The sequence below is a fragment of the Planotetraspora mira genome (genome assembly GCF_016863275.1).
Lineage (GTDB): Bacteria > Actinomycetota > Actinomycetes > Streptosporangiales > Streptosporangiaceae > Planotetraspora > Planotetraspora mira.
Window position 1 is genome coordinate 57672 of the sequence record NZ_BOOO01000015.1, and the last position, 56145, is coordinate 113816.

A 56145-nucleotide genomic window follows, 5' to 3' on the forward strand; every position below is an offset into this window, starting at 1 on the left:
CGGCCGGGTGAACGCGTCGAACACGAGCGGGCGGGACGCGGCGAACGTCCTGGTCAGAACCAGTTCGGTGTCGGACGGTGTCGTCACGGACAGGCCCTGCTCCGGCCGTGACATCACAGGGCCTCCCGCTCGCCGGCGCCGGACCTGCCGGCCTCGAGTTCGCCCAGCAGGTCGTCGAGCCGCTGGTAGCTCTCCTCCCAGTAGGAGCGGTAGTCCGCCAGCCAGTCCATCGCGGTCTTGAGCCGGGTGGCCTCCAGCCGGCACGGCCTCCGCTGTGCGTCGCGGCCCCGGGAGATCAAGCCGGCGCGCTCCAGCACGCGCAGGTGTTTGGAAACGCCCGGCTGGCTCATCGCGAACGGTGCGGCCAACTCCATCACCGTGGCCTCGCCCTGCGCCAGCCGGGCCAGGATCGCCCGCCTGGTCGGGTCGGCCAGTGCGGCGAACGTCGCGTCGAGAATGTCGGGAGCCACGCTGATTACCTTCCAGTTCTATAACTAGATGGTTTTATACGTGCGTGGTTCCGTCCCTGTCAAGGGCCGTCCCGCCCACCGCCCGCGCCCGTATCGGGATGAGGGGATGCTGGCTCGGGCGGCGACTTGCACAAAGTTCAAGACAACTCTTGCACTTAGTTCAAGGACGGGTCTACGCTCCACTTGAACATAGTGCAAGTGGATGGGGCGCCGGAGGGCGCCGATGAAAGGAGACCTCCCGTGAACGTTTTCGTCGCCGTCATGCAGCTGCTGGTCGCCGCGGCCTTCCTGAGCATCCCGATCGGCCGCCACCGTTACGGAGCCGCCGCGACGGCGAGCGCGGAGGCGGAGCTGGAGCGTCAGGGCGTGCGGCCCACCGTCCTGGCCGAGAACGGGATGAGGTTCGACGCCGGAGGCCATGAGACGGCGGTCCCGGTGACGGTCGCCGCGGTCATGGCGGCGCTCGCCGGGCTCAACCTGTACGGCGGCGACCTGGCCCGACCCTTGACCTGGGTCTTCCAGACGATCGTGATCCTCGGCAACTGCCTGATCCTGTACAGCAACCTCACCGCCGCGAAGTCCGTGCAGGCCGCCTTCCGGCGCAAGGGCGACCCGATGCTGGCCCGCGTCGACGTCCGCGCCCTCCTCAAGGCGGCCGAGGACGGCTTCCCCGCCTGGACGTGGATCCTGCAGAACGTCCGCCACGTGGTGGTGTTCGGCGCTTCGATCCTCGCCCTGGCAGTGCCGTTCGCCGTCTGACCTCCCAGACCGCCGCTCCGTGGAGGTGCACCATGCCGCTCGCCGACACGCCACGGCATCCGGCTCAAGGAACAGGCCTGGGAGCCCGGGCCGGTCTGTGGCCGTGTTCGGCCCGCGGTGGCGAGTGTCGGCCTGGGTCAGAGCTGATGCGCGGTGTTCCAACTGGCCAGGATCGGCAGGACGCGGGCGGTGGGGGAGTCGGGCTCGGCCGTGTAGACGACGAGCCGCTGGTCCGGTTCGTGCGGCGCGCAGACGATCTCGATGGCGAAGGAGAGCGGGCCGGCGGCGGGGTGCTGGACGCGCTTGGTCACCGACGCGTAGTCGCGGACGGCGTGGTCGTCCCACCACCGGGCGACGTCGCCGTCGGTCGCGCGCAACTCGTCCATGAGCGCCACGAGGCGGTTGTCGTACGGGCGGCGGGCGATCTCCCGGCGCATCGTCGCGACCGTGGCCGAGGCGAAGTCCGCCCAGTTCACGATCCGCTCGCGGGCGACCGGGTCCTGGAACATGAAGCGGACGAACGACGTCCCCGGCTCCAGCGGACGGCCCAGCACCTCCACCAGCAGGGCGTTGCGGGCCAGTACCTCACCGCGATGACCGAGCAGCAGCACCGGGACGTGGTCGAGCGTGTGCATCAGCCTGAGCAGCCCGGGATCGGGACGCTGGACCATGTGCGGGGTCGCGGCGCGGCGCCGCGCGGTGGGCGCGGCGAGGTCGTGGAGATGCGCGTGCTCGACCTCGTCCAGGCGCAGCGCCCGGGCCAACGCGTCGAGCACCTCGGCGGAGATGTTGGCCTGGCGTCCCTGTTCGAGCCGGCTGTAGTAATCCGGACTCAGGCCGGCCAGCACGGCCAGCTCCTCCCGCCGCAGCCCCGGCACCCGCCGGGCCCCGGGGAAGGCTGCGACGCCCGCCTGGGAGGGGGTGAGGCGGTCCCGGCGGGAGCGTAGGAACGCCCCGAGCGCGGCGCGGTCGCGTGGCATTTCCCCAGGATAGGTGGCCTGCCGGCGTCCTGGCTGGTCCTGCCGTGCCCAGGTTGATCCTGCCCTGGCCCGGTACCCGGGGGCCGCCCTAGAAAGGGGCCCATGACTTCCCTTCACATGAGTGACAGCACAGCCGGCGTCCCCGCCTCCCGGCTGGCCGGCCGCACCGCCGTGATCACCGGCTCGACCAGCGGGATCGGCGCGGCGATCGCCCGCGTACTGGCCGGAGAGGGCGCACACGTCGTCGTCAGCGGCAGGCAGGCGACCCGCGGGGAGCGGGTCGTCAGGGAGATCAGGCAGGCCGGCGGGCGTGCCGACTTCGTCGCGGCGGACCTGGGAGCCGGATACGAGCAGCTGCGGGCCTTCGCCGCACAGGCCACGGACGTGCTCGGCGGACGCGTCGACATCCTGGTCAACAACGCCGGCATCTACCCGGCGACGCTGACCGAGGACCTGCCGGACGCGGACCTCGACGCCATGCTCGCGGTCAACGTCCGCGCCCCCCACGTCCTGGTCGCCGCGATGGCGCCGGCCATGGCCGAGCGGGGCAGCGGCGCCATCGTCACCATCGGCTCCTGGATGGCCCGGGTCGGTAGCCCCTTCGCGGCGATGTACACCGCGACCAAGGCGGCTGACGAGCAGCTCACCCGCAGCTGGGCTGCGGAGTACGGGCCGCGTGGCGTCCGGGTTAACACCGTCGCGCCCGGGGCGACCCTCACGCCGGGCAACGAGGCGGGCCGCGCACAGCTTGACGCGATGACCGCCGCCACCCCGGCGGGCGTCGTCGTCCGGCCGGACGACATCGCCAACGGCGTTCTGTATGTCGTCAGTGACGACGCGGCCATGGTCCATGGCATCACGCTCTATGTAGACGGCGGGATCTCCGCCACTCGCCTGTCCTGACCCTCGGCCGGCGAACATCCAGGCCTCGGCCGCGTACGGCGAGAGCCGCCCACAGGTGAAGACCTCGTGAGCGGCTCTCGATTGTGCACGCCTACTTCGACGGGGGCGCGTCGTCGCTCCAGGCGGCCCCGGTGATGAGGGTGTAGCTCATGAGCTTGTCGCGAGCGCCGAGGTGCCAGGACTCTTCGGCGAGCGCGTGCCCGGTCCGCGGGTCGATGATCAGCCGGGTCTGGGCGCGGGCGCCCGCGTCGCCGCGCCGGGTGTACGCCACGGCCACGCCCTTACGGCCGTGCTGGTCGGTGACCGTACCCAGACTGGTGATCCCGTCGAGTCCGGCGATCAGCTTGTAGGCCGCCGCACGCACCTCCGGCGTCACCGGTAGTTCGAGCACGAGCGCGTCGGCGCTGTTGAACAGGTAGTCGTTCCTGCCTTCGAGGCCGCCGGTGTCCTTGTGCTTCCTCACCAAGTAGGCCTTCAGGGCCGCCGGGTCGTCCGGGAGGGCGGACAACGCGGCCGGGGAGATCGGCTGTCCGCCCAGAAGGTAGTCCCTGGGGCCCATGCCACCTGGAGTCCTGAGCCGGCGGGGCCCGCCCGCTGCCGCGATGACGATCGGTTTCATGCCCTTCGGCGCCGGCTCGGTCCACTGGGCCGGCGACCCGTCCCGCTTCCATGCCTCCTTGTCGGCCGCGGTGGCCGGCGCGGCGCCGAGGCTCTGGTAGAACTCCCAGCTCTTGTCCTTCGGGCTGGACGCCATCCACCTCTCTGCGGTCATCCTGAGGACGATGTCGTACGGCCCGGCCTTCGGCCCGACCTGGCGGGTCTCCCCGTGCTCGGTTGTGGTGGTCCAGTAACGACCGGTGGCGGCCTCGCCCACGGCGACCTGCTCGGCGGCGACCAGCAGGAACTGCTGCGCCGTTGCGGGCTTGTCCGCCGGGGCGGTCCGCTGCGAGAGGGTGGGCCGAGGTGTCGGGGCGGCCGGGTTCTGGGCGACCGTCACGGCCACGGCGGCGGCCGCCGCCACTGTGGGCACGAGTCCGGCGGCCAGCACCAGCCGGCGCGTGTTCGTCTTACGGGTGGGAGCTTCCTGCGGGAAGGCGGTGATCGTGGTCAGGTCGATCGACAGGCCGCGGTCGAGCTGCGCCGGCCGGGCCTCGGACAACAACTGCACCACGTCGCGATGCCGGCTCATCGGCTGAACTCCTTCAGATCGAATGTGGACGGTGCTTCTCCCATGGCCTCTTCCAGCCGTTTTCGAGCGCGGTGCAGCCGGACGAAGAACGTGGCGACCGAGCAGCCGACCACGTGCGCGGCCTCCCGGTTGGACAGGCCCTGCCATGCCACCAGCGTCAGCAGTTCGCGGTCGCTTTCGCTCAACCTGGCCAGAGCGGCGAGGACGGCTGACCGTTCGGCCACTCCGTCGGCCACATCCGCGTCCGCCTCGTCGACCCAGGCGCGCAACTCGGCCGCCAAGGACGCCTGCCGTATCTCGGCCCGATATCGCCCGTGCACCACGTTCCGGGCCGTCACGAGCAGCCACGGCAACGGTGTCTCGGGGACCGCGGACAGTCGCCGCCACGCGACGAGGAAGGTTTCGCTGACCACGTCGTCAGCGAGCTGCCGGCCCGCCCGGCTCACCGCGTACGCGTACACCTGCTCGTGGTGTGCCGCGTACATCTCGGTGAACCGGGCGCCCGCATCTGGTTCTGTCACTGGCTCTACTCCTTCGTCCGGGGAAGGTGTCACCAGGTAATGCGCGTCGGGTGTCCGTTCTTACCTCAGGCCGGGGGCCTGACGACGCTGTACGCCCGTCGCCGCTCGCCGTACACACCACGAGGGCGCCCGTGCCCGTCGCCGGACCCGGACGCCCTCGGTCGTCGTGCGTCACGGATTCACAGGTCGCGGACCTGTGTGATCAGTGCCGTCGCGTCCCGGACGGGCGCGTCAGGCGCCGCCGTGCCGGTCACGCGGTACGGAGAGTCGGTTTCAGTGTCTGGGGGCGCGCAGCGCGGCCATGTTGTCGTAGCTCACCTCGGAGAACTCGAGCGACTGGTTCGGGTTGGCCGTGCCTCCGGGCGCGTTGTCCTGCTCGTACATCGGGTTGTGGTAGCCCTTCGCCCCCATCTGGGAGAAGAACGTGGCGTAGTCGATGTCGCCGGTTCCGAACGGCACCATGTCGTAGCCGTTGCCGGTCGCCGGGTTGGACTTGCCGTCCTTGGCGTGGAAGAGGGGGAACCGCTTGGTCTGCTTCTGCACCACGCGGAGCGGGTTGAAGACGTTGGTCCGCGTCGAGCCGTCCGGCGCGGTGAAGGTGCGGTATTTGTACTGGGCCACGTGCGCCCAGAAGATGTCCATCTCCAGCCAGACGTGCCTGGGGTCGGTGATCTTCAGGAAGTACTCCAGCCGCCGGATGCCCGACGAGCGGGTCGGCCGGCCCTGGTCGTCCAGTGGGCCCGTGTCGAGGAGGAAGCTGTAGGCGACGTCGTGGTTGTGGGTGTACAGCTTGAGCCCGGCCGCCGAGGCGATCCTGCCGAGCGCGTTCCACTTGTCGGCCGCCACGTCCCAGTCGGCCTTGTAGGCGCTGCCGGTGGGGTCGTTGCCGGTGCCCACGTGCCCGAAGCCGAGGATGTTGGCGATCTCCAGGTGCTGCTTGAACCGGTCGAGGTCGGGCTGGGTGAACGGCCAGGAGCCGGGGATGAAGCCGTGGTTGCCCTCGGCCTCGAGACCGTTGTCGTCGAGCCACCGGCGCAGCAGGCGGGCGCCCTCGACGGTCTCCAGGTTGGCGCCGCCCTCGCTGTTCGCGTGCTGGCCGTAGCCGGCGAACTCCACCTGTCTGTAGCCGATCCGGGAAAGTTCCTCGAGCACCGGGCGGAAACCGGACGGCAGGGTGGTCGACAGAGGGTCCCGCGAGATCGCGTCGCGGACGGTGTAGAGGATGATGCCGCGCTTGCTCGGCGCCACCAGTGCGCCCTTGTGGCCGTGGTCATGACCGTGGCCATGTCCGGAGGCGGCTTGGGCCGCCGACGCGAGCGGACCGACGCCCGCCACGGTCGCCGCCGCTGTGAGTCCTGTGGTGGCTGCGAGGAATTGACGCCGGTTGAGGCCTAACCTGCGGTGCAACGCACCGGACTGGAACTCTTCTTCGTGTGCAGTCATCGTCTTTCGACTCCATTGGGTGGACGAATCTCTTGATCCCCCGATGACTCGGCCGAGCCGCCACTGCTCCTTTCCGGCGTCGGACCGGGCTCGTGCAGCGGCCGTTCCGACGGCCGCCGCAGCCGGCTCGCCGTTGGACTCACACCGCTCTGACTGGTCCTGTGTGAAGATCTTGACCTGGAAGTTACGTCACTTTTCGCCCAATTGGAACAAGTTTCGTCCACATTGCTGGAACTTTGGGTTGATCGCGGACAAAGTGTCAGCCTGATGCCCGTGGCCACCAGGGCTTCCCTCAGGGTGATCTTCCGGACGCCGGTCGCGGAATCCTGGAGGGGGCGCCGTCAGACAGGCGCGGAGAACACGTGGTCACTGATCAAGCCCGCGGCTCGCCTGCTCGAACAGATGCTAGAAATTTGCGGGAATCGTCGCCGCAGGGTCCTATAGTGCCGGCCTGTGAGCGATCTTCAGCCTGGCGTCTATGAGCACCTGGTCACTCGTGAACTCGGCGCCTTGATTCGGGCATTGCCCGACGATGGCCTGATCGACCGGCGTTCCCTTGATCCGGCGGATGCGCATGAGGCGTTGGCCCGGCACCTTGCCGCGCTGACCAGACGTGCGTTACGCGCCGTTCGAGGCGAGACGGATGCGGCGCAGCTGGCGCAACAGGTCGAGATCGCCAACAAGGTCGCCGAGTTGGTCGGCAGTCTGGTTCCTGACGCCGCGGCGCCGGATGAGCTGGTGGAGGCGGCGCAGGAGTTGCTGGGCGTCGCCCGAGGCCGGGATGCGACCGGGCTGGTGAGGTTCCCGCCGCGCCCGGTGATCCCGTTGACCACCAGCGCGTTGCTCGTCGCCGGCCGCGGGCAACCGGAGATCGGCCACGAACTCAAGCGTGAGCTGGCCTCTGCCGATCATGTGGATCTGCTGTGTGCGTTCGTGAAGTGGAACGGCGTACGGGTGCTGGCCGAGGCCATCGAGGAGTTCATCGCCCGTGGTGGGAAACTGCGAGTGATCACCACGACTTATATCGGTGCCACCGATCGTTTGGCGTTGGACCGGCTCGCCGCGATGGGCGCAGAGATCAAGGTCTCCTATGACACCCGGACGACCCGCCTGCACGCCAAGGCATGGCTCTTCCACCGCGCATCGGGGCTGTCCACCGCGTATGTAGGCTCCTCCAACCTTTCCAAGACCGCACTCAGCCACGGCCTTGAATGGAACGTCCGGCTCGCCGAGGCTGAGCAACCACACCTGATCGACACCTTCGCGGCGACCTTCGACGATTATTGGAGTGATCCGGCTTTCGAGTCGTACGACTCGGCACGGGATGCGGAGCGGCTGGACCGCGCGCTGGCGAATGAGCGGGGCGGCTCATCGGACATCGTCATCGACTTTGCTCATGTCGATGTACGGCCCTACTCATACCAGCGCGAAATCTTGGATGAGCTCGCGGCTGAGCGACAGGTACACGACCGGTGGAGCAATCTGGTGGTCATGGCGACCGGTACCGGTAAGACGGTGGTCGCCGGCCTGGACTACCGGCGACTGCGTGGGGCCGGGGAGGCCGAATCACTGTTGTTCGTCGCGCACAGGGAGGAGATTCTGCGGCAGAGCCTCATGACTTTCCGCCAGGTTCTGCGCGATGAGACGTTCGGTGAGCTGTTCGTCGGTGGTGCCCGGCCTGAGCGGTGGCGGCATGTGTTCGCCTCGATCCAGTCACTTCACACGCGGCCGCTTCCGTCGCCCGAGGCATTCGACATGGTCATCGTGGACGAGTTCCACCATGCCGAAGCTTCGACGTACCGGCGGCTGTTGTCGGAGGTGAGGCCGAAGGTCCTCCTCGGACTGACCGCCACCCCTGAACGGGCGGACGGACAGGACATCAAGCATTGGTTCGGTGGCCGCATCGCGGCCGAACTGCGCCTGTGGGAGGCCCTCGAACGAGGCCTGCTCGCTCCATTCCAGTATTTCGGCGTCCACGACGGGGTGGACCTGCAGGAGGTCGGCTGGCGACGCGGTCAGGGCTATGACGTGAACCAGCTCTCGGGTGTCTACACCGGCAATGACCGTCGCGTCGCTGTCGTGTTGGAGACTCTCAACCGCAAGATCGGCGATGTCGGCGGTATGCGCGCCATCGGCTTCTGCGTGGGCATTGAGCACGCTCGATTCATGGCCGACCGCTTCACTCGTGCCGGGATCCCCTCGATTGCGATCACGGCGAGCAGCCCGCCCGCTGAGCGCTCGCAGGCTTTGAAGGACCTGCGAGCCCGGAAGATCAATACGATCTTCACTGTCGACTTGTTCAACGAGGGTGTCGACATCCCAGAGATCGACACTGTGCTGTTCCTGCGTCCCACCGACAGCGCCACGATCTTCCTTCAGCAGCTTGGTCGTGGCCTGCGTCTCGCCGACGACAAGCCATGCCTGACCGTGCTGGACTTCGTTGGTCACCAGCACAAGCAGTTCCGCTTCGACCGCAAATATCGCGCCCTGACCGGCGCCAGCCGCACCGGCATCGCCCGAGAGGTCGACGAGGGCTTCCCCACCTTGCCGGCCGGCTGCGTCATCGATCTCGACCGCGACGTGCGCCGACTGGTGCTGGACAACGTACGGCAGGCACTCAGCCTCAACTGGAAGGACCTGGCCCGCGAACTGCGCGAGCTGGGAGATCTGGCTCTGCCGCAGTTCTTGGAGGAGACCGGCCTCGACCTGGAGGACCTCTACCGGCGTCGCGAAGGCTGGACCGCACTGCGCCGAACCGCGGGCCTGGAGGGCGAGGCGTCTGATCCGCGGATCGACAGGCAACTGGGACGGGCCTTCGGCCGCATGCTGCACATCGACGACGTTGAACGGCTGAGCTACATGCTCAAGGTGCTGGACGGTCATCTGCCCGAATCACCACGTGAACGGCGACTGCTTGCCATGCTGGACGCTGCGCTGTGGGGCGGCACCGCCTCCGTCGCCGAGATGGAGTCTCGGCTGCAGCAGTTGCACGGTGCACGTGGTGCCGAACTGAAGGCCCTGGCCGGCGTGCTGCGCTCTGGGATCCATCGTGTGGCTCCACCACTCGACCACCTGGTGCCCCTTCACGTCCACGCCCGCTATACCAAGAACGAGGCACTTGCGGCGTTCGGCGTCGACAAGCCTGCCCATATGCGCGAAGGCGTGAAGTACGTAGAAGAACACAAGGCCGACCTGTTCTTCGTGACCATCGACAAGTCCGAGGACCACTTTTCCCCAACGACGCTGTACCACGACCGCGCCGTCACCGAAGAACTGTTCCAGTGGGAATCCCAGAGCGGGCTACGCTCCAACACGGCCACTGCTCGTCGCTACATCTCCGGCGAGTCCACTGTTCACCTGATGATTCGCCAAACCAAACGCGACGAAGGCCTGGGCGCTCCCCCTTACATTTACGCCGGGCCGATGCGCTACGTCAGACACGAGAACGAACAACCGATCCGTTTCGTGTGGCGCCTGGACCACCCGCTCCCACCAGCGGTCTTCCACTACGCCAAGGCCACCGCAGGCTGAAAAGTTCTGTTACGTGATCAAGGTGTGGCGGGACGCCCGGGATGGCGTCGGTCATGCCGATGCCGATCAGGCTTGAACGCGGTGGTCGGACAGGTGGGCGAGGACGGCGTGGTTGGCTTCCCAGCCATCGGGGAATTTGACGGGCACGTTGAGCTGGACGCGCCCCGTGGACGGATGGTTGTCGAGCAGTTCGGCGATTCCCGCGCGGGCGACGACGATGCAGGCGTGGCGGTGGCGTGAGGTGAGCACGCAGAGGCGGCCGGATTCGAGGTGGAACGCGGTGGCGTCGCGCCGTCCTGACAGTGGGTGCAGGACGATCGTGACGTCGTATTCGCGGCCCTGGAGCCGGTTGGCGGTGTCGACGGTGATCCCGGCCGGCACGCCGGCGGCGCGGATGGCGGCGACCTGGTCGTTGTGAGCGCAGCCGATGGCGATGCGATCGGGGCTCACGGGATGAGTGTCGTTCTCGTCGTGGGCCACGGCTCCCCGTTGCAGGAGACGGGTGGCCAGACCGGCGCAGGCCTGCACGGCTTCGGCGTCGGTGCGGATCGTGTGCCGGTTGGGCAGTTCGTGGAGCGCCCATCCGGTGGCGGCGGCCTCGTTGAGCGTGCGGTCCCAGGCCACGGGGAATCCGGCGGTGGCGAGCTTAAGCTCGCGGTCGGCGGCAGCCGTACCGGATCGGAACGGCGCGAAGGGATAGAACGCCTCGGAGACGAGCGGGGCCGCACTCGCGGGCAGCCGCCAGGAGACGGGCAGTCTGTGGACGGGCAGGTCGTTGAGGCGTCCGATGACGGCGACCGCGCTCTGCATCGGGTCCCAGGCGAGGCCGGCCCAGCGTTCGGTGTCCACGACGGAGAAGGGGTCGAGTTGGCCGGGGTCGCCGACGAACAGGGCCCGGTCGAACAGGGCGGCGATGGCCAGCAGTTTGTCGGAGCGCATCTGGTAGGCCTCGTCGACGATCGCCCAGGGCCAGGTGCGTTCGGACACGTAGGCCCATTTGTCCGCGGTGGCGATCACGACCGTGCAGGCCTCGACCTGGTCGATCTTGTTGGAGGCTGTGACGCCGGGGTGTCGCGTCACGCGGGACGGGACGGTGAAGCCGTCGCTGTGCAGGCGGCCGATGGACAACCCGGGAGCCTTGGACGCCAGTTTGTCGGTGAGGTCGTCGACCTGCTCGTTGGTCTGAGCCACGATCATGAGCCGTTCACCCGAGCCCGCGAGCGTCATGGCCGCGGTGACGACCAGGGTCGTCTTGCCCGCCCCGGGTGGGGAGTCCACGATCACGCCTCGGTGCGGCCCGCCGGTGAAGTCGGCCAGGATGGCTGCGGTGGCGTCGGCGGCCGCCTGCTCAGGAGTCAGCGCAATCAAGACCAGGCCTCCTGGGCGTCTTCGTCTGTGGGGACATAGGGCGTGGGCGGTCCACCGTGGGTCCAGGGGGTGTCTTCTCCGCTGGGCAGGCGTGGGCGTTGTCCGCCGCTGGGGTCGAGTTCGGCGTAGCAGACGATCTCGCCGACCTCGGGGACGCTGCCGGGGGCCGGGGTGGAACCGCGCCCCATCTGGTCGTTGATCTGGATGACGACGAGGTCGCCGGCGATGCTGACGATCTCGGTCTTCTGCTTGCGATTACGGCTGGAGGAGAGCCTCTTGCCGGGCGAGAGCCTTACGGGGTCGCTGGTGCGGATCGTGACGAGGGGCCGAGGCGCCGCACGGGTCTTGCCGGGAGGGACGATCCGGCGGGTCGCGTCCACGGCGACGACCTCGCCGGAGAAGGCCTTTCCGGCCACGCGGTGCTCGGCCATGACGAGCGGGTCGTCGAAGGCCCGCTGTGCTTCATAGGTCTGCAGGGCGGATTCCAGGTCGGCCAGGCGGATGGCCGCGCTGACGGCGCCGTCGATGCGGCCCCGGGGGAAGCCGCCGTCGGCGAGGCGGGCGGTCTCACGGGTGAACTGATCACGATCCTTGGCCCACCGAGCGTCGACGGTCGCCGCTTCGGGAAGTTCACGGAGCAGTCGGACGGCCTGCCACATCAGCGTCCAGGTCGGTTCCAGTTGGGTGCGTAGAGCTTCGCGGACCTGAGCCGGGGAGCTTGAGGTTTCGTAGGCGCGGATCGCGTGGTCCAGGACCTGACCGTCGAAGTCGGGATGCGTTTCGGGTCCGGCGGGCGGAGAGGTGAGTGGGTCCTCCGCGGCCAGGGCCGCCTCTGGACCGTTCTGCCCTGCAGGTGGAGCGATCCAGGCGAGCTGTGTGGCGAGGTTGGCGTCCTCCATCGGGCTCTGCCCGGTGGCCCAGTGGAGGGCGAGTGCCTCGGTCATGGCGACCAACGCCGACGACCCCGCGTATTCGGCTCGTTCGGCGAGGAAGGTCAGCCATTGGCCGAGGACCGGCACGGACGGGTGCACCGGATAGGGGCCGTCGGCGCGACGGAAGCGGGTGGAGCGGCCGAGCAGTTTGGTGAAGGCGATCCCACCGCGGTTGGGCACCAGAAGTTGCGGTGCGTCGGAGGATCGTTCGTACGGCGTCTTCGCCTCCACCGTCTCGGTGACTCCGGCGAAGCTCTCGACGTACGGCAACATGACGTCGGCGAGTTCGGCCATGAAGGCGAAGCGCAGGTCGCGGTTACGAGGTTGGGGGACGACCAGGAGCCGTGGGTTCGCCGGGTCCGTGCCGACCAGCGCCGCCAGCGGAGCCGCGGCCTCGCCGGCGAGCTTCAACGGGATGAACACCATCGGCGTGGCCGACAGATGCACGTGCCGGACGGTCGCGACGGGCTGAGCCCGCCCGGTCTGTACGGCTAACGCGCGCGCGTAGGCGCTGATGACGCTCATGCGACCGCCTCGGTGTAGATCCGCCGGACGTACCGCAACTGTTCGGCGATCTCGGTCTGCTCGGGGGAGGCAGACCGGCTGCCGTCGGCGAGGCCGAGCGCGGTGGGGATGGACTCGACGCCACCCAATTCGTCCCGCGCGGTCCGCCCCAGCATGTCCGTCGACCCGCTGTCCCGAGCCTCGGCGCGGCAGAACAGCGCCATCTCGCAACTGGAGAGGCATTCGGGCGCGAACCGCGCGTCGACGGTGCTGACCGCCTTGGAGGGCTCGTCCGGGGACTGCGTCTCGATGTCGAAGGTGATCCCGACGGGCAGTTCGTCGAGGATGCGGTCGATGCGGGTCAGCCGGGACAGTTGCCGGTCGAGTGCGGCCAGTTGCTGGCGGACGTCGAGCAGCGTCGCGGTCGGATGGTTGGCGAAGTCCTTGGGGCAGACCAGCACGACATCGTGGGAGACGCGGTCGGGATCGAGGCCTTCGGACGCGAACAACGCACGCAGCGCGTGGACGTAGACCGCCGACTGGCGGGCCGCCGCCGCGACCTGTCCGGCGTCGGCCTGGTCGTCGATGACGGCGAAGGATTTGATCTCCACGACGTGGAAGCGGCCTTCGATCTGGAAGGCGATGATGGCCGGCTCGAGGTAGACCTGATGGCCCGCGACGCCGAGTTTCAGCAGCGGGTGGTCGAAGAGGGTGCCGGCTCCCTCGCCGTCGGTCGCGGCACGCTTGAGCAGCGCGCGCGTGCGGGTGTGCCGTACCTGATGGTTGTCGTTGCCGCCGACGTCGGAGATGTCGGAGTAGGACGCTTCGGAGATCGACAGGCCGAGCGTGTGGCGCAGCAGACGCAGTAGGTGGGCGCACCCGTTCGCCTTGACCAGGGCGTCGAAGGACTTGGCCCGGGTGATGGCGAACGGAGACTGCCCGAAGGGGGCGGGGTAGCCGAGATGGGTGGCCGTCTTCTGCTTGTCGATCCCCGCGGCGTCCAGGAGGGCACGCCGGTCGCAGCCGGGGTTGACGGCGAGCGCGGCGATGGTGCGGGCGTTGTGGTCGAGGGGCGCGGCGGGGCCGCGGAGCGTGTCGAGACGGGTCACGCGGTCCTCGCTGTCTTCAGTCCCGCGCCGAAGAGCCGGGTGACCTCGTTGAGCTGCTGTTCCGCGCGTTGGGCGGCCTCGCCGCGCTCGTCGGTGTCGCTCTCCTCGTGTACGGCGAGTTCGGCGCCCGCGGCGGCGATCACTTGGGCGGGATCGGCCTGGTCGAAGCCGTCCACAGCTCCCGGGATGTTCTGTGCCATCCGGGTCAGCAGGCGGTAGGCCGACGGTGAGGCGTCCTCACCCGCGCCGGTGAGCCGCATGATGTGCTCCGCGATACGGGTGGCCGAGGTCAGGAAGTCCGCGCGAGGGCTGAGCGGCCCGATGATGCGGCTCGGCAACGGCCACGTGCTGACGGCCAGCAGCCCCCGTGCCGGGGACAGCAACTCCGAGGTCAGCGCGGCACACAGATAGTACGGCCGGGCATAGGGCGAGGTCCGGAAGGACTTCTCCTCGTCCCGGCGCAGGCTGGTCAGCTGGCTGGTGGTGATGTGACCGGCGAAGAAGGCCTCGTTGACCGTCACGATCATTTTGGCGGCCGTCGGGACGCCCAGCAGGGTGAGCGCCTGATGGACCTGCTCGCGTACGGGGAGCAGAGGGGCCTTGGCCGGCTCAGGCTCGGGCTCCAGCGCGTCGTCCCAGGCCCGCTCGGTCTTGCGGAGCTCGGCACGCAACGACCGGACGGTCGCGTGATCCCCGGCCGCCTTGGCGGCCCGTATCTCCGAGCGAAGCCCGGCGATGCGTTTTTCCAGAGCGTCTAGTTCCACGGTCCCGCAGAGTATCAGAGGTCCCACGGGAAACCTAGAGATTCCACTTGCTTCCACGGATTTCCAGCATTACTGTTTCATGGCACAACGCTGGTGATGGGAGTGAGCGATGCGATCTCTGCGACAGGGACGTGCGATCCATCTTTTGGACATCGAGAACCTGGCGGGCTCCGCCCGTCCCGACACGGCGGGGGTCGAACAGGTCATGGCCGCCTATCGGCGGCTGGTGCCGATCGGGGAGATGGACCAGTTCGTCGTGGCGGTCAATCACAACGCGCTCGTCGGGGTCGGCCTCGCGTTCCACGGCGTGCAGTTGCTGATGCGCTCCGGCCCGGACGGGGCTGACAGCGCGCTGTCCGAGGCGGCGCTCGCCGATCGGGTGGATCTGCGGTTCGAACGCGTCGTCATCGGATCGGGCGACGGCTACTTCACGGACCTGGCGCGGTGGCTCGCCGATCACGGTGTGCGGGTGACCGTGGTCGCCAGGACCCGCAGCATCAGCTGGCGTCTGTACGTGGCCGTTAGCGACGTCGCCTACCTCGACCCCGCTGCGCCCCGGGCCGCCTGACCACTGAGTGGCAGGTGCACATGAGCGGACGAGCCGTCCGGGCTCGTCCGCTCCGATCTGTTCGGCTATCCGGAGATCTGGCTGCCCAGCGCGGCACGCGCCTCGTCCATCTTGTCGACGGACAGCGCCATGACGGCACGGCCCTGGCAGATCGACATCGGCACCAGCCACTCCACGTTGACGTTGGCGTTCGCCAGTTTGCGGGCGAACCTGCCCCCCTCGCCGGGTTCGTCGACGCAGGTGATCTGAAGCGCGGGGTGGGCCGTGTAGTCGATGCCGGCGCCCTCCAACGCGGCGACGGCGGCCGACTCGTCAGATGCGGTGAAGCAGACGACCCCATGATCGCCCGCGGTGACTCCGGCCAGTTCGACGTTGACGCCGTCGCGGCCGAGCACCTCGCATACGTGGGCCAGTTCCCCGGGCTGGTTCTTGAGTTCAACGGTGTAGATGTTCATGGCGACTCCCCCTGGTCGTGGCCCAATCACATCTCCATTGCGACGTTACTCCCGCCGCCGGCCGCGGCCGAGGCAGGGCCCGCCGCGTCGTCCCCGGACATGAAATGGGCCCCTCTTACTCAGAGGGGCCCGGACATCAGTTGCCGGTGGGTGGTGGCAACAGGGCGGCTGCGGCCACGGCCAGGGGATCGAGGCCGCTGCCGGGGGCACCCGCGTCGGCGATCAGCTTGGACCGCATCCGGGGATCCCAGAAGGTCCGGATGTGGTTGGCGATCTCCTGGGATGCGGCGGCCGGGTCGTGCCGCTGGAACTGGGCCGCGATCTCGTTCGCCAGGCGGATGTGAGGGGGAGTGTGCGTCGACGTCACGGTCTCACTCCGCCATCGCCGGAGCGGCCGGCGCCGGGGCCGGATTCCTCAGCGCCACCTCGACCGCGGTGACCTTGTACTCGGGACAGTTGGTCGCCCAGTCCGAATGCTCGGTGGTCACCACGTTGGCACCCGTCACCGGGTGGTGGAAGGTCGTGTAGACGACTCCGACCGGCATCCGGTCGTCGATCTTCACTCGCAGGCTGGTCTCCCCGACCCGGCTGGTCAGCGAGACCGTGTCGCCGTCGCGGACGCCGCGTACCTCGGCGTCGTGCGGGTGCATCTCCAACAGGTCCTCCGGATGCCAGGCCGTGTTGCCGGTGCGCCGGGTCTGGGCACCGACGTTGTACTGGGACAGGATGCGGCCGGTGGTGAGGATCAGCGGGAACTTCCGGGTGCTGCGCTCCTGCGTCGGCACATAGACGGTTTCGATGAACCGGCCCTTGCCCCGGACGAACTCGTCGATGTGCATGATCGGCGTGCCCTCGGGCGCCCCGTCGTTGCAGGGCCACTGCACGCTGCCGACCTGGTCGAGCTTGGCGAACGACACACCCGAGAACGTGGGTGTGGTCATCGCGATCTCATCCATGATCTGAGCGGAGTTGTCGTACTTCATCGGGTAGCCCATCGCCTGAGCGATCTCACACACGATCTGCCACTCGTGTTTGCCGGTCTTCGGCGCCATCACCGGGCGCACCCGGTTGATACGGCGCTCGGCGTTGGTGAAGGTGCCGTCCTTCTCCAGGAACGACGTGCCGGGGAGGAAGACATGTGCGTACTTGGAGGTCTCGTTGAGGAAGAGGTCCTGCACCACGACGAGATCCAGGGCCGACAGGGCGGCGGTGACGTGCTTGGTGTTCGGGTCGGACTGGACGATGTCCTCCCCCTGCACGAACAGCGCACGGAAGGACCCGTCGATCGCCGCGTCGAACATGTTGGGGATGCGCAGACCCGGCTCGGACTGCAGCGTGCGGCCCCACAGCGTCTCGAAGACACTCCGCACCGCGTCGTCGGACACGTGGCGGTAGCCCGGCAGTTCGTGCGGGAAGGAGCCCATGTCGCACGAGCCCTGCACGTTGTTCTGGCCGCGCAGCGGGTTCACCCCGACGCCCTCGCGGCCGATGTTGCCGGTCGCCATGGCGAGGTTCGCCATGCCCATCACCATGGTCGAGCCCTGGCTGTGCTCGGTGACGCCCAGGCCGTACATGATGGTCGCGTTGCGCGCGCCGGCGTAGAGGCGGGTCGCGGCCCGCACCTCGGAGGCGGGGACGCCGGTGATCTCCTCGACGGCCTCCGGGCTGTGCTCGGGGCCGGAGATGAACCGCTCCCACTCGGAGAAGTCCTCGCAGCGTTCGGCGACGAACTCGCGGTCCACGAGCCCCTCGGTCACCACGACGTGCGCCATGGCGTTGATCAGTGCCACGTTCGTGCCGGGCATCAGGCGCAGGTGGTGCTGGGCCTCGACGTGCGGGGATCGCACCAGGTCGATCTTGCGCGGGTCGGCCACGATGAGCTGGGCGCCCTGGCGCAGCCTGCGCTTGATCCGCGAGGCGAACACCGGGTGGGCGTCGGTCGGGTTGGCGCCGATGACGAGGATGACGTCGGCCTTCTCGACGGACTTGAAGTCCTGGGTGCCGGCCGACGTGCCGTAGGTCTGCTTCAGGCCGTAACCGGTCGGCGAGTGGCAGACCCGGGCGCAGGTGTCGACGTTGTTGTTGCCGAAGGCCGCGCGCACCATCTTCTGTACGGCGTAGACCTCCTCGTTGGTGCAGCGGGAGGAGGTGATGCCGCCGATGGCACCCGCACCGTGATGGGTCTGGATCTCGAGCATGCGCCGGCCGACGTACTCGACGGCCTCTCCCCACTCCACCTCACGCCACGGGTCGGTGATCCGCTCGCGCATCAGCGGCTTGAGCTGACGGTCGGGGTGGGAGGCGTAGCCGAAGGCGAAGCGGCCCTTGACGCAGGAGTGTCCCTCGTTGGCCTTGCCGTCCTTGTACGGCACCATGCGGACGACCTCGTCGCCGCGAAGCTCGGCCTTGAACGAGCAGCCCACGCCGCAGTAGGCACAGGTGGTGAGCACGCTGCGGGTCGGCATGCCCAGCTCGACCACGGAACGCTCCTGGAGCGTCGCCGTCGGGCAGGCCTGCACGCAGGCGCCGCAGGACACGCAGTCGGACTCCATGAAGCTGCCGCCGGCTCCTGCGGCGATCTTGGTGGCGAAGCCGCGGCCCTCGAGCGTCAGGGCGAACGTGCCCTGCACCTCGTCACAGGCGCGCACGCACCGCGAGCACGCGATGCACTTGCTGGCGTCGTAGTCGAAATAGGGGTTGGAGCTGTCGGTCGGCAGGTCGAGGTGGTTCTCCCCGTCGAAGCCGTAGCGGACCTCGCGCAGGCCGACGACCCCCGCCATGTCCTGCAGCTCGCAGTCGCCGTTCGTCGGGCAGGTCAGGCAGTCCAGGGGGTGGTCGGAGATGTACAGCTCCATGACCCCGCGGCGCAGCTCGGCCAGCTTGGGCGTCTGGGTGCGCACCTTCATGCCGGGCGTGCAGGGCGTGGTGCACGACGCGGGGGAGCCCTTGCGGCCGTCGATGTCCACGAGGCAGAGCCGGCAGGACCCGAAGGGTTCGAGGCTGTCGGTGGCGCAGAGTTTGGGGATGTCGATGCCGGCCTCGGAGGCGGCGCGCATCACCGAGGTCCCCTCCGGGACCATGACGGTCGTGCCGTCGATCTCCACGGACACGGTCGCCTCGCCCGGGCGGGCCGGCGTGCCGTAGTCCTGCTCCTTGATCAGGCTCATCGGCCTTCCTCCGTCGTCGTTCCGAAGTCACCGGGGAAGTGCGCGAGGGCGCTCTTCACCGGCATCGGGGTCAGGCCGCCCATGGCGCACAAGGAGCCTTCGGTCATCAGGTCGCACAGGTCGTCGAGGACTTTCAGGTTCTTCTTCCGGTCCACACCCGCGACGATCCGGTCGATGACCTCCACGCCTCGTACGGCGCCGACCCGGCAGGGGGTGCACTTGCCGCATGACTCGGCGGCGCAGAACTCCATGGCGAACCTGGCCTGGCCCGCCATGTCGACGGTGTCGTCGAAGACGACCACGCCGCCGTGGCCGACCATCGCGTCCGCCGCGGCGAAGGCCTCGTAGTCCATCGGCAGGTCGAACCGGGATGTGGGCAGGTACGCGCCGAGTGGACCCCCGACCTGGACGGCCCGCACCGGCCGTCCCGAACGGGTGCCGCCGCCGTAGCGCTCCACCAGGTCGCCGAGGGTGATGCCGAAGGCGGTCTCCACGATGCCGCCCCTGGCGATGTTGCCGCCGAGCTGGAAGACCTGGGTGCCGCGCGAGCGGCCCACGCCGAGATCGGCGAAGGCCGCCGCGCCGTCGGCGAGGATCATCGGCACCGAGCCGAGGGTGAGCACGTTGTTGACCACGGTCGGCTTGCCGAACAGGCCCTCGAGTGCGGGGATCGGCGGCTTGGCACGAACCATGCCGCGCTTGCCCTCCAGGCTCTCGAGCATGGAGGTCTCTTCGCCGCAGATGTACGCGCCCCCGCCGACGCGGACGAACAGGTCGAAGGAGAGCTCGGAGTCGAGGACGCGCTTGCCGAGCCAGCCGTGGTCGTACGCGGTGGAGATGGCCGCCCGCAGGGTGGCGATCGCGTCCGGATACTCCGAGCGGACGTAGATGTAGCCCTCGCTCGCCCCGGCCGCCCACGCGGCGATCGCCATGCCTTCGATGAGGGTGAACGGGTCACCCTCCATCAGCATGCGGTCGGCGAACGTTCCGCTGTCGCCCTCGTCGGCGTTGCAGCAGACGAACTTCAGCTCGGACTTCGCCTCACGGACCGTCTTCCATTTGATGCCCGCGGGGAAGCCCGCGCCGCCGCGCCCGCGCAGGCCGGACTCGGTGATCTCGGTGACGACCTGTTCGGGGCTGAGCGACAGCGCGCGGCGCAGGCCGGCCAGTCCGCCGTGCGCGACGTAGTCCTCGGCGGAGAGGGGATCGACCACGCCCACCCGGGCGAACGTGACGCGCGTCTGGTCGCGCAACCAGTCGATGTCCTCGGTGAGGCCCAGGCGCAGGGGGTGGTCCGCGCCGTCGAGCATGCCCGCCGCGACCAGTTCCCCGACGTCTTCCGGCGCGACCGGGCCGTACGCGATCCGGCCGGAGGGGGTCTCCACCTCGACGAGCGGCTCCAGCCACAACATGCCGCGAGAGCCGTTCCGGACGACGCGCAGGGGCCGCCCGGCCTCGGCGCCGATGGCATCCGCCACCTCGTCGGCGCCCACGGACCGGGCGGCGGAGTCGCGGGGCACGTAGACGGTCGTGACCCCTCCGGAGGTGCTCATGCGCTCACCTCGATGATGCTGTCCAGCCGCTCAGGACTGACCCGGCCGTACAACCGTCCGTCGACCTGGACCGACGGGCCGGTCGCGCAGTTGCCGAGGCAGAAGACCTGCTCCAGCGTTACGGCGCCATCCGCGGTCGTCTCACCGAAGCCGATGCCGAGCCGTGACGTGGCCCTGTCCGCCAACTCGGCCGCGCCCACCGCCTGGCACGCCTCGGCCCGGCAGATGCGTACGGTCCTGCGACCGGGTGGGGTCTGCCGGAAGTCGTGATAAAAGGTGATGACGCCGTACACATCGGCCCGCGACAGGTTCAACTCGTCGGCCAGGATCGGGATCGCCGCCGGATCGACGTGCCCCATCTCTTCCATGACGGCGTGGAGAATCGGCAGCAGAGCACCGCGGTCGTCACGATGTGACGCGACGATCGATCGCACCCGATCTTCCAATGATTGCGTGGGCAACGACGTCATGGACAGCCTTTCCGAATCGCGGGACCCCTATAAAGGAACCGTCCTTTCATTTCGACGGCAGGTCCAATCGAAATCCGCTATCGCCTGATAGGCGCTGACTATCAGTGCTGGCCAAGCCGGATTTTCGCTAACACAACGTTTCTTCGTCATTCGGATGCCGGACCGCGCACACCGGTCGATCCCGGTTTCCGGCGAGGCGTGTGTTCCGGTCCGAGGAGACGGGGAGAGCCGCCAGGACGGGGAGAGCCGCCAGGACGGCCTCTATGCGGGGCGGGTGACGGCTTCCTGCAGTTCGGTCACCCAGGTCGCGGGGTCGCCGTCGCCGTAGTGGAGATACACCTCGCGGGCGACTCCGGAGCTTTGGTGGCCGTTGTCCTCGATCCACCGGGCGAGCTGCCCGTACGTGCTGCTCACGTCGTCCATCGGCCCGTGGTGGATGACCGTGGCCGCCTGCTCGATGGCGGGCAGGTCGACGACGTCGAAGTCATAGGACTTGCCCGGCTCCATGTTCACCGGGGCTCCGGCATGCACCCGCACGCCTTCGGGGACCGGCTCGTAGTAGGCGACCGCCGGGCCCGTGATGACGAGTCCGGCTTCGCCCAGCCGTCTGGTCAGGTCCCCGTACAGAGCCTGGACCACGGGGCCGATCTTGTCGGACTCGTAGCTCTCCGCCGTATCGCTGAGCTCGGCGAGGCGGATCGCGGGGACACTCTTGATCACGACGTCTGCGGGCATGACGCCCTCCGTTTCGATCATCCGGAGCCTCGCCTCGACTCTGGCCAGCCGGGCCGTGTCGTCGGCCACCTGGGCCTCCAACTCCGCCTGGCGGAGCCGCAACATGCCCCGCAACTCGTCCGTGCCGACCTTCTCCTCGAGGATCCGCCCCACCTCATGGAGGCTGAGGCCGAGGTCCTTGAGCGCGAGCAGCCGGTTGAGCCGGGACAACTGCCCCGCCTCGTAATGGCGGTAGCCGGTGACCCGGTCGACCCGGGCAGGCCGCAGCAGTCCGAGCGCGTCGTAGTGGCGCAACATGCGCACGGACACGCGGCCGAGGCGGGCGAAGTCTCCGATACTGAACATGACGCCTCCGGTCTATGGCCTCACACTGTGTCAGGGTCAACCGTGCCGGGGGCGACCCGCTCAGGTCTCCCGGTGACGCAGTCCGTCCATCGTCAGGTCGAGAAGGCGTTCGGCCTGCTCTCTCTGCTCGGGCTTGTGGGATGCGAGGGCGATGCCGGTGAGGCTCGCGAGCATGTCCGCCGGGGTGATGTCCGACCGGATCGTTCCGGCGGCGATGCCGGCGTCCAGCAGCGAGGAGATGGACTCCAGCATCATCTCCCGGCTGTGGGCGTAGGGGTTCCCGCCGGAGTCGATGACGGCTCGGAGCGCGTCGGCCATGCCGAGCTTGGCGGTCGCGTAGTCGATGAACCGGCCCATCCACGCGCGAATCGCTTCGTGCGGCGGCATCCTCATGAGGAGATCGGGTGCGGCGTCGCACAACCGGCTGAGCTCGTTCCGGTAGGCCGCCTCGACCAGGGACTCGCGAGTGGGGAAGTTGCGGTACAGGGTTCCGGCCCCGACGCCCGCCTCCTTCGCGATCTGGTCGAAGTTCGCGCCGAGCCCCTGTTCGGCGAACACGCGCACGGCGGTGGACAGGATCTTTTCCCGGTTCCGTTGCGCGTCCGCTCGTAGCGGGCGATCCGAGTCGAGGCTCCTGACCACTCCGTGCTCCCTCGTTGACCCATTTGCTAAGTGGAGGCGTGTCCACTTAGCATGACGGTAAGTGGAGGCTCCTCCACTTTATTTCATAGAGCGACCCCGTGCGATCGCGCCCCTCTTGCGGTCGCGGGCTCACGCTCGGAAGAAGGATTCACACGTGTCACCTCGGATCGACGAGCAGATCAGTGACGGCCGGAGCCGAGACGGGCGACCGGCCTGGCCGATGAAACCCGTCAATCAAAGGGCCGTCATCGTCAGCCTCGCATTCACCGGCCTCGTCGCGGCGTTCATGATGACGTTGATGACGCCGCTGGTCCCCGAACTGCCGGTGATTCTCGGCGCGTCACCGCAGGACTGCCAATGGGCGCTGACCGTCACGCTGCTCGCCGCCGCCGTCTCGACTCCCATCGCCGGGCGCTTCGGCGACCTCTACGGCAAGCGGCGGGTGGTCCTCGGTCTTCTCGCGCTCGTCGTGCTCGGTTCTGTGATCGCGATGTTCGCCTCCTCGCTCGCGCCGCTCATCATCGCGCGCGCACTCCAGGGAACCGGCCTGGGTGTCATCCCCCTGGGGCTGAGCATCCTGCGCGACGTGCTCCACCGCGACCGGCTGGGCGGCGCCATCGCGCTCGTGAGTGCGACGCTCGGCGTGGGCGGAGCGGTGGGCCTGCCGATCTCCGCTGTCGTCGCCCAGTATCTCGACTGGCACTTCCTCTTCGTGCTCTCGGGCGTGTTGAGCGCCGCGGGATGCCTGCTCGTCTGGCGACTGGTGCCCGCCGACACGTTGCGCGGCGAAGGCTCGTTCGACGTCGTCGGTGCGCTCGGACTCGCCGTGGGCCTGGTCGCGTTGTTGCTGGGCATCTCGGAGGGCAACACGTGGGGCTGGACGAGTCCGGCCACGCTCGGCCTCCTCATCGGGAGTGTGCTGGTCTTCGTCCTCTGGGGGCTGTTCGAACTGCGAACCGAGAGCCCGCTCATCGATCTGCGCGTGGCCGCTCGCCGTACCGTGCTGTTCACGAACATCGCCTCCATCACGGTGGGATTCGGATTCTTCGGCACGGCCGTGATGTTCCCGCAGCTTCTCGAGGCTCCGGCCGTCACCGGCGTGGGGCTGGGGCAGACCATGCTGATCGCGAGTCTGTGCCTCGCGCCGAGCGGTCTGGTCATGTGGGCGATCTCCCCGGTGGCGGCTCGCCTCACCAGGGCGAGGGGCGGCCGGGTGGCCCTCCTTCTCGGCATCGGCATCCTCGCGGCCGCGTACGTCCTGAGCATCCTGTTCATGACCGCGGTGTGGCAGATGATCCTGGTCACGACCGTGATCGGGCTCGGGGTCGGCTTCGCCTACGGGGCGATGCCCACCCTCATCATGGGCGCCGTCCCCGCCACCGAGACGGCCGCGTCGAACGGTCTCAACGCGGTCATGCGCACCCTGGGGTCGACGATCGCGAGCGCCGTACTCGGTGTCGTCCTCGTCGGCGACGTCGTCTCGGCGGGCGGCGTCACCACCACGAGTACGGCCGGCTTCCGGCTCACCTTCGTGATCAGTGCCGGCGTGGCGATCATGGGTGTTGTGGCCACCGTTCTCATCCCGCGCCACCACCCGTCCTACCGCGCCGCGAGCATCCCGGACGCCGACGACCTCTCTGAGAGGACGCCCTCGGCCGCCTGATGTGCGCCGGCCGGCGCCGCCTTCGCACTCGCACCGTCCCCGACGTACGCGAATCAGCCGGTACGACGGCGGTGATCGGGTTTCCAGACCCCGTCGGGGCAGATCCACGACGCGGCGGCGTCCGAACCGGGGGACGAGCGGAGGTCGACCGCCTCCAGGAACAGGCGTGCCCGTTCCGCGGCGGGAAGCCCGACGTGATCACGTGTTCCGGCGGGGGGAGGGTCTTCGAGGAATCGCAGAATTCCGTCGCCGAACTCCGCCGGCTCACGGAACCCCGCCTCCATGTCTTCGAAGACACCGGGAGTCTCACCGCGCAGAGAGCCGTCTCTCGCGACGACGGGAAGCCCCGCGAGGGACGCCTCCCACGCCGCGATCCCCTGGGTCTCCGTCACCGAGGCGGTCGCGAACACGTTCACCCGGCGATAGAGGTCCAGCAGAGCCCTGCGGTTCACGCTGCCCGTGATGACCAGGTTGGAGCCGAGGCGTGCCTTCGCGGCGTCCAGCCGGATTCCGGTCGCGCGATCCTTGCAGGGGCCGATGAGGATCAGCGTCGCGTCGCCCCGCCGGGCCATCACGTGGTCAAACGCGTCCAGGAGGAAGTCGAGCCCCTTCTCCCGGCTCATGCGTCCGACATAGACGATGCGCGATCCCGGTGGACGATCCTCGACGGACGACCGGACGTCTTCCGGCAGTGTCTCCCCGCTGATCTCCGACACCTCGACACCCGTCGGCAGGATGAACACCGGGGATTCGACGTCCAGCAGGTCGGTGTACTGGGCCGTCTTCGCCGACGGGACGACCAGCAGATCGGCCGCGTCGGCCCCTCGCGCGAGGATCTTCCGGAACGCGTGAGGCTCCCGCCGGGCGCTCGCGGACAGGATCTCCCGCCGCGACGGGCGGCCCCGGTCGTTGTCCACGCTGAGAGCGGCCGGAAGCGCGAACAGCCACCCCAGCGGATACTTCTCGACGTAGGCCTCGAAATCGGTGTGCCAGGACAGGGCAGCGGGGATCCGGGTCCGCCGAGCGGCGCGTAGTGCCGCGACCCCCAGAGGGCCGATGGTCTGGATCGAGATCACATCAGGTCGGAACTCGCGGATCTTCCGGGCGATCCACGCCACGGACACGAGGGACAGCGGGTAGCCGTCCAGAGGTGTCCGAAACGACCGCACATCCCATCGGACGACACCGCGCGCGTCCGTTCTGCTCGTGTGACGCCGGCCCGGTGCGATGACCGCGACGGCGCATTCCTCCTCGACGAGGCCACGGACCATCGAGTCGGTCGAGGAGGCTATCCCGTCGACGCGGGGGGCGACGGAGTCCGTCACCACGAGGACGCGGCGCCTGGAATCGGCCACATGGTCATCGACGTCGGTCACGGTGACTACATCCCTCGATCGGGGGCGGATGTTGTCAGATCGAACGATCAACTCCCTGGGATCGTAGCCGTTCGCCCGTCGCCACGAAGGCGGCCGCGGCGTCGTCCGGGGCCCGCTGACGCCATCAGGAGTTCCCGCGGAGCCTGCTGACGGCATTGGGAGTTTCCCGGCCGGATCCGGGGCATCGGTGGCATTCTGACCGGAGCCCCGGAGATCCTTCGGGCGTGAGCCGGGAGGACGCGGATGTCGCAACCCACACTCGTGGCCCGTGCCGAGCAGCCGTACGTGGCGATCAGGCGCCAGGTCACCATGGACACCATCGCCGAGATCGCCGACCGTTTTCCTGAGATCTTCGGCTGGATGGCCGCCCGCGGGCTCGCGCCCGCGGGAGCCCCCTTCTTCAGGTTCAACGTCATCGACATGGACGGGATCCTGGAGATGGAGGCGGGCGTGCCTGTGACGGACGTCGTGCCGGGCGACGACGTGATCCTTTCGGGTGTGCTGCCCGCGGGACGGTACGCCAGCGTCACCCACGTCGGCCACCCCGACGACCTGATAGACGTCACCGCGGAACTGCTGCGGTGGGCCGCGGATCGCGACCTGCGGTGGGACATGGCGCCGACCCCCGAGGGCGACCGGTGGGGGTGCAGGCTCGAGCTGTACAAGACCGATCCCGCGGTGGAGCCCGACATGGGCAAGTGGGAGACCGAGCTCGCCTTCCGGCTGGACGACTGACCGCGTCACGCGTCTTCTTACAGCCGCCGGCAAATCACCTTTGACCGGCTCCTGCGGCCATGCGGGCTTTCGGCGCGCGGAAATTCTGCGGGTCTGCGAGAAATGATGGGTTCGGTCCGCACATAGGGAGGGTGTCCGCATTTCGCGCTGACACAGGGGAGACCTCTCGTGGGAACCGCTTATGGATGACGAACGGCCGGCCAGATTCGAGGCCGTCTACAAAGGGGCATACGGCCAGATCACGGCTTACGCCGCGCGCCGCTGCGATTCGCCGCAGGACGCGGCGGACGTGGTGGCGGAGACCTTCGCCATCGCCTGGCGACGGATGGACGAAATGCCGCCGGGACAAGAGGCCACGCTCTGGCTGTACGGCGTCGCCCGGAACGTGCTGGCCAACCACCGGCGCGGTGAGGTTCGCCGTCAGGCGCGCAGCGTCGAACTCGACGCCGAGATGGCCGACCTCTACGGGAACTCCCCGGACAGCGGAGTGGAGCTGGCGGCGATCGCCCAGGTGTTCCGCACCCTGCCCGACGACGACCGCGAGCTGTTGTCACTGGTCGCGTGGGAAGGCCTGGACCGTCAGGAGATCGCCACGGCTCTCGGGCTGTCTCGCAACGCCGTACGCATCAGGCTCCATCGCGCCCGCGGGCGCTTCTCCCGCGCGCTCACCGAGGCGGGTGTGCGTGTCACCTCCGAGAGCCGGCTGATCCCGGCGGAGAGGCCACTGTGAAGAACGTCGATGAGATCGAGATCATGATGAGAACCCTGCCCCGGGTTCGGCCCGGAAGGCCGGGAGGCCGCCCGTCCGACGCGGGGGCGCGGACGTTGCTGGCCTCGATCATGGAGGAGGAGCCCGGCGCGACCGTCGTGGAGCCGCGAGGCCGGTACGGCTTCCGACGCCTGGCCGTGGGACTGGCCGCCGCCGCACTGCTCGCCGCGGGCATCGTCGTCGGTCCGAGCCTGTTGCGGGACGGCGGAGGGGCTGCGAGTTCCTACGCCAGCTCGGAGATCGAGATCCAGCGGGAGGGGGACGAGTACGTCGCCCGCATCAAGGATCCCTTCGCCGACCACCAGAAGTTCAGCAAGGCGTTCGAGGCGGTCGGCCTGGATGTGGAACTGCTCATCGTCCCCGTCCCTCCAAGCCAGGTGGGGTCGGTGGTCTCGGCGGGCTTCGAGACCCCGTCGACGGAGTGGACCTCGGCGATGGTGGACCGGGACGAGAAGGTGTGCAAGGCGGGTGAGAAGGGCTGCTATCTGCTGCTCCGGCTTCCGGCCGACCTGACGGGGAAGTCCTGGTTCAAGCTGGGACGCCAGGCGCGGGCCGGTGAGACCTACGACAACCCGGGGCGGGCCACAGCCGCGGTGACCCCGGTCCAGACCACGAGGCGCACGCCGCGATCGTCGCCGCAATCCGGGACCGAGACCCCGGCACCGCCGCCGAGGCCGGCCGAGCCCACCTGACAGGACTGCGGCACTCTGGTAGGCACTCGAGGCGGCCACCAGGGCCTGCGGATCAAGGAATGGCGTGGGCCGGCCGGGTCACGACGTGGTGGAGGTGGAGAACCACGCCACCCATCGACGTTGCCAGGGTGTCTCGACCGCCCGGTGGTGGTAGTTCGCCCGGGTCCAGCTGACGGCCTCGCCGGGCGACAGGCCTGTACGGGTGGCCAGGCAGGCGATGGCGGTGCCGGTCCTGCCGACGCCCCCGTTGCAGGCGACTTCGACGCCGAGGCCGGTCCGTGCGCGGTCGTGCAGCCGGATGATGGAACGGGCGGCGGCATTCCGATCCAGGGGGAGCAGGAAGTCCGGCCAGGAGACCCATTCGTGCGGCCAGGTCAAGGCCGCCTCGTGGCGCCGCCGGAGGACGGCGGCGCCGAGGTAGAGGCCGAAGTCGGGTACAGGCCCGTCGGGCAGGGGATCGCGGAGTCCGCGACCGCGGATCCAGACGCCGTCGGGCAACCGGACCGCACCTGGGAGCGATGCCATGCGCTCTACGACTCCGTCCTTCTACGGTCGTTCACGACGTCCGGTCGGCCCCGGTGCCGTCCTCCTCCGAGACCCGCAAGTATCCCGATCGTCTCAGCCCGCGTCCACGCGACGGGGAAGCACATCGCCGCACGGACCGGCGGGGCGGCACTCAATCGGCACCTCGCCGGTCCTCACCCGGTGAACCTCAGGACGTCTGCCCTGCCCGGTCCACGATCGCGATCTTGAGGACCGCGGTGGAGTCGAGCACCTGACCGGCCTTGAGCCCGTCCTGGTTCCGAACCTGGGTCGAGCGCTCGCCGAGGAAGGCGTGGGTGCGCGCGTCGAAGATCAGCTCGGTCCTGGATCCCTGCACCTGGGTCAGCGCCACCGCGACCCCGGTACGGCCGGCCTCGTCCTTCACTTCGCCGACCACCGTCACCCCCGGAATCCTCGCCACCGCGTCGAACACCGCGGCCAGCGAGGCGGGAGCGACGTACGCCTCGCGGATCAGGTCGCCTGCCGCGTTGAACGCGTCCTGGTCCCGGGGATTCTTGGTGTCGCCGCCGGCCCGGCGGAGCTCGGCCAGCATGCCGTCCGCGTCCGTCGGCAGATCCCTCCTGTAGTGGGCCTCCGGCTCGCACGGCTGGGTGCCCACCTTGCCGCCCTTGGTCCAGACGCGGATCCCGTCGCGGCAACCCGGCATCTCCATGACCTTCGCGGTGCCGCCGCCGGACCTCGGCCGTTCACGGATCATTCCGTCGCCCGTGCCGTCTACCGACAACCAGGCCTGGCGCCGCTGGGCGATGACGGTCATGTCTCCCGGGTCGCTGTCCTGCCCCTGGGGCATCCCGATCGCCGTGGTGATCGACTCCGCGTAGACGAACTGGTCGCCCCGGACCGCCACCGCCGGCCGGTTCCGCGCCTCCGACGCGGCGCCCTGCAGGATGCGCACCGCCGCCGAGGCGGTCGACGCCGGCGGGTTTCCGCCGACGTTCACCACCTGGGTCGTCAGCACACCGGCCGTCAGAGCGGCGGCCAGGCCGCCCGCCGCGGCGATCCGCCAGCCCATCGGGGGCATCGCCAACCGTGGCAGCCGGAAGCCGGCGCGGCCCGTCTCCCGGGCCGTCTCGGCCAGCACCCGCTGCCTGAGCCGCTCGGGCGGGGAGGCGGAGGCCGGATCCAGTGCCGTGCCCAGGTCGTCCAGAGTCTTCAGCTCGTTCATCGAACCTCCTCGATCGTTGTGGTGGGGTTGCTTCCGCCGAGTGCTTCCCGGACCCGTCGCCGCGCCCGGTGCAGTCGCGAACGGACCGTGCCGATCTTGATCTGCAATGTCTCGGCGACCTCCTCGTACGTGAACTGACTCCAGGCGACGAGCAGCAGCACGTCGCGGTCGGCGGGGGACAGCCGTCCCACGGCCTGGGCCAGTGGGCCGCGCAGCGCCTGGGCGGTCACGGCGGCGGCGACCTGGTCGGCGAATCCGTCGACGACCTCGCCGGAGCCGGACCGGGCCAGCGTCCGGTACCGGGCCTCCTCGGCCCGCCGTCGCCCGGCGATCTCCCTGGTGACGATGCCGAACAGCCACGGCCGGGCGTCCGGCCTGCTGAGGTCGTACTTCCGGCGTTGCCGGAACGCGGCGAGGAAGGTCTCTGCGACGACGTCCTCGGCGTGCTCAGGGCCGACCCGGCGATAGGCGTACCGGTAGAGCTGGGCCGAATACCGGTCGTACAGCACGGCGAACTTCTCGGTGTCCCGCCAGGACGCCTCGATGACGGCGGCGTCATCCGCATCCCGCGCGACCGCCGTCGTCACCACAGCGGAGCGGCCTGATGTAACCGGTTCATTGACTTCCTCCCGTCGTCGCGACATCGGACACCCATGTCTCTGCGGCAGGGCGGTTTCGAGTTCACGCGGATCGTCTGCTCGGCAGCGGGCCGGAGATCCGCGTCGCGGCGCGAGGAGGGATGACGACCGAGCCGGACGCGAGTGCCGTGGGCGGGGAGACGGTCGTCCCGCATGGCACGGGCGTCCGGGACGGGCTCAGCCGTCCGGGCCGGGCTCAGCCGTCGGGGCTGGGCTCAGCCGAGGATGCCCCGCTCGTATGCGACCGCGACGGCCGCGGCCCGGTCCTTGACCCCCAGCTTCCCGTAGAGGTGGGTGAGATGGGTCTTGACGGTCGCCTCGCTGATGAACAGCACAGCGGCGATCTCACGGTTGGACGTGCCCTTGGCGACGAGGATGAGCACCTCACGCTCGCGGGCGCTCAGGGGCTCGTTGCCCGGGGCTCTCACGCGCGAGACCAGGCGTGAGGCGATGGCCGGCGACAACACCGTCTTGCCTTCCGCGGCCGCCCGCACGGCGGTGAAGAGTTCGTCGCGCGGCGCGTCCTTGAGGAGGTAGCCGGTGGCGCCCGCCTCGATCGCGGGAATGGTGTCGGAGTCCGAGTCGTACGTGGTGAGCACGAGAACCTCGCAGCGCAGGCCGCGACGGGTCAGCTCGGCGATGGCGTCGACACCTCCGCCGCCCGGCATCCGCAGGTCCATCAGGACCACGTCGGGGTCGAGCAGGCCGGCGAGCGTGACCGCTTCCGTTCCGTCGGAGGCCTCGCCGAGGACTTCGAAGTCGGGAGACGCGGCGAACATGCCGCGCAGCCCGTTGCGCACGACGGGATGGTCGTCGACGATCAGGAGGGTGATGGTGCGCTCAGCCATGGCGCACCAACGGTACGCGAGCCGAGATGGCCGTGCCATGTCCCGGCTCGGACTCGATGTCGACGGTCCCGGCGATGCGTTCCGCGCGGGCGCGCATGCCGCCGAGGCCGAAGCCGCGGGCGGTCTCACGCCGGGGCAGCGCGTGCGGGTCGAAGCCGCGGCCGTCGTCGCGGACGTCCAGGCTCACCTCGTCGTCCATGTAGGACAGGGTGACGCCGACCCGTGTGGCGTCGGCATGTCTGCCGGCGTTGGCGAGTGTCTCCTGGGCGATGCGGAGCACGGTGGCCTCGACCTCCTCGTGTAGCGCCTCGACGGTGCCGGTGACGGTGAACTCGGCCCGTACGCCCGTCGACTCCGACCACGTCTCGACGATGTTCTTCAGTGCCTCGGGGAGCGTGTCGTGCTCCAGCGCTTCGGGGGCGAGGTCCTGGACCGAGCGGCGGGCCTCTCCCAGGCTGTGGCGTGCGAGGGCCGCGGCGCGCTCGACGTGGTCGCGGGCGACCGCGGGGTCGGCGCTGTCGGTGGCCGCCTGGAGTTGGGTGATGATGCCGGCCAGGCCCTGGGCGATGGTGTCGTGGATCTCGGCGGCCAGCCGCCGGCGTTCGTCGTTGACGCCCGCCTCGCGGGCCTGGACGAGGAGTTGGGCGTGCAGCCCGGCGTTCTCCTCCAGGGCCTGCTCAAGACGGGCGTTGGTGCGCTCCAGCTCCGTGATGGTGGCCGCCTTGGCGTTGGCGTTCTCAAGTTCTTTGGCCCCGAGCCGGCCGAAGAAGATGACGAGCGAGGCGTTGAGCAGGTAGAGCGCGCCGAAGGCGATCCACTGCAGGCCGCTGGGAGGAGGCAGCCCGCCGGACTGGGAGCCCGCCATGGTCACGGCCGTGGCGAGCAGTCCGACGCGTACTGCCCGGCGCGGCAACAGGCGGTCGGCGTCGAAGTACCCGACCACCGCGTACACGGCGAAGAACGGGTTCAGCCAGGTGAGCGCGAAGCTGAGGGCGAACCGGACCCAGTAGTAGGTCCCGCTCGCCAGGCTGCGGAGTGGCAGGCCTGGGCCGATCTTGCTCCAGGCCAGCTGCAGGGCGAACGCCGCCGCGGTGAGCACAGCTGTCGGGTACATCTCATCGCGGCTCATCACCGCGTCGCCGGAGGCGAGCGCGATCAGCGCCCCCAGGCTCAGCAGGGCGTACGGCCCCCAGCGGGAGTAACTGGCCCACCACTCTTCGATCACTCGGTCGCCTGACACGCCGTTCAGTCTCCCTTTTTGTCACTCCCAGCGGAACCAGCGTGCCGCGGCACCGACCAGCACCACAGTCCACAGTGCCGTGACGCCGAGGTGCGACCAGCTGGGCCAGTCGCCCGCCACCGCCTCGTTCAGCGACTGCGAGGCGGCACCGAACGGGGTGAACTCGACGATGCGCTGCAAGGTGTCCGGCATGGCCTGGACCGGGAGCCAGACGCCCACGGTGAACATCGACGGGAAGAAGACGGCCGTGCCGACGGCGGTGGTGATCTTCGTGGTGCGCGAGACCGCGGCGATCGTCGCGCCCGCCGCGAGCGCGCCGAGCGTGGCGAGGACCAGCGCCAGCGCGTAGCCGAAGAGTTGCTTGGGGAGTGCCACGTCGTAGACGAGACGTCCCACGGCCATCGCGATGACCGCCGAGCACAGGGCGGCCGCGGCGTGCAGGACGATCTGCGTCGTCAGCAACGACACGGGCCGCACCGGGGTGGTCGACATGCGGCGCAGGATGCCGCGCTCCCGGTAGCCGGCGAGGACGGGCGGCATGGCCTGCAGCCCGGCCATGATCAGGGAGAGGAGCACGACCACGGGGACGTACAGGTCGATGACCCGGATGCCCGAGTTCGCCGGGTCGGGCTCCCGGAAGGACGGGATCAGGCCGAGGATCACCAGCAGCACCGTGGGGAAGGCGCCGATCCAGAACAGGCTTCCCGGCTCGCGGCTGAAGAGCCGTGCCTCGGACTTCAATACAGCGACGGATGCGGACATGTCAGGCCTCCTGCTTGGTGAGATCCACGGCGCGGCCCGAGGTCGGGTCCGTCGGGTCCGTCGGGTCTGTCGTGTCCGTCGGGTCTGTCGTGAGGTCGAGGAACGCGTCGTCCAGCGTGGCGTCGACGACGCGCAGCCGCTCGGCGGTGATCCGGTGCCGGGCGAGCAGCGAGATCACCGCGTTGACGGTCTCGTCGGTCCCGTTGATGACCAGGCGGCCGTCCTTCTGCTCCACGGACGCGGCCGCGGGCAGCGCGGCGAGATCGGCGTCGTCGAGCGGCCGTGAGGGCGTGAACGAGATGACCGTCGACGACGCGGTGCGGCTGATGAGACCCGTCGGGGTGTCCAGGGCGGCGACCCGGCCCGCGTTGATCACGGCGACGCGGTCGCACAGGTGCTGAGCCTCCTCCATGAAGTGGGTGACCAGCAGGACGGTCACACCCGAGTCTCGTACGTCCTCGATCAACTTCCAGGTGTCGCGGCGGGCGCGCGGGTCGAGACCGGTGGTGAGCTCGTCGAGCACCACGATCCTGGGGTTGCCGATGAGGGCCAGCGCGATGAACAGCCGCTGCTTCTGGCCGCCGGAGAGCTTGCCGAAGCGGGCGCTGAGACGGTCGGTGAGGCCGAGCCGTTCGGCCAGGGCTCCCCAGTCGGCCGGCTTCGGGTAGAAGGCGCTGTAGAGCTCCAGCGCCTCACGCACGGTGAGTTTCGGCTGCAGGTCACTCTCCTGCAACTGCGCACCGAGGATCCTGGTCACCTGGGCGTGGTCGGAGACCGGATGGAGACCGGCCACCTTGACGGTGCCGGAGTCAGGGACCCGCAGCCCCTCGACGCATTCGACGGTCGTCGTCTTGCCTGCGCCGTTCGGGCCGAGGATTCCGAAGATCTCGCCTTCTTCCACGGCGAAGGACACCCCGTCCACGACGGGTCTGCCCCCGTAGGACTTTCTGAGGCTGTTCACTTCGATAATCGCCATGTCCCCGATGATCCCGGCGGGCGGCACTCGAGTACATCGCCTATCACGTCATGACGGCCTCATCCGATCGGTTGATACGGGCCTACGACCGAACCCGGCCGCTCCGTCGCGGAAGGTTCTCATCAGGGACGAAAAGGGAACACGATCAGCGAATCCGAAATAGTCCGGCGGGGGTGATTCGATGCCGTATTCTTCGCCATTTCAGGGGTTTCGGCTGGCCTATGACCGGTACGGTTCCGGCCGGCCTGTGGTTCTTCTCCATGGGTGGCCGGGAGACCGGACCGATTACGACGAGCTCATTCCGCTTTTGGTGGATCACGCCGATGTCATCGTCCCGGATCTCCGTGGATTCGGGGAATCGGACAAGCATCCCGCCGATGCGGAGGATTTCTACTCCGGCGCGGGCCAGGCGGCGGGTGTCGGCGCCCTCCTCGACGAACTCGGCGTCACCGGCGCGGTGCTGGCCGGATATGACATCGGCAGTTTCATCGCGCAGACGACCGCCCGGAATCGCCCCGACCTCGTGCGCGCTCTGGTGGTGTCGCCGCCGCTCCCCGGCGCCGGCGAACGCGTTCTCGACCTGAAGGCGGTCACGGAATTCTGGTACACGTCATTCCACCAACTACCCCTCGCGGAGAATCTGATCGACGGTGATCGGGCCGCCGTGCGTTCTTACCTCGAGCATTTCTGGAACCACTGGTCCGGGCCGGGATACACCGTGGACGATTCGCGAATCGACCATTTGACGGATGTCTACTCCGCGCCGGGAGCGTTCATCGCGTCGATCATGTGGTATCGGTCATCGGGAAATCCGGTCACGAGCTATGCGCACGAGCAGACGCCGGAGAGGAACGACCGGCTCGCGACTCCCACCAAGGTGCTCTGGCAGGAGCACGATCCGATCTTCCCCGTCGCCTGGGCGGACCGGCTCGACGACTTCTTCGCCGATCACCGATTCGAGCCGTTGCCCGGGGTCGGCCACTTCACCCCGCTGGAGGCGACCGGTGCATTCGCCGCCGCGATCAGGGCGTTCCTCGCCGGCTGACAAGGACCTGTCCGCCACGAGTGACGCACGGGGCCTTCGGCGCACGGGCGACTTGACTGCATTCGCAACAAGGCTGTAACGCTCGGGGGTTGACCTCGGCCGAAGGTGCGTAGATAACTGTCCCGGGGGGTCCAGCACACCCGTACCTTGGAGCGGTCGATGAGCAGCGTGCCCTCTCCCGCACTGGTCGGACGCATCTCCGAGCTGCGGATCCTGACCGGCGCGATGACCCACCCCCCGGCGGTCGTGCTGGTGGAGGGCGAGGCGGGCATAGGGAAGACCCGGCTCGTCCGCGCCGCGCTCGGCCGGCTCCCCGCAGGTGACAGGGTCGTGCTCCTCGGTTACTGCCATCAGATCCGCGAGCCCTTTCCGTACGGACCCGTCTTCGAGGCGCTGCGCGACGTCGCGGGCCGGTTGCCCTCGGCCCAGGCGCTCAACCCGGTGACCGGGGCGCTCCGCGGCCACCTTCCCGAACTGGCCGACGTGTTGCCGCCCTATCCGCAGCCCCTGGACGACCCGCGGGCCGAACGGCACCGGCTCTTTCGCGCGATACGCGCGCTGCTGGGCTCCGTCGGGCCGGCCGTACTGGTCATCGAAGACCTGCACTGGGCCGACGACGGCACCCGTGATCTGCTGCGGTTCCTGACCGGGCAGCCGCCCGAGGGGCTCGCGGTCGTGGCGACGCACCGGCGAGAGAGCCAGGGCACCGCCCGCTCGCCCCTGGGACGCGCCTACCGGCACCAGCCGGACACGACCAGCGTGGTGGTGTCGCTCGCCCCTCTGGACATGACCGATGTCGGGAATCTCGCCAGCGCCCTGCTGGACCGCTCCGACCTGCCGCACGAGTTCGTCGCCCGCCTGCACGAGCGCACGGCGGGCATCCCGTTCGTGGTCGAGGAGATGGTCAGGTCCCTGCCCGACGCGGAGGAACCCGACGCCCTCGACCGCGCCGGGGTCCCGCTTCTTCTGCGCGAGGCGATGGCCGAGCGGATGGCGGGCCTGTCCGCCGCCGCGGCGGGTGCGGTCCAGGCGTCGGCGGTCCTCCGGCTGCCCGCAGGCGAGCAGCTGATCACCGCGGTCGCCGGTCATTCCGCCGGGCTGGGTGAGGCGCTGCGGGCGGGAGTCCTGCACGAGCATCCCGGCGGCAGGTACGGCTTCCGCCACGCGCTCGCTCAGCAGGCCGTGTACGACGCCGTCCCCGGCCCCGATCGCCGTTCGGCGCACGAGCGCGCGATGACCGCCCTCGGCGCCATGGACTCGCCGCCGCTGGTGCAGCTCGCGTTCCACGCCCGGCAGGCCGGGGACATCGAGGCCTGGCTGCGCCACGGAGCGGCCGCGGCCCAGCACGCCGCCGCGCTCGGCGACACCGCGCTCGCCGTCGAGGTCATCGAGGGCATGCTCGGCGATCCGGACCTGCCCGCCTCCCACCGGGTGCCCCTCGCGCTGATGCTGAGCCGCTTCGCCGCCACCGGCCTGTCCCACCAGCGGGTGGTGCGGCTGCTGCGGCACGTCCTGCGCGACGGCTTCCTGTCCCGAGACGCCCGCGGCGAGGTGCGGCTCAACCTCGGAGTGGTGCTGTCCAACCAGGCGGGCGACACCGCCGCCGGACGTGCGGAGATCATGGTCGCCCTCGACGAGCTGAGCGAGCGGCCGACGCTCGCCGCCCGCGGCTGGGCGTTGCTCGCCATGCCGGCGTGGGGGACCGAGTCGCTCGCGACGCACGAGGAGTGGATGTCGCGCGCCGAGGCGCTCGTCGCCTCGGCCGACAGCCCCGAACTCGCGGCGGCGGTGCTGGCCAACCGCGCCTCCTTCGAGATGCGGATCGGCTCGCCCCGCGCGTTCGCCGTCGCCGCCACGCTGCCCGTCGCCGACCCCCGCACCGCCGTACGGCGGCAGGTCGCGCGTGCCTACTGCAACATCCACGACTCGCTGATCACCCTGGGCCTGTACGCCGAGGCCGCGCGGTTCGCACAGGAGGGCAGGCGGCTCGCCGTGGAGACGGGCGCGCAGTACCCCGCCTACCTCCTCGACGTGTCGGCGATCCGCGGAGACTGGCTGACCGGGCGGTGGGACGGTCTGCGCGACCGGGCCGCGTCCCTGGGGGAACTGGCCACAGAGACCCCGCTGATCGCGGTGGACGTCTGGCTGGTGCTGGGCCTGCTCGCCCTGGCGAGGGGCGAATGGGATGAGGCGACCGAGCACTTCCACACCGCCGGGCTCGACGCGCCCGACGCTCGGTACGTGCCGATCGTGACGGCCGCCTCCGGAGGGCTCATCGACCTGCGCCTCGCCCGCGGCGAGTTCGACGCCGCGCTGGCGGAGGCCGAGGCCGCCGTCGCGCGGTTGCGCCGCAAGGGCGTCTGGGTTTGGGGCGCCTACCTGGTCCCCTCCGCCGTGACCGCGTTCGCCTGCGCCGGACGTGTGAAGGCGGCGGCGGACCTGGTCGCCGAATACGCCCACGGGATCGCGGGCAGGGTCGCGCCCGCCGCGCACGCCGCCCTCCACATGGCCCAAGGCGCGCTCGCCGCCGCGGAGCGCAGGCACGGCGACGCCGCCGGCTGCTACGCGCGTGCTCAGCAGGCCTACGCCGTCCTGCCCCAGCCGTACGCGGCGGCGCGCGCGGGCGAAGGCGAGGCGCGTGCCAGGCTGGCACTCGGGGACGGCGGCGCCGCGGCGGCCATCATGGAGTTGGCGGAGCGGTTCGCCCGGCTCGGCGCGACGCATGACGCCGCCCGCTGCAGGCGTGCGCTGAGGGACATCGGCGCCGAGGTCCCGCTCCCGCGCGGCAGGAGGGGGAACGCCGGCGCGCTCTCCGAGCGGGAGAAGGAAGTGGCCAGGCTCGTCGCGCTCGGCCGTACCAACAGGGAGATCGCCGATGTGCTCTTCCTGTCGACGCGCACGGTGGAGAGCCACGTGGCCACCGTGCTGCGCAAGCTCGGTCTGCGGTCGCGGACGCAGGTCGCCCCGCCCGCTTGAACGGCCTTGAACCGCTGATCGGCTCCCGGCCGAACCGTCCACGGGTGGAACCAGCTCGGCATGACGAAACCCCCGGGACGGGTGGTCCCGGGGGCTGGCCGCCGTTCTGCGCCGGTCTGTCAGGACCGTTCTGTCGGCCGCGCTAGACGGTGATGCTCCAGGTGTCGAGGACACCGGTGTCGAGGCGGTACTGGTCTGTCACCTCGAGGACCCACTGTCCGGACGCCTGCTGCGAGACGGGCGCCGTGTAGGTCCTGGTGCCGTACTGCGTGCAACTGGAGCCGCCGCTGGTGTCGAGCGTGTAGTACGTGCCGTTCGGGCCGCGGAGGCGGATCCGCAGGTCCTCGGCGCAGGTGTGCGAGATGGTCACGCTCACCCGGACCGGGGAGACCGCGGTGCCTGTCGCCGTGGACGTGACCGGGCTGGTGATGGTCGTGAGGTCATTGATCGTGAAGTCGGTTCCGTTGGTGAACGTCCTGGCGCCGCCGGAGCCCTGCACGGTCAGCGAGAACGCCGCGGTGTGAGTGCCGGTCGATCCGGAACCCGTGACCGTCACGGTGTAGGTCCCTGCGGGCGTCGACGTGCCGGTGCTGATCCTCAGGGTGGAGGAGGCTCCCGAGGTCACCGACGTGGGGGTGAAGGTCGCCGTGGCTCCCGAGGGGAGGCCGGAGGCGCTGAAGGAGACCGTCTGCGCGCTGCCCGCGGTGGTCTGCGTGCCGACGGTGGCGGTGGCCGCTCCGCCGGGCGTGACAGAGCCGGAGGTCGGGTTCAGCGACAGGGAGAAGTCGTTGCTCGACGAACTGCAGGTGGGCTCGCCCGACTGCGCCGGGACGCTGACCGCGTTCCAGGCCGCCTTGGTGGCGGCGCACTCGGGGCTGTTCGCGCCGTACAGTTCGACCGCCGCGGCGAGGGACGCCGACCTGACGTTGGCGTACTTCCAGGTCGAGGTCTTGCGCTGCAGGGCGCCCATGTAGATCTTGCCGGCCTTCTGGATGGAGATGCCGGTGACCGACGAGGGTCCGCCCGAGCAGATCGGGCTGTTCGGCTTGCCGCCGCCGGGGGAGGAGCCCTCGGCGAGCAGGTAGAACCAGTGGTTCAGCGGACCGGCCGCGGAGTGCACCTCGGTGCCGGGGATCGACGTCGACCAGCAGTTGGGGTCACCGGCGAGCGACGGGTTGTACATGTACCGGATCGGCCCGTCGCCGACCAGATCGACCTCCTCGCCCACCTGGTAGTCCGGGGGGTCGTTCGGGTTGTTGGCGTAGGCCTCGGTGAGCGCGCCGAAGACGTCGCCTGTGGCCTCGTTCAGGCCGCCGTTCTCGTTGCCGGAGCCCGCGCCGCCCGGTGTGGTCTGGAAGATGGCGTGGCCGAACTCGTGCGCCACCACGTCGATCTGCGTGGCCTGGCGGGCGTTGTCCTGCGAGTGGCCGAAGTTGGTGTAGCTGCCGTTCCAGTACGCGTTGACGTCGGCCAGGCCCACGCGGGCGGGGAAGCCGCCGCCGTTGCCGTTGATGCCGTTGCGGCCGAGCCAGGAGCTCAGCATGTCCCATTCCCGCTGCACGGCGTAGAGCGTGTCCACGCAGGCGGTCTCCAGGTTGGTGCCCGAGCCGTTGCCCCACGCGTTGTCGGTTCCGGTGTAGGCCGAGCCGTTCTGGCCGCCGCAGCGCAGGCCGCTGCGGGTGGGGTCGGTCATCGAGTACGAGGTGCCGGAGCCGCTCGTGTCGAGGGTGACCTGGCCGTAGTAGTAGCCGTTGCCGGTGCCCGCGCGCACCTCGTCGTAGCTGTCCGCGACCTCGCCCGTGCTCGCGTCGACGAAGACGTGCTGCTTGCTCGGCTTGCCGTCCGAGATGCCGGACACGAGGCTCTCCCACGCCAGTCGCGGCCCCGCGCCCCAGGCGAGCACCACCAGGCGCGGCGCGGCGCTGTCGTCGACTCGGGACAGTTTCGTCTTCGCCGCCTCCAGTGCCTGGTCGGCGGTGATCGTCGGAGAGGTCGTCACGGCCTTGGTGGTGGAGGCCGCCGCCGCGGTGTCGCGGACGTGCCCGCTGGAGTCGGTGACGACGACCGCGTCGCCGCCCACGACCGGCAGGCCCTTGTAGGAGCGCTCGTAGGTGACGTAGTACATGCCGCCGCCGCTCGGAGTCACGGCGGTGCGGCGGTAGCTCTCGTCCGATCTCTTGCGCAGCTTGTCGAAGCCGCTCGCCACGGCCTGGTCGGCGGCGGCCGTCGCGAGTTGGCGGGGATCGGACAGGCGGGCGGTGCTCGCGGCCGGGGCCTTCGCCGCCGCGGGAGTGGTGGGTGCCGCCACGGCGACCGTGGCCAGGGCCGCGGTCACCGCGAGGAGGACTCTGCGCCTCATGGGCGTCTTCCTTTCTCTGCCTCCCACGCCGCGTTCCGCTTGTGAGCGGGCTCGGCGGGTCACGCCGTCGGATGGCACCCGGCCGCGGACGGTGGGAGTCGGGGGGTGATGAGAGAAATGGACGGGGTTCTCGCCGGCGTCGGGCACGGCCCTCTCATCCGGCGGGCATGTCTCACATGGCGGGCGCGGCGGCTACGGGGGCAGGCGAGGGGAGGTCACGGCGCTCCTTCTGGGGAGGGGCCGGGCGAACCGGTCTGGGCGCGACGCTAGGTCCACTGCCAGGAGTTGAGTATCCGTAGTGAGATCCGTATATATACGGAAAAAGTGTTGAACCAGCGTCAAACGCACGGCTCTGTCGTGAACGCGGCACCCTGAACAGCGAGAACGCCCCGGCCGTGTACGGCCGGGGCGTCGGGCACGCGCGTGACCGCCGCGCGCATCGAGGAGCACTGGGCGCAGCGGACGAGCCCGGAGGAACTGGAGGCGCTGTGCGCCTCGCTCCCGCGCCTGCTGACGGAACTCGAGGCCCGGTAGGTCCGGCGCGCGCCGCCTTCAGTCGGCGTGACGTGCCGGTTGCCTGACCTCGTATGGGCATGTGCGGTCCAGGGGTGATCTACCGTGGTGTGATCGGCCCTTGGACCCCACTTGACGTGCTCGAACGATGGGCGGGCAGGCTTTGGTCAAGCCCTTGGTAGCGTGACCGATTACGGCATGGAAAGGGGGTGTCTGTGTCTGTTGCGCGAGAGGTCACGGATCGTCTGCTGGCCGCTCTGAACGATCACGACCTGGACGCCGTGGTGCGATGTTTCGGGCCCGAGGCGGTCTACTTCAACGTCGCGGGCATGGCGGAGGGGCATGACCAGATCCGGGCGTACTACGCCTACATACTCGCCGCGTATCCGGACATGCACTACACGGTGCAGAGCAAGGTCACGGACGAGGATGCCACGGTGACCGAGTGGCGGTTGACGGGCACACACAGCGGCATCCTCCTGGCGCCTGACGGCGAGACCATCGAGCCGAGTCATCGCCGGATCAGCCTGCAGGGATGCAGCGTCAGCACGGTCGAGGACGGTGTGATCGTCAGCTACCGCGTCTACTTCAACGAGTTGAGCCACTACGCGCAATTGGGTGTGCGCATCCGCTTCGGCGACGTCGCCTGACACATCCCTCCGATCTTGGTGGGGCGATAGCCGTACGAACCGGGTGTAAAGCGACGTCACCCGGACGGTCGGCGGGCGGAAGCGGCTCGGGCACGGTCTCGCTGGTCACATAATGGTTTCCGATGGAGACGGAGAGTGACCACCAGGTCGATGTCAGCGTGCTCGTGCTCGCGCGAAACTGCCGCGCGCACCTCGACCGGTGCCTGACGTCCCTGCTCGTCCAGCGGGTCGACAAACAGATCGTCGTCGTGGACGACGGCTCATCCGACGGCACCCGGGAACTCCTCGACCTCTACGCCGCGCATCATCCCGGTGTGATCCGGGTGATCCATCAGGACCGCCGGGGCGTGCCCGCCCGCTTACGCAACCGCGCCCTGGCCGAAGCCACGGGACGGTACGTCTTCTTCTGCGACGGAGGCGACCATCTCGGGCCCGACGCCCTCCGCCGGATGGTCGCGACGGCCGACGCGAACACCTCGGACATCGTCCTCGGCAAGATCGTCCGCCGGGGAAGGGCCGCAGGCCATCCCGTCCGCCTCCCCGAGTTCGTCTTCCGCGACGACGCCGACGTGGTCGGCCTGCTCGACGGCGCCTACGAGAGCCTCTCCTGCTTCAAGCTGTTCCGCCGTGCGTCGCTCGAACGGCACGGGATCCGCTTCGACGAGACCCTGACGACCGGGGACGACCTGGCCTTCTCCGTCCACGCGTACTGCCATGCCGGCGTCGTCTCCGTCGTCGCCGATCACGACTGCTATCACCTGGTTCCCCGGCGGGACGGCGGCGTCCCCATGGCCGAGACGGCCGGTCTCGACCCGCTCGCCTGGCTGCGGATGATCCGTACGCCTCTCGAACTGATGGCCAGGCACATCCCCCCCGGCCCGCTCCGCGACCATCTGCTGCTCCGGCACTTCAGGCTCGACGTGTTGGCCCAGCTCGGCGCGCCCTTCCTGGCCGCATGCGAGGCCGCGCGCGAGAAGATCGTCATGGAGGTCGCCGACATCTGCGCGGAATGGCTGACCGACGGCGTCCGCGACCTGTTCGGCGACCTGGAGCGGCTGCGCGTCGAGTCGTTGGACGACGTCGACCGGCTCGTACGGCTGGCCCGCGTCGAGACGGCTCCGCTGCGCCACCGGCTCCTGGGGCTGGACTGGATCGGAGGCCGGCTGGAGGTCTCGGGGAGCGTCTCGCTCGCGGGGTTCGACGGGGAGGCGAGCCTCGTCCTGCGCGAGCGGACCGCGCAGGGGGAGCGGCGTGTTCCCGTGACCCGGATCGCCGACCGGTTCGGCGCCACGATCGAGGTGACCTCGCTCCCTTCCGGCATATGGGACGTCCACGTGGCCGTGGAGTGTGAGGGGGTCCGCAGGCTCGCCCGGCTGCGGGCCGAACGCGACCCCGCCATGGTCGCACCGGCTGCCCGGTTCTCCTCGGGTGTCGTGGCGGTGCCCTTCCTCACCCGTTCGCAGGGCTACCTCGCTCTCGACGTCGGCGGCCATCTCCTGCGGGTCCCCGGCGCCGTACGGCTGGCGCGCGCCGAATGGGCGGGCCGGCGGCTGCGGGTCGAAGGCCAGGTGCATGTGGGCAGCACACCGGGCGCCGTGGCCGTACGGCATCTGGTCTGGCGCGAGCGGGCCTCGGGACGGGAGCGGCGCCAGCCTGTCGTGGTGACCGGCTCGCACACCTTCGTAGCGGACGCGGGAGGCTTCTCCGCCGGGACGTGGGACGCCTATCTCGAACTCGACGTGGGCGGTCCGCCGGCCCGGTTCCCCGTCAAGGTCGACAGGCCGGAGGAGCTCGACGGGACCATGCGCTGGTGGTCCGGCCTCATGCGGTGGACCGTCCGTCCGTACGCCACCGCGGTCAACCGGCGTCTCAGCACGTCGGTGCATGTTTCCACGCCGTTCACCCTGCTCGGTTCCGCGATGCGGAAGTTAGGGCCGAGTTAACTGCAATCTATTTGCAACTGCGATTAGCTCCTCTAAGGTGAGGGCGTATTCCGCCATCGTGGAGGGGCTTGTCCATGCATGTGCCTGATGGGTTCTTCAACGTTCCCGTGTCCGCCGGAGCCGGAGTGGTCGCGGCCGCCGGTGTCGCGGTCTGCCTGCGGCGGGCCCGCCAGGAACTGGACGACCGCACAGCCCCGATGGCCGGTCTCGTGGCCGCCTTCATCTTCGCCGTCCAGATGCTCAACTTCCCCGTCGCGGCCGGCACCAGCGGTCATCTGCTGGGAGGGGCGCTGGCGGCCATACTCGTGGGTCCCGCCACGGCCGTCCTGTGCGTGGCCGTGGTCCTGCTCGTCCAGGGTTTCTTCTTCGCCGACGGCGGTCTGACGGCGCTCGGTGTCAACATCACCCTGATGGCGATCGTCACCTCCCTCGTGGGCTGGGCCGTCTTCCGGCTGGTGAGCCGGAGTGCCCCGCGGAGCCGTACCGCGGTGATCGTGGGGTCGTTCCTGGCGGCGCTGGTCTCCGTGCCCACGTCCGCGCTCGTCTTCACCGCCCTGTTCTGGCTCGGCGGCACCGCGCCGATCGAGTTGTCGTCCGTCGCCGCCGCGATGGGCGGCGTCCACGTGCTGATCGGCCTGGGCGAGGCGCTGATCACCGCCCTCACCGTGAGCAGCGTGCTGGCCGTACGGCCCGACCTGGTGTACGGTGCCCGCGGCCTGGCGGCGCCCCTCGTGCTCCGCACGGCCGACGGCGAGGTCGCGGTCGAGAAGCCCGCGACCGAGCCCGCGACCCCGCCCGCGCCGAAGCGTGGCCCCCGGCCGATCCTGCTCGGCGGCGGACTCGTCGCCCTTCTGCTCGCCGGGGTCGTGTCGTTCTACGCCTCGAGCGCACCCGACGGCCTGAACAAGGTGGCCGCCGACAAGGGGTTCAACGCGTACGAGAGGCCTCACGACCTGGAGAACGGGCCGCTGGCCGGATACGGCGTCAGCGGCGTCGAGGACGAGCGGCTCTCCGGCGGCCTCGCCGGGATCGCCGGCGTCGGGATCACCGTGCTCGTCGGAGGTGCGATCTTCTTCACGGTGCGGCGGAGGCGTCAGGACAAGGCCGTCGCATGAGCGCTGAACGCCGCCGCGGAGTTCCTCGCAGGCGGGGCCGGGGGAGTCGCGGGTGAGCGCGGGTCATCATCACGCCCTCTACCTGCCGGGCGACACGCCGGTGCATCGTCTGCCGCCGCAGTGCAAGCTGATCGCGGCGATGGGATTCGCCGTGGCGGTGGTGGCGACTCCGCGCGAGGCCTGGGGGGCGTTCGGCCTCGACGTGCTGCTGCTGGCGGTGGTCGCGGCGGTCGGGCGGATCCCCCCTGCCCTCGTCCTGCGCCGCATGGTCGTCGAGGTGCCGTTCGTGTTGTTCGCCGTCGCGATCCCGTTCATCGGCCTCGGGGAGCGGATCGAGGTGCTGGGAGTCTCCCTGAGCCTGCCGGGCCTCTGGGCGGCCTGGAACATCCTGGCCAAGGCCACGCTCGGGGTGGTCGCCTCGATCCTGCTGGCGGCGACCACCGAGCCGCGCATGATGCTTCTCGGGGCGGAGCGGCTCCGACTGCCGGCGCTGCTCGTGCAGATCGCCATGTTCATGCTGCGCTACATGAGCGTGATCCTCGACCAGGCGCGGCGGATGCGGATCGCGAGGGAGTCGCGCGGGTTCGTCGCCAGGGACATCCGCCAGGCGCCCGTGCTGGCCAGGTCGGCGGGCGCGCTCTTCATCAGATCGTACGAAAGGGGAGAGAGGGTGCACCTCGCCATGCTGAGCCGTGGCTACACCGGCCAGATGCCCGTCATCGATGATCTGCCGGCGTCGTGGCGGCAGTGGAGCGCCGCCGCCGTCCTCCCGGCGCTGGCCCTCATGACGGCCGTGGTCGCGCGGAGCCTGGCATGACACCGGGAAGTGACTCGGGAACCGCCGTGTCGCTCCAGGTGAGCGGTCTCGCGTACGCCTATCCGGACGGAACCCAGGCGCTGTTCGGCGTCGATCTGACCATCACACGGGGTGAGCGCGTCGCGCTGCTCGGGCCCAACGGCGCGGGCAAGACCACGCTGGTCATGCATCTCAACGGCATCCTCACCGCGGGCCACGGGACGGTCGAGGTGGCCGGGCTCCCCGTCCGTGCCGACACGCTCCGGGAGATCCGCCGCCGGGTCGGGCTGGTCTTCCAGGATCCCGACGACCAGTTGTTCATGCCGACCGTGCGCGAGGACGTCGCGTTCGGGCCGGCCAACCTGGGCGTCCGGGGGGCCGATCTGGAGCGGAGGGTGACGCACGCGCTGGACCGGGTCGGCATGCTGGAGGCGGCGAACCGGCCGCCGCACCATCTGTCGTTCGGTCAGCGGCGGCGGGTGGCGGTGGCCACCGTGCTGGCGATGGAGCCGGAGATCCTCGTGCTGGACGAGCCGTCGTCGAACCTCGACCCCGCCTCACGTCGCGAGCTCGCCCAGATCCTGAAAAATCTGGATGTGACGGTGCTGATGGTCACGCACGATCTTCCGTACGCGCTGGAACTGTGCGAGCGCTCCCTCATCCTCTCCCAGGGGGTGATCGCCGCGGACGGGGCCACGCGGTCCCTGCTCGCCGACGACGAATTGCTGGCCGCTCACCGGCTCGAGTTGCCGTACGGCTTCGCGCCGTCTGCTCACCCACGGTGATGCGCAAGTAAAGTGGGCCACGCGGAGGAGGTTCAACGATGAAGCTGCGACTCGCGCGCCGGTCGGCCTCAGGCGCCGTCGTCGTGGCGGTGGAAGGTGAGCTCGATCTGTTCACGGCCCCGTTTCTGCGGGACGAGGTGCGTGATGCGATCAAGCAGGACGGGCCCACGCTCGTGCTCGACCTCGCCGCCCTGTCATTCATGGACTCGAGCGGGCTCAGCGTGCTGATCGAGGCGTACCGCCTGGCCGCGAGCGAGGGCGGCGGCGTCTGCCTGGCCTCACCCCAGGCTCCGGTGGCCCGGATCCTGCGGACCACCGGTCTTGACCGGCGCATCAAGGTCTACCCGGATGTCGACACCGCGATTTTGCGCCATCCCGAGTAGAACTTCATTCGGTTCTCGCGTTAAGGTCCGGCTATGGACCTGAACGGAGCAGCAGTCATCATTTCGGGCGGTGCCAGTGGCCTCGGTGAGGCCACGGCCCGCGAGCTGGCGAGCCTCGGCGCGACCGTGGTCATCGCCGACCTGAACGCCGAGCGCGGCAAGGCGCTCGCCGACGAGTTGGGCGGCGTGTTCGCCCAGACCGACGTCTCGGACGAGGCCTCGGTGCAGGCTGCCGTCGACGTCGCGGTCGCCACCGGCAAGCCGCTGCGCGCCGTCGTCAGCAGCGCCGGCATCGGCTGGGCGTCCAGGACCGTCGGCCGTGACGGCTCCCCCCACGACCTCGCCACCTACCGCAAGGTGATCGACGTCAACCTGATCGGCACCTTCAACCTCATGCGCATCGGTGCGGCCGCCATGGCGAAGACCGAGGCCGTCGACGCCGACGGCGCGCGCGGAGTCGTCATCAACACCGCGTCGGTCGCCGGCATCGAGGGCCAGACCGGTCAGGTGGCGTACTCGGCCTCCAAGGGCGGGATCATCGGCATGACCCTTCCCGCCGCCCGTGACCTGGCGGCGATCGGCGTCCGCGTCCTGACCATCGCTCCCGGCATCATCGACACCCCGATCTACGGCACGATCGGCGACAAGAACGCCGAGGAGTTCAAGGCCAAGCTCATCGGGCCGGTGGCCTTCCCCAAGCGGCTCGGCCGGGCGTCGGAGTTCGGGCACCTCGTCCGCGCGCTGATCGAGAACGACTACATGAACGGCGAAGTCATCCGCTTCGACGGCGGCATCCGCTTCCAGCCCAAGTAGGTTCGCGTGCTCGCCGTATCGCTGGTCCCTCCCCGTGCCTCCGTGCGTCGGAAGACGCCCGCCGATGGCCGGGCATCGTTGAGGGACCAGCCTGATCGCCGTAACCCCCGACTCTGGAGACGCCATGTCTGACGAGGTTCTGCTAGAGGTCGACGGCGGGGTCGCCGTCATCACGATCAACCGGCCGAAGGCCAGGAACGCGGTCAACGGCGCGGTGGCGCGCGGCATCGCGTCGGCCGTCGACGAACTGGACGAGCGTAAGGACGTCGCCGTCATCGTCCTCACGGGCGCCGGCGGCACGTTCTCCGCGGGCATGGACCTCAAGGGGTTCCTGACCGGCGACTTCCCCGTGGTCGAGGGCCGCGGCTTCGGCGGCCTCACCGAAGCGCCTCCGCGCAAGCCCGTCATCGCCGCGGTGGAGGGCTACGCGCTCGCCGGCGGTTTCGAGCTGGCTCTGGCGTGCGACATCGTCGTCGCCTCCGAGGCGGCCACGTTCGGCCTGCCCGAGCCCAAGCGCGGGCTGGTGGCGGGCGCGGGCGGGATCATGCGGCTCCCGCGGCGCATCCCGTACCACGTCGCCATGGAGATCGCCCTGACGGGCGACCACTATCCGGCGTCCCGGCTCTACGAGCTGGGGCTGGTCAACCGGCTCACGCCGGCGGGCGAGGCACTGGCCGGCGCACTCGAGCTGGCCGCCAAGATCGCGGCCAACGCGCCGCTGGCGCTGGCCGCGACGAAGCAGGTGATCGTCGAGTCGGCGGACTGGTCGCGCGAGGAGATGTTCAAGAAGCAGGGTGCGATCATCAGCCCCGTCTTCAGCTCCAAGGACGCGATGGAGGGCGCCGCCGCCTTCGCCGAGAAGCGGCCGCCGGCCTGGAAGGGCGAATAGCCGAACTTCCCCGGTCCCCGCGCGAATGATCATGCGGGGACCGGGCAGTTTTCCCACTCATGGGCAGAACAAATTACGGTGAAGCCATGAGCGATTCCGGGAGCGGCCTTTCCCCAGCCGGCGGATCGATGAAGGACCGTACGGCACGGCTCCTCAACGGAGCGCTCGGCAGCGCGATCGTGATGATCGTGCTCCTGTCCGTCATGTGGGTCGTGGAGATCGTCGACTACGTCCAGAACGGCAGCCTCGACCACTACGGGATCATCGCGCACGAGCCGGACGGGTTGCCGGGCATCTTGTTCGCCCCGTTCCTGCACGCGGGTTTCGCCCATCTCATGGCCAACTCGGTGCCGCTGCTCATCCTGGGCTTCCTGGCGGCGATCCGGGGGATCAGCCGCTTCCTCACCGCCAGCCTCGTGATCATCCTCGTCAGCGGCTCAGGCGTGTGGCTCACCAGCCCGCCGAACACGCTGACGCTCGGCGCGAGCGGCCTCGTTTTCGGATATTTCGGCTATGTCGTGGCGCGCGGGTTGTTCGACCGCCGGGCCCTGGACATCGTCCTCGGCGTGATCGTCGCCGTTCTCTACTACTCGATCCTGTGGGGCGCGCTGCCGAGCCAGCCCGGCATCTCGTGGCAGGGCCATCTCTTCGGCCTCATCGGCGGCGTCGTCGCCGCCTGGTTCCTGCGCCGCCGCCGGGCCTTGTGAGCCGGCCGCCGGAGAGGCGGGGAGAAGGGCGTCGGGAAGCCGGCCGTCCGCCGGTCTCACCTGGCTGGCAACGCACCGCCCCCAGCGGTCCCGGACCTGCTCAGGGTTAGTGTGGGACGTCTCCTGGAGCGGCGCGAGGTGGTCCTCGCGCCCCGCCGCCATCGATCGCGCGCGTGTGATCGGCCGTGAGGTCCTCGATGGGGCGCGGGCTCCGGTGTGAGCGACGTCACAGGAACCGGCGGTGCGCGGTTGGCAGAACTAGATATGGATCCTGGGTTCCGCGCCCGTGTTCGGGCGGGTGACGAGACCGCGTTCGTCGTCCTTTTCCGGGAGCACGGGACGGCGGTGTACAACCACTGCTTCCGGCTCACCGGAGATTGGTCGGTGGCCGAGGACTGCACCTCACTGGTGTTCCTGGAAACCTGGCGCCTGCGGGAGAAGGTCGAGCCGGAAGGCTCCAGCCTGTTGCCGTGGCTGCTGGGGATCGCCACGAACGTGGTGCACCGCCGGCGCCGGGTGGCCCGCCGTCACCAGGCGCTGATGGAGCGGATGCCGGCTCCCGGGCTTCTGCCGGACTTCGCCGATGAGGTGGTGGGCCGCCTGGAGGACCAGGAGAAGATCGCCGCTGTGCGCCAGGTCCTGGAGCGCCTGCCCAAGGCCGATCGCGATGTGCTGGCCTTGTGCGCGTGGGCGGGGCTCGACTATGCCGCCGCCGCCCAGGCGCTGGGAGTCCCCGTCGGGACGGTCCGCTCCCGCCTGTCGCGAGCCCGCCGCCGCCTGGAGAAGCTCGCCGATAAAGATCTTCGCTGGAACATGGAACCCTCGCCCGCGGGCCGGCAGCTAACAGGTGACCGCGACAGTGCGGTCCGGCCGGATGAAAGGAAGCACCGATGACGTCAGGTCCAGACGACGACCTGCGGGTACTGCGTCGGATGTTGCCGGTGCCCGCCGAGCGGGACTTCCCGCCCGGCCGACGACACCAGCGTGAGGAACACCTGATGAGCACCTTGTTGCACGCGGGCGAAAGCGCCGCCGCCAAGGAACCGGCCAGCAGGGCGCCGGCCCGGATATTCCGCCGACGGGGACTGGCGTTGGCCGGAACCCTCGCCACAGTCGGAGCACTCACCCTCAGCCTGACCCTGGTCACGTCCGGGACCGGCGGTGCGCCCACCCCTGCCGCGGCGGCCGTCGCCACACCCAAGCTGCTGACCTATGTCCAGGACGCTCCCGCCCAGGACGCCCCCGAGATCCTCGGCCGGCTCGCGGACACCGCCGCCCACCGGCCGGACACCGTCGTCACGGGTACCGAGCACCTCAAGAATCGCGGCTGGTACCTCAACAGCAGTGTCGACGACGGCAGGACCACCTCCGCGGTGGTCCCGACCGAACGGGAGTCGTGGATCGACCCGGACGGCTCCGCACACTCCGTCACGCGCACCGGCGCGCCGGAGTTCCCCACGGTGAAGGCCCGCGACTACTGGAAGAAGCAGGGCTGGTCCACCAAGCCCGGCAAGCCCGAGGTGAAGGACACGCAGGCCGGAGTCGAAGGCCGGATGTGGAAGGACCGGCCCCCCACCGACCCCGAGGCCCTGAAGACCTGGCTCGAGCAGGGCCATCCGGTGAAGAACGGCCCGGCGGAAACGGTGGTCGCCATCACCGACCTGATCGGGGAACGGGTCCTCAGCGCTCCGGAACGCGCCGCGGTCCTGCGCGTGCTGGCCACGGTTCCCGGCCTCAGGTACGAGGGCACCACCACCGACCGGGCGGGCCGCACCGGCAAGGCGTTCTCCTTGGACAGCGACCACGGCGGCCTGCCGAACCGGAAGACCTTGATCGTCGACCCCGCCACCGGGCGCATTCTCGACGACGAGGAGACGCTCACCGAGACCGCGGGCAAACTGGGCGTGCCGATCCCGTCGGTCATCTCCTACACCGTCTACCTCGCCGCCGACACCGCTCCCAGGCCGTAGACCGCGAGGTAGACCGTACGACCGAGCCGGCGCCTCTCCTCAGCACGTGGGGCCGCACCCTGTCCGGGTGCGGCCCCCCGCGCATGAACCCGAAGGAAGGGCTCAAGAGCCGTACGGCCGGACGGGTGACTAGAGCCGCTCGACCACGTAGTCGACGCAGGTGGTCAGCGCCTCGATGTCGGCCGGGTCGATGGCCGGGAACATCGCGACGCGGAGCTGGTTGCGCCCGAGCTTGCGGTAGGGCTCGGTGTCGACGATGCCGTTGGCCCGAAGGATCTTCGCGACCGCGGCGGCGTCCACCGAGTCGTCGAAGTCGATCGTGCCGACCACGTTGGAGCGCTGCGCCGGGTCGGCGACGAACGGCGTGGTGTACGACGTCTTGTCCGCCCAGGTGTACAGCCGGGAGGCGGAGTCGGCCGTGCGGGCCGTCGTCCAGGCCAGGCCGCCCTGGGAGTTCATCCAGTCGAGCTGGTCGGCCAGCAGGAAGAGGGTCGCGACCGCGGGCGTGTTGTAGGTCTGGTCCTTGACCGAGTTGTCGATCGCCGTCGGCAGGCTGAAGAACTCGGGCACGAACCGGCCGCTGTCCGCGATCTCCGTTACCCGGGCCAGCGCCTTGGGCGAGAAGAGGGCGATCCAGAGGCCGCCGTCGGAGGCGAAGCTCTTCTGGGGCGCGAAGTAGTAGACGTCGAACTCCTCCGCGGACACCGGAAGGCCGCCGGCGCCGCTCGTGGCGTCGACCAGCACCAGGGAGTCGTCCTCGACGACCCGCTTGATCGGCATCGCGACGCCGGTCGAGGTCTCGTTGTGGGTGAGCGCGTAGACGTCCACGCCCTCCTCGGCCACGGCGACCGGGTGGGCGCCCGCCTCCGCCTTGATCACGGTCGGCTCGCCCAGCCACGGGGCCTTCTTCGCCACCGTCGCGAACTTGGACGAGAACTCGCCGAAGTTGAGGTGCTGCGACCTGTCCCGGATGAGGCCGAAGGAGGCGATGTCCCAGAACGCCGTGGTGCCGCCGTTGCCGAGCACGACCTCGTATCCCTCAGGCAGGGAGAACAGGTCGGACAGCCCGGAGCGGACGCGCGCGACGAGGTTCTTGACGGGCTTTTGGCGGTGGGACGTGCCCATCACGCTCGCACCGGCTCCGGCGAGCGCCGCCAGTTGCTCGGGGCGCACCTTCGAGGGCCCGCAGCCGAAACGGCCGTCAGCGGGTTTGATGTCAGCGGGAATCACGATGTCAGCCACCTAACCAAGGGTAGTTAGCCGGGCTTGCGCTCGTTCCACGGGTCCGCGATGTGAGAAATGCGCGATCTATAGCCAATGCGGGAGTCCGGATGCGACTCTGATCCTTTCCACTGGGACCACCCCTCGATCCGCTCCCGGAGAGGCGTCTGCGTCGTGGCCGATCTGCACGCTGTGATCGAGGGGCTGGTGCGCAGGCCGCTGTTCTGGTTGCCCGATCCGCCGCTTCCGATCCTGTTCGTCACCGGCGGGGACTACGGCGCGTTCGACGTGGCGGACAAGCTCGCGGAGCCGTTCGAGGACTCCCTCCCGCACGCCTCGGTGCGGTCGGGCGAGCACGCCACCCTGCGCGACCTCGTGGACGAACTGGCCGGTGAGCGCGGCCAACTCGGCAAACCGGTGGGCGGGTCCTTCCTGCCCCCGCCCCGCTTCCCGCTCGTCCAGTTCGTGTTGTGGGCGCGGCGCCAGCGTGACGAGCCGCCGTCCGCGGACGCCCCCGCCGCCCGGCGCTGGCCGCCGGACCCGCACTCGCGCACGGGCCAGGAGGAGTTCAAGGAGCGGCTCAAGTCCTGGAGGAGGGGCCGGTACGGCGGGGACAGGGGTCGCAGGACGGCGGCGGACTTCATCGGGCGGGCGGCCTACACCTGGGTGCCCCTGGGAACCCTCGCCGCCTGGTGGGTGGGAGGGGCGTCCGACCTGGTCGGCCTGATCCCGTGGGCGCTCGGCGTGCTCGTGGCCCTCGGGGGGACCGTGGTGCAGTCGATGCTCTCCATCAGGGGTTCGTTCTTCAACGGGTGGTTCAGGCGGCAGCCGTACCTGCCGAGGAAGCGCTTCGAGCGGCTCTGGAGATACGCGCTGCGGCTGGCCGACGCGAGCGACGACGACATTGACTGGCTGCTGGTTCACGCCCTGTGCCAGGACCTCCGCCAGGCGTACCAGAAGTGGATCATCCCGTGGCCGAGCTGGGGCCGCGGCCTGTACGGCCTGCTGGTCCTGGAGGCCAGGGAGCCGGGGGAGGCCAACGAGCGGTTCCTGCGGCTGCTGGAGGAGACCACGGACCGGACCGGGCTCCTGGCCCCGGCTCTGGTGATCGCCGCCGTGCCCGAGGGGCTCGCCACCGGCCCCCGTACGGTGGCCCCCGTCGAGCTGGGAGAGCTCCCCGTGGCGGTCCGGGGCTGGCGGGACGCGGTGCGGCGCCGGGTGCCCCGGCTGGGCGTGGTGATCGGCGCGTCCGGCGACCTGGGCGGCGGCGACTACCGGCCGCGGCTCCTGCCGAGCCGGATGCGGGCGATCGGCTACTGGTGCGTGGTGGCCCTGCTGCTCGTCGGCCCGGCGTTGTGGCTCGTCCGCAACCAGCAGGACAGGAGCGCTCATTGCGGCGGCCTGGACTGGGTGGAGCGGATCGACGGCCAGTGCGTCGGCATCGTCAACGCCACGGAACCCACCCCTGAGGGCCTGTACGACGGCGAGGTCGCCGACGTGGTCAGGAAGATCGACAGGAACAACGCCTCGGCCAGGAACTCGGGCGGGTTCGTGAGCGTGGTGCTGTTCGGGGACTTCGCGATCAGGGACGCCGACCCCGACGACGGCAGGCTCGCGGGCGCCGTGTCCGAGCTGACCGCCATGGAGGAGTTCCAGCGCACGGTCTCCAGCACTCCCCGCCTCCAGGTCCTGATCGCGGACTCGGGCGACGACTTCGCCCATGGACGCAGGAACGCCGAGCTGGTCAGCGGGCTCGCCGAGCAGGATCCGCACGTGATCGGAGCGGTGGGGCTGGCGCGGAGCGTGCGGGGCGTCGAGGACGCGATCGGGGTGCTGCACGCGGCGAAGATCCCGATGGTGGGGACCACCGGGACCGCCGACCGCCTGGGGTACATCGACGACGTCGCGATCGACGTCGACGGGCGGAACCGCACGCCGGGCTACCCGTCGCCGTACTACTTCCACGTGGGCCCGACGAACTTCCGGCAGGCGACCCTCGCCGCGAGGTTCGCCCGCCGCACGCTGCTCGCCGGAGTGGAGTCGCCGTCGGCCGTGATCGTCCAGGACGGTTCGCCGGGCGACGCGTACACCAACAACCTGGCCGACGACCTCGTCACCGCGCTCGGCGTGGAGAAGGTGACGTTGCACGATCCCGTCTACTACAGCGTCCAGGGAGGAGGGATCTCCAAGGCGGCCCTGGACGCCTGCCAGGAGCGACCCGACGTCTACTACTACGCGGGACGGGCGCCGGAGTTCCTCGACTTCCTCAGGGCGCTGGAGGGCAAGTCCTGCGGGCCCGGGGCGGTGAAGGTCATCGCCGGTGACGACGTGATCAAGGTGGTCGCCGACCACGCCGGTGAGATCAGGGACCTCAGAAGGGTGGAGGTCTACTACTCGGCCCTCGCGACACGGGAGATGTGGCGCGACAACCCCACGCCGCCCACGGCGTTCGTCTACGGCCTGCTGGGCGGCAGGCATCCGAACGCCTCGGAGGACAACCTCATCCTCACCTACGACGCCGCCAGCGTGTTCTACCAGGCGGCCAACACGGCCTACCGCTCCGGCGGCCTGCCCAGCAAGGGGGACGTCCTCTACGAGCTCGCCCGCACGTCACGGGGCTCGGCCTGGAACGGCTCGAGCGGTGTGATCAACTTCGCCGGCACCGAGCGGCACGACCCGGTCAACAAGTCGATCGCCATCATGAGGATGGGCGAGAACGGCCCCACCGTGCCCATGGTCCGCTGCGGGCAGCTCAACATCGAGGAGGATCCTCCGGCGGACCCGCTCTGCGCGAACCTCCCCGACGCGCCCACCGGCTGAGGGACGGGGCCCCTCACGAAGATGGCCCGCTCGTGAGGAGCGGGCCATCGATCATGCGTCAGGTGTATGCGGTCAGACTCTGCCGACCACGTCGGCGGCGCCGGAGACGTCGTTGACCGAACGCTGCGGCGGGCCGACGTAGGTGGCGCTGGGGCGGACCAGCCTGCCCGTGCGCTTCTGCTCCAGGACGTGCGCGGCCCAACCGGCCGTGCGCGCGCAGGTGAACATGGACGTGAACATGTGCGAGGGAACCTGGGCGAAGTCGAGGATGATCGCCGCCCAGAACTCGACGTTGGTCGCGAGGACCCGGTCGGGCTTGCGGGCGTGCAACTCCTCCAGCGCCGCCGTCTCCAGCGCGGCCGCCACCTCGTAGCGCGGCGCGTCCAGTTCCTTGGCGGTACGGCGGAGCACCCGGGCCCGGGGGTCCTCGGCGCGGTAGACCCGGTGGCCGAAGCCCATGAGCCGCTCGCCCTTGTCCAACTGGCTCTGGACGTACTTCTTGGCGTCGCCGGTCTGCTCGACGCCCTCGATCATGTGGAGCACCCGGGCGGGAGCACCACCGTGCAGCGGGCCGGACATGGCGCCCACCGCACCCGACAACGCCGCGGCCACGTCCGCGCCGGTGGAGGCGATCACCCGCGCGGTGAACGTCGAGGCGTTCATCCCGTGCTCGGCGGCCGAGGTCCAGTAGGCGTCGATGGCCTTGACGTGCTTGGGGTCGGGCTCGCCGCGCCAGCGGATCATGAATCGCTCGACGATGCTCTCCGCCTCGTCGACGCGCTTTTGGGGGACCATGGGAAGGCCCAGACCGCGAGCGGACTGGGCCACGAAGGAAAGGGCGGTTACGGAGGCCCTGGCGAGATCGTCGCGGGCCTGGTCGTCATCGATGTCGAGGAGCGGGCGGAATCCGAAGGCGGGAGCGAGCATGGCCAGCGCGCTCTGCACATCGACACGGATGTCGCCTGAGTGGACGGGAACGGGGTACGGCTCCGCCGGGGGGAGACCCGGCTGGAATTCGTTGTCGACGAGCAGGCCCCAGACATGTCCGTAAGAGACATGGCCCACGAGCTCTTCGATGTCGACGCCCCGATAACGCAGGGCGCCCCCTTCTTTGTCCGGTTCCGCGATCTCGGTCTCGAACGCCACCACGCCCTCGAGACCGGGTTTGAAGTCGGACATTCTCGGCTGCCTCTCTCTTGTGAAGTCCAAAGCCTTGATGTCGAGATACCGGCGGGTCAATTTAACCCTCAGGGCGTCACTGGTCTGCCCCCGGTCCCTCTCAAACGCCGTTGTCCCAGGTAGGGGGTGCTGCGTTCGACACCAG

Annotated in this window: 50 protein-coding genes (1 of these 50 cut by a window edge); 22 read left to right on the forward strand and 28 right to left on the reverse strand. The window is 69.6% G+C overall.

All coding sequences use genetic code 11. The features are described from left to right. Together Pmi06nite_RS13770 and Pmi06nite_RS13775 are read right to left on the reverse strand one after the other, a co-directional pair. Positions 1 to 114 carry the beginning of an SRPBCC family protein gene (locus Pmi06nite_RS13770; RefSeq protein ID WP_203953362.1) on the reverse strand. Its footprint begins 381 nt before the window's first position, so the window shows 114 of its 495 coding nt (coding positions 1-114); its start codon is at positions 112 to 114; its stop codon lies off the left edge, out of view. Next, complete coding sequence (locus Pmi06nite_RS13775; RefSeq protein WP_203953363.1) at positions 114 to 470, reverse strand: ArsR/SmtB family transcription factor; 357 nt, start codon at positions 468 to 470, stop codon at positions 114 to 116. The genes Pmi06nite_RS13770 and Pmi06nite_RS13775 overlap by 1 nt, the downstream gene beginning before the upstream one ends. Positions 471 to 710: 240 nt before the next feature. Here Pmi06nite_RS13775 and Pmi06nite_RS13780 point away from each other — a divergent pair, with 240 nt between their 5' ends. Next, positions 711 to 1229, forward strand: a complete 519-nt coding sequence (locus tag Pmi06nite_RS13780) for a hypothetical protein (RefSeq protein ID WP_203953364.1) — start codon at positions 711 to 713, stop codon at positions 1227 to 1229. 137 nt (positions 1230 to 1366) lie between these two features. On the opposite strand, the gene Pmi06nite_RS13785 is transcribed toward Pmi06nite_RS13780, so the two are convergent. Next, positions 1367 to 2209, reverse strand: coding sequence for a helix-turn-helix domain-containing protein (locus Pmi06nite_RS13785; RefSeq protein ID WP_203953365.1), 843 nt, complete (start codon positions 2207 to 2209; stop codon positions 1367 to 1369). Between the two features lie 117 nt (positions 2210 to 2326). Between Pmi06nite_RS13785 and Pmi06nite_RS13790 the strand changes: the two genes are divergently transcribed. Then, positions 2327 to 3112 carry an SDR family NAD(P)-dependent oxidoreductase gene (locus Pmi06nite_RS13790; RefSeq protein ID WP_203953366.1) on the forward strand — a complete coding sequence of 262 codons (786 nt, stop codon included), beginning with the start codon at positions 2327 to 2329 and terminating at the stop codon, positions 3110 to 3112. Positions 3113 to 3203: 91 nt separating this feature from the next. On the opposite strand, the gene Pmi06nite_RS13795 is transcribed toward Pmi06nite_RS13790, so the two are convergent. The 3 genes from Pmi06nite_RS13795 to Pmi06nite_RS13805 all read right to left on the reverse strand — a co-directional run bounded on the left by Pmi06nite_RS13795 (position 3204) and on the right by Pmi06nite_RS13805 (position 6265). Beyond that, positions 3204 to 4301, reverse strand: coding sequence for a CU044_5270 family protein (locus Pmi06nite_RS13795; protein ID WP_203953367.1), 1098 nt, complete (start codon positions 4299 to 4301; stop codon positions 3204 to 3206). Further along, positions 4298 to 4822, reverse strand: coding sequence for an RNA polymerase sigma factor (locus tag Pmi06nite_RS13800; RefSeq protein ID WP_239113886.1), 525 nt, complete (start codon positions 4820 to 4822; stop codon positions 4298 to 4300). The genes Pmi06nite_RS13795 and Pmi06nite_RS13800 overlap by 4 nt, the downstream gene beginning before the upstream one ends. 273 nt (positions 4823 to 5095) lie before the next feature. Beyond that, positions 5096 to 6265 carry a sugar phosphate isomerase/epimerase family protein gene (locus tag Pmi06nite_RS13805; protein WP_203953368.1) on the reverse strand — a complete coding sequence of 390 codons (1170 nt, stop codon included), beginning with the start codon at positions 6263 to 6265 and terminating at the stop codon, positions 5096 to 5098. Between the two features lie 453 nt (positions 6266 to 6718). Here Pmi06nite_RS13805 and Pmi06nite_RS13810 point away from each other — a divergent pair, with 453 nt between their 5' ends. Continuing rightward, the gene (locus Pmi06nite_RS13810; protein ID WP_203953369.1) at positions 6719 to 9796 is read left to right on the forward strand and encodes a DEAD/DEAH box helicase; all 3078 of its coding nucleotides are present in this window, start codon (positions 6719 to 6721) and stop codon (positions 9794 to 9796) included. Between the two features lie 66 nt (positions 9797 to 9862). On the opposite strand, the gene Pmi06nite_RS13815 is transcribed toward Pmi06nite_RS13810, so the two are convergent. From Pmi06nite_RS13815 to Pmi06nite_RS13830, 4 genes are read right to left on the reverse strand one after another with little or no spacing between them, the layout of a single operon-like run. Further along, on the reverse strand, positions 9863 to 11164 hold the full coding sequence (locus tag Pmi06nite_RS13815) for an AAA family ATPase (protein ID WP_203953370.1): 1302 nt from the start codon (positions 11162 to 11164) through the stop codon (positions 9863 to 9865). Next, positions 11161 to 12621 carry a hypothetical protein gene (locus tag Pmi06nite_RS13820; protein WP_203953371.1) on the reverse strand — a complete coding sequence of 487 codons (1461 nt, stop codon included), beginning with the start codon at positions 12619 to 12621 and terminating at the stop codon, positions 11161 to 11163. Before Pmi06nite_RS13820 ends, Pmi06nite_RS13815 begins: the two co-directional genes overlap by 4 nt. Then, on the reverse strand, positions 12618 to 13709 hold the full coding sequence (locus tag Pmi06nite_RS13825; protein WP_203953372.1) for a hypothetical protein: 1092 nt from the start codon (positions 13707 to 13709) through the stop codon (positions 12618 to 12620). Before Pmi06nite_RS13825 ends, Pmi06nite_RS13820 begins: the two co-directional genes overlap by 4 nt. Further along, positions 13706 to 14473: a hypothetical protein gene (locus tag Pmi06nite_RS13830; protein WP_203953373.1), complete on the reverse strand. Its 768-nt coding sequence runs from the start codon at positions 14471 to 14473 to the stop codon at positions 13706 to 13708. Before Pmi06nite_RS13830 ends, Pmi06nite_RS13825 begins: the two co-directional genes overlap by 4 nt. Before the next feature lie 109 nt (positions 14474 to 14582). Between Pmi06nite_RS13830 and Pmi06nite_RS13835 the strand changes: the two genes are divergently transcribed. Then, on the forward strand, positions 14583 to 15041 hold the full coding sequence (locus Pmi06nite_RS13835; protein WP_203953374.1) for an NYN domain-containing protein: 459 nt from the start codon (positions 14583 to 14585) through the stop codon (positions 15039 to 15041). A 65-nt stretch (positions 15042 to 15106) separates the two neighbouring features. On the opposite strand, the gene Pmi06nite_RS13840 is transcribed toward Pmi06nite_RS13835, so the two are convergent. From Pmi06nite_RS13840 to Pmi06nite_RS13870, 7 genes are all read right to left on the reverse strand, one after another. After that, entirely contained in the window at positions 15107 to 15496 is a 390-nt protein-coding gene (locus Pmi06nite_RS13840; RefSeq protein ID WP_203953375.1) for a hypothetical protein, read from the reverse strand. Between the two features lie 136 nt (positions 15497 to 15632). Beyond that, on the reverse strand, positions 15633 to 15863 hold the full coding sequence (locus tag Pmi06nite_RS13845) for a formate dehydrogenase subunit delta (RefSeq protein ID WP_203953376.1): 231 nt from the start codon (positions 15861 to 15863) through the stop codon (positions 15633 to 15635). A gap of 4 nt (positions 15864 to 15867) precedes the next feature. Then, positions 15868 to 18663 (reverse strand): formate dehydrogenase subunit alpha, encoded by a 2796-nt coding sequence (fdhF, locus tag Pmi06nite_RS13850; protein ID WP_203953377.1) that lies wholly within the window; start codon positions 18661 to 18663, stop codon positions 15868 to 15870. Continuing rightward, the gene (locus tag Pmi06nite_RS13855) at positions 18660 to 20216 is read right to left on the reverse strand and encodes a formate dehydrogenase beta subunit (protein ID WP_203953378.1); all 1557 of its coding nucleotides are present in this window, start codon (positions 20214 to 20216) and stop codon (positions 18660 to 18662) included. The genes fdhF and Pmi06nite_RS13855 overlap by 4 nt, the downstream gene beginning before the upstream one ends. Beyond that, entirely contained in the window at positions 20213 to 20686 is a 474-nt protein-coding gene (locus tag Pmi06nite_RS13860) for a formate dehydrogenase subunit gamma (protein ID WP_275409568.1), read from the reverse strand. Before Pmi06nite_RS13860 ends, Pmi06nite_RS13855 begins: the two co-directional genes overlap by 4 nt. Positions 20687 to 20947: 261 nt before the next feature. Beyond that, positions 20948 to 21766 (reverse strand): MerR family transcriptional regulator, encoded by an 819-nt coding sequence (locus Pmi06nite_RS13865; RefSeq protein WP_203953380.1) that lies wholly within the window; start codon positions 21764 to 21766, stop codon positions 20948 to 20950. 60 nt (positions 21767 to 21826) lie between these two features. Then, positions 21827 to 22408, reverse strand: coding sequence for a TetR/AcrR family transcriptional regulator (locus Pmi06nite_RS13870; RefSeq protein ID WP_203953381.1), 582 nt, complete (start codon positions 22406 to 22408; stop codon positions 21827 to 21829). Between the two features lie 154 nt (positions 22409 to 22562). Here Pmi06nite_RS13870 and Pmi06nite_RS13875 point away from each other — a divergent pair, with 154 nt between their 5' ends. After that, a complete protein-coding gene (locus Pmi06nite_RS13875) occupies positions 22563 to 24071 on the forward strand; it encodes an MFS transporter (protein ID WP_203953382.1) in 1509 nt (502 codons plus the stop codon). Between the two features lie 53 nt (positions 24072 to 24124). Here Pmi06nite_RS13875 and Pmi06nite_RS13880 read toward each other — a convergent pair whose 3' ends face one another. Continuing rightward, positions 24125 to 25447, reverse strand: coding sequence for a glycosyltransferase (locus tag Pmi06nite_RS13880; protein ID WP_203953383.1), 1323 nt, complete (start codon positions 25445 to 25447; stop codon positions 24125 to 24127). A 243-nt stretch (positions 25448 to 25690) separates the two neighbouring features. Between Pmi06nite_RS13880 and Pmi06nite_RS13885 the strand changes: the two genes are divergently transcribed. The 3 genes from Pmi06nite_RS13885 (at position 25691) to Pmi06nite_RS13895 (ending at position 27643) form a co-directional block, all read left to right on the forward strand. Next, positions 25691 to 26182, forward strand: coding sequence for a GyrI-like domain-containing protein (locus tag Pmi06nite_RS13885; RefSeq protein ID WP_203953384.1), 492 nt, complete (start codon positions 25691 to 25693; stop codon positions 26180 to 26182). A 181-nt stretch (positions 26183 to 26363) separates the two neighbouring features. Next, entirely contained in the window at positions 26364 to 26912 is a 549-nt protein-coding gene (locus Pmi06nite_RS13890) for an RNA polymerase sigma factor (RefSeq protein ID WP_203953385.1), read from the forward strand. Then, positions 26909 to 27643 carry a hypothetical protein gene (locus tag Pmi06nite_RS13895; RefSeq protein ID WP_203953386.1) on the forward strand — a complete coding sequence of 245 codons (735 nt, stop codon included), beginning with the start codon at positions 26909 to 26911 and terminating at the stop codon, positions 27641 to 27643. The genes Pmi06nite_RS13890 and Pmi06nite_RS13895 overlap by 4 nt, the downstream gene beginning before the upstream one ends. Before the next feature lie 78 nt (positions 27644 to 27721). On the opposite strand, the gene Pmi06nite_RS13900 is transcribed toward Pmi06nite_RS13895, so the two are convergent. From Pmi06nite_RS13900 to Pmi06nite_RS13930, 7 genes are all read right to left on the reverse strand, one after another. After that, positions 27722 to 28168: a protein-tyrosine phosphatase family protein gene (locus Pmi06nite_RS13900; RefSeq protein WP_203953387.1), complete on the reverse strand. Its 447-nt coding sequence runs from the start codon at positions 28166 to 28168 to the stop codon at positions 27722 to 27724. Between the two features lie 187 nt (positions 28169 to 28355). After that, positions 28356 to 29372 carry a CU044_5270 family protein gene (locus tag Pmi06nite_RS13905; RefSeq protein WP_203953388.1) on the reverse strand — a complete coding sequence of 339 codons (1017 nt, stop codon included), beginning with the start codon at positions 29370 to 29372 and terminating at the stop codon, positions 28356 to 28358. Continuing rightward, positions 29369 to 29959, reverse strand: a complete 591-nt coding sequence (locus Pmi06nite_RS13910) for an RNA polymerase sigma factor (protein WP_308442500.1) — start codon at positions 29957 to 29959, stop codon at positions 29369 to 29371. Before Pmi06nite_RS13910 ends, Pmi06nite_RS13905 begins: the two co-directional genes overlap by 4 nt. A 266-nt stretch (positions 29960 to 30225) precedes the next feature. Then, complete coding sequence (locus Pmi06nite_RS13915) at positions 30226 to 30858, reverse strand: response regulator (RefSeq protein ID WP_203953390.1); 633 nt, start codon at positions 30856 to 30858, stop codon at positions 30226 to 30228. Next, positions 30851 to 32098: a sensor histidine kinase gene (locus tag Pmi06nite_RS13920; RefSeq protein ID WP_239113888.1), complete on the reverse strand. Its 1248-nt coding sequence runs from the start codon at positions 32096 to 32098 to the stop codon at positions 30851 to 30853. The genes Pmi06nite_RS13915 and Pmi06nite_RS13920 overlap by 8 nt, the downstream gene beginning before the upstream one ends. Positions 32099 to 32119: 21 nt before the next feature. Continuing rightward, positions 32120 to 32860, reverse strand: a complete 741-nt coding sequence (locus Pmi06nite_RS13925; RefSeq protein WP_203953391.1) for an ABC transporter permease — start codon at positions 32858 to 32860, stop codon at positions 32120 to 32122. 1 nt (position 32861) lies between these two features. Beyond that, positions 32862 to 33836, reverse strand: a complete 975-nt coding sequence (locus Pmi06nite_RS13930) for an ABC transporter ATP-binding protein (protein ID WP_203953392.1) — start codon at positions 33834 to 33836, stop codon at positions 32862 to 32864. A 181-nt stretch (positions 33837 to 34017) separates the two neighbouring features. Between Pmi06nite_RS13930 and Pmi06nite_RS13935 the strand changes: the two genes are divergently transcribed. Both Pmi06nite_RS13935 and Pmi06nite_RS13940 read left to right on the forward strand, forming a co-directional pair. Then, a complete protein-coding gene (locus Pmi06nite_RS13935) occupies positions 34018 to 34881 on the forward strand; it encodes an alpha/beta fold hydrolase (protein WP_239113889.1) in 864 nt (287 codons plus the stop codon). Between the two features lie 159 nt (positions 34882 to 35040). Then, positions 35041 to 37857 (forward strand): ATP-binding protein, encoded by a 2817-nt coding sequence (locus Pmi06nite_RS13940; protein WP_203953394.1) that lies wholly within the window; start codon positions 35041 to 35043, stop codon positions 37855 to 37857. A gap of 142 nt (positions 37858 to 37999) precedes the next feature. Here the strand turns inward: Pmi06nite_RS13940 and Pmi06nite_RS13945 are convergent, their stop codons facing one another. Then, positions 38000 to 40216, reverse strand: a complete 2217-nt coding sequence (locus tag Pmi06nite_RS13945) for a M4 family metallopeptidase (protein WP_203953395.1) — start codon at positions 40214 to 40216, stop codon at positions 38000 to 38002. A gap of 728 nt (positions 40217 to 40944) precedes the next feature. On the opposite strand from Pmi06nite_RS13945, the gene Pmi06nite_RS13950 reads away from it, so the two are divergent. The 11 genes from Pmi06nite_RS13950 to Pmi06nite_RS14000 all read left to right on the forward strand — a co-directional run bounded on the left by Pmi06nite_RS13950 (position 40945) and on the right by Pmi06nite_RS14000 (position 50780). Beyond that, a complete protein-coding gene (locus tag Pmi06nite_RS13950) occupies positions 40945 to 41379 on the forward strand; it encodes an ester cyclase (protein ID WP_203953396.1) in 435 nt (144 codons plus the stop codon). A 122-nt stretch (positions 41380 to 41501) separates the two neighbouring features. Continuing rightward, positions 41502 to 43322 (forward strand): glycosyltransferase family 2 protein, encoded by a 1821-nt coding sequence (locus Pmi06nite_RS13955; protein ID WP_203953397.1) that lies wholly within the window; start codon positions 41502 to 41504, stop codon positions 43320 to 43322. 74 nt (positions 43323 to 43396) lie between these two features. Then, entirely contained in the window at positions 43397 to 44437 is a 1041-nt protein-coding gene (locus Pmi06nite_RS13960; RefSeq protein ID WP_203953398.1) for an energy-coupling factor ABC transporter permease, read from the forward strand. A 52-nt stretch (positions 44438 to 44489) separates the two neighbouring features. Then, positions 44490 to 45254, forward strand: coding sequence for a cobalt ECF transporter T component CbiQ (gene cbiQ, locus Pmi06nite_RS13965; RefSeq protein ID WP_203953399.1), 765 nt, complete (start codon positions 44490 to 44492; stop codon positions 45252 to 45254). Beyond that, positions 45251 to 46018, forward strand: coding sequence for an energy-coupling factor ABC transporter ATP-binding protein (locus Pmi06nite_RS13970; RefSeq protein ID WP_203953400.1), 768 nt, complete (start codon positions 45251 to 45253; stop codon positions 46016 to 46018). Before cbiQ ends, Pmi06nite_RS13970 begins: the two co-directional genes overlap by 4 nt. A 38-nt stretch (positions 46019 to 46056) precedes the next feature. After that, positions 46057 to 46401, forward strand: coding sequence for an STAS domain-containing protein (locus tag Pmi06nite_RS13975; protein WP_203953401.1), 345 nt, complete (start codon positions 46057 to 46059; stop codon positions 46399 to 46401). 33 nt (positions 46402 to 46434) lie between these two features. Then, the gene (locus Pmi06nite_RS13980; RefSeq protein WP_203953402.1) at positions 46435 to 47214 is read left to right on the forward strand and encodes an SDR family NAD(P)-dependent oxidoreductase; all 780 of its coding nucleotides are present in this window, start codon (positions 46435 to 46437) and stop codon (positions 47212 to 47214) included. A gap of 124 nt (positions 47215 to 47338) precedes the next feature. Then, positions 47339 to 48103, forward strand: coding sequence for a crotonase/enoyl-CoA hydratase family protein (locus Pmi06nite_RS13985; RefSeq protein WP_203953403.1), 765 nt, complete (start codon positions 47339 to 47341; stop codon positions 48101 to 48103). 86 nt (positions 48104 to 48189) lie between these two features. After that, positions 48190 to 48810 (forward strand): rhomboid family intramembrane serine protease, encoded by a 621-nt coding sequence (locus tag Pmi06nite_RS13990; RefSeq protein ID WP_239113890.1) that lies wholly within the window; start codon positions 48190 to 48192, stop codon positions 48808 to 48810. Between the two features lie 264 nt (positions 48811 to 49074). Then, positions 49075 to 49704, forward strand: coding sequence for an RNA polymerase sigma factor (locus tag Pmi06nite_RS13995; RefSeq protein ID WP_203953404.1), 630 nt, complete (start codon positions 49075 to 49077; stop codon positions 49702 to 49704). Further along, a complete protein-coding gene (locus Pmi06nite_RS14000) occupies positions 49701 to 50780 on the forward strand; it encodes a CU044_5270 family protein (RefSeq protein ID WP_203953405.1) in 1080 nt (359 codons plus the stop codon). The genes Pmi06nite_RS13995 and Pmi06nite_RS14000 overlap by 4 nt, the downstream gene beginning before the upstream one ends. A 129-nt stretch (positions 50781 to 50909) precedes the next feature. Here the strand turns inward: Pmi06nite_RS14000 and serC are convergent, their stop codons facing one another. Continuing rightward, positions 50910 to 52022: a phosphoserine transaminase gene (gene serC / locus Pmi06nite_RS14005; RefSeq protein WP_203953406.1), complete on the reverse strand. Its 1113-nt coding sequence runs from the start codon at positions 52020 to 52022 to the stop codon at positions 50910 to 50912. 153 nt (positions 52023 to 52175) lie between these two features. Between serC and Pmi06nite_RS14010 the strand changes: the two genes are divergently transcribed. Beyond that, on the forward strand, positions 52176 to 54821 hold the full coding sequence (locus Pmi06nite_RS14010; protein ID WP_203953407.1) for a type 1 periplasmic-binding domain-containing protein: 2646 nt from the start codon (positions 52176 to 52178) through the stop codon (positions 54819 to 54821). A 72-nt stretch (positions 54822 to 54893) separates the two neighbouring features. Here Pmi06nite_RS14010 and Pmi06nite_RS14015 read toward each other — a convergent pair whose 3' ends face one another. Further along, positions 54894 to 56000: a citrate synthase 2 gene (locus tag Pmi06nite_RS14015; protein ID WP_203953408.1), complete on the reverse strand. Its 1107-nt coding sequence runs from the start codon at positions 55998 to 56000 to the stop codon at positions 54894 to 54896. Positions 56001 to 56145: the final 145 nt, after the last annotated feature.

What these genes read in the sequence shown, in the direction of transcription:
- Pmi06nite_RS13940 (WP_203953394.1), top strand. Translation starts at nt 35,041, where the DNA reads ATGAGCAGCGTGCCCTCTCCCGCACTGGTCGGACGCATCTCCGAGCTG.
- Pmi06nite_RS13795 (WP_203953367.1), bottom strand. Translation starts at nt 4,301, where the DNA reads ATGAGCCGGCATCGCGACGTGGTGCAGTTGTTGTCCGAGGCCCGGCCG.
- Pmi06nite_RS13995 (WP_203953404.1), top strand. Translation starts at nt 49,075, where the DNA reads ATGGATCCTGGGTTCCGCGCCCGTGTTCGGGCGGGTGACGAGACCGCG.
- Pmi06nite_RS13890 (WP_203953385.1), top strand. Translation starts at nt 26,364, where the DNA reads ATGGATGACGAACGGCCGGCCAGATTCGAGGCCGTCTACAAAGGGGCA.
- Pmi06nite_RS14015 (WP_203953408.1), bottom strand. Translation starts at nt 56,000, where the DNA reads ATGTCCGACTTCAAACCCGGTCTCGAGGGCGTGGTGGCGTTCGAGACC.
- Pmi06nite_RS13805 (WP_203953368.1), bottom strand. Translation starts at nt 6,265, where the DNA reads ATGACTGCACACGAAGAAGAGTTCCAGTCCGGTGCGTTGCACCGCAGG.
- Pmi06nite_RS13785 (WP_203953365.1), bottom strand. Translation starts at nt 2,209, where the DNA reads ATGCCACGCGACCGCGCCGCGCTCGGGGCGTTCCTACGCTCCCGCCGG.
- Pmi06nite_RS13925 (WP_203953391.1), bottom strand. Translation starts at nt 32,860, where the DNA reads ATGTCCGCATCCGTCGCTGTATTGAAGTCCGAGGCACGGCTCTTCAGC.
- Pmi06nite_RS13955 (WP_203953397.1), top strand. Translation starts at nt 41,502, where the DNA reads ATGGAGACGGAGAGTGACCACCAGGTCGATGTCAGCGTGCTCGTGCTC.
- Pmi06nite_RS14000 (WP_203953405.1), top strand. Translation starts at nt 49,701, where the DNA reads ATGACGTCAGGTCCAGACGACGACCTGCGGGTACTGCGTCGGATGTTG.
- Pmi06nite_RS13905 (WP_203953388.1), bottom strand. Translation starts at nt 29,372, where the DNA reads ATGAACGAGCTGAAGACTCTGGACGACCTGGGCACGGCACTGGATCCG.
- Pmi06nite_RS13960 (WP_203953398.1), top strand. Translation starts at nt 43,397, where the DNA reads ATGCATGTGCCTGATGGGTTCTTCAACGTTCCCGTGTCCGCCGGAGCC.
- Pmi06nite_RS13885 (WP_203953384.1), top strand. Translation starts at nt 25,691, where the DNA reads ATGTCGCAACCCACACTCGTGGCCCGTGCCGAGCAGCCGTACGTGGCG.
- Pmi06nite_RS13790 (WP_203953366.1), top strand. Translation starts at nt 2,327, where the DNA reads ATGAGTGACAGCACAGCCGGCGTCCCCGCCTCCCGGCTGGCCGGCCGC.
- Pmi06nite_RS13860 (WP_275409568.1), bottom strand. Translation starts at nt 20,686, where the DNA reads ATGACGTCGTTGCCCACGCAATCATTGGAAGATCGGGTGCGATCGATC.
- Pmi06nite_RS13855 (WP_203953378.1), bottom strand. Translation starts at nt 20,216, where the DNA reads ATGAGCACCTCCGGAGGGGTCACGACCGTCTACGTGCCCCGCGACTCC.
- Pmi06nite_RS13915 (WP_203953390.1), bottom strand. Translation starts at nt 30,858, where the DNA reads ATGGCTGAGCGCACCATCACCCTCCTGATCGTCGACGACCATCCCGTC.
- Pmi06nite_RS13985 (WP_203953403.1), top strand. Translation starts at nt 47,339, where the DNA reads ATGTCTGACGAGGTTCTGCTAGAGGTCGACGGCGGGGTCGCCGTCATC.
- Pmi06nite_RS13930 (WP_203953392.1), bottom strand. Translation starts at nt 33,836, where the DNA reads ATGGCGATTATCGAAGTGAACAGCCTCAGAAAGTCCTACGGGGGCAGA.
- Pmi06nite_RS13945 (WP_203953395.1), bottom strand. Translation starts at nt 40,216, where the DNA reads ATGAGGCGCAGAGTCCTCCTCGCGGTGACCGCGGCCCTGGCCACGGTC.
- Pmi06nite_RS13970 (WP_203953400.1), top strand. Translation starts at nt 45,251, where the DNA reads ATGACACCGGGAAGTGACTCGGGAACCGCCGTGTCGCTCCAGGTGAGC.
- Pmi06nite_RS13900 (WP_203953387.1), bottom strand. Translation starts at nt 28,168, where the DNA reads ATGGCATCGCTCCCAGGTGCGGTCCGGTTGCCCGACGGCGTCTGGATC.
- Pmi06nite_RS13990 (WP_239113890.1), top strand. Translation starts at nt 48,190, where the DNA reads ATGAGCGATTCCGGGAGCGGCCTTTCCCCAGCCGGCGGATCGATGAAG.
- Pmi06nite_RS13975 (WP_203953401.1), top strand. Translation starts at nt 46,057, where the DNA reads ATGAAGCTGCGACTCGCGCGCCGGTCGGCCTCAGGCGCCGTCGTCGTG.
- Pmi06nite_RS13835 (WP_203953374.1), top strand. Translation starts at nt 14,583, where the DNA reads ATGCGATCTCTGCGACAGGGACGTGCGATCCATCTTTTGGACATCGAG.
- fdhF (WP_203953377.1), bottom strand. Translation starts at nt 18,663, where the DNA reads ATGAGCCTGATCAAGGAGCAGGACTACGGCACGCCGGCCCGCCCGGGC.
- Pmi06nite_RS13820 (WP_203953371.1), bottom strand. Translation starts at nt 12,621, where the DNA reads ATGAGCGTCATCAGCGCCTACGCGCGCGCGTTAGCCGTACAGACCGGG.
- Pmi06nite_RS13840 (WP_203953375.1), bottom strand. Translation starts at nt 15,496, where the DNA reads ATGAACATCTACACCGTTGAACTCAAGAACCAGCCCGGGGAACTGGCC.
- Pmi06nite_RS13935 (WP_239113889.1), top strand. Translation starts at nt 34,018, where the DNA reads ATGCCGTATTCTTCGCCATTTCAGGGGTTTCGGCTGGCCTATGACCGG.
- Pmi06nite_RS13980 (WP_203953402.1), top strand. Translation starts at nt 46,435, where the DNA reads ATGGACCTGAACGGAGCAGCAGTCATCATTTCGGGCGGTGCCAGTGGC.
- Pmi06nite_RS13865 (WP_203953380.1), bottom strand. Translation starts at nt 21,766, where the DNA reads ATGTTCAGTATCGGAGACTTCGCCCGCCTCGGCCGCGTGTCCGTGCGC.